The organism is Streptomyces sp. NPDC048484, from assembly GCF_040651415.1.
Classification (GTDB): domain Bacteria; phylum Actinomycetota; class Actinomycetes; order Streptomycetales; family Streptomycetaceae; genus Streptomyces.
In genome coordinates, this window is sequence record NZ_JBEZJY010000011.1 from 170,865 (window position 1) to 219,409 (window position 48,545).

The 48,545-nt window shown below is 71.8% G+C and carries 17 protein-coding genes (1 of these 17 only partly in view); 4 read left to right on the plus strand and 13 right to left on the minus strand.

Going from position 1 to position 48,545, the window contains the following annotated elements; translation table 11 throughout:
* The 9 genes from AB0D14_RS13975 to eccD all read right to left on the minus strand — a co-directional run.
* Positions 1-10,699 carry the 5' portion of a hypothetical protein gene (locus AB0D14_RS13975; protein WP_362778147.1) on the minus strand. Its footprint begins 6,674 nt before the window's first position, so the window shows 10,699 of its 17,373 coding nt (coding positions 1-10,699); its start codon is at positions 10,697-10,699; its stop codon lies off the left edge, out of view.
* Positions 10,700-10,780: 81 nt separating this feature from the next.
* Positions 10,781-11,158, minus strand: a complete 378-nt coding sequence (locus AB0D14_RS13980; protein WP_362778149.1) for a hypothetical protein — start codon at positions 11,156-11,158, stop codon at positions 10,781-10,783.
* Between the two features lie 2 nt (positions 11,159-11,160).
* Positions 11,161-11,616, minus strand: coding sequence for a YbaB/EbfC family nucleoid-associated protein (locus AB0D14_RS13985; protein ID WP_362778152.1), 456 nt, complete (start codon positions 11,614-11,616; stop codon positions 11,161-11,163).
* A gap of 276 nt (positions 11,617-11,892) precedes the next feature.
* Positions 11,893-15,543, minus strand: coding sequence for an AAWKG family protein (locus AB0D14_RS13990; RefSeq protein ID WP_362778155.1), 3,651 nt, complete (start codon positions 15,541-15,543; stop codon positions 11,893-11,895).
* 120 nt (positions 15,544-15,663) lie between these two features.
* On the minus strand, positions 15,664-16,125 hold the full coding sequence (locus tag AB0D14_RS13995) for a type VII secretion system-associated protein (RefSeq protein WP_362778158.1): 462 nt from the start codon (positions 16,123-16,125) through the stop codon (positions 15,664-15,666).
* Between the two features lie 218 nt (positions 16,126-16,343).
* Complete coding sequence (locus tag AB0D14_RS14000) at positions 16,344-16,652, minus strand: WXG100 family type VII secretion target (protein WP_362778159.1); 309 nt, start codon at positions 16,650-16,652, stop codon at positions 16,344-16,346.
* Positions 16,653-16,737: 85 nt separating this feature from the next.
* Complete coding sequence (locus AB0D14_RS14005) at positions 16,738-17,073, minus strand: hypothetical protein (protein WP_362778161.1); 336 nt, start codon at positions 17,071-17,073, stop codon at positions 16,738-16,740.
* Between the two features lie 497 nt (positions 17,074-17,570).
* A complete protein-coding gene (gene eccB, locus AB0D14_RS14010) occupies positions 17,571-19,160 on the minus strand; it encodes a type VII secretion protein EccB (RefSeq protein ID WP_362778163.1) in 1,590 nt (529 codons plus the stop codon).
* A gap of 60 nt (positions 19,161-19,220) precedes the next feature.
* Positions 19,221-20,627 carry a type VII secretion integral membrane protein EccD gene (gene eccD, locus AB0D14_RS14015; protein ID WP_362778165.1) on the minus strand — a complete coding sequence of 469 codons (1,407 nt, stop codon included), beginning with the start codon at positions 20,625-20,627 and terminating at the stop codon, positions 19,221-19,223.
* 476 nt (positions 20,628-21,103) lie between these two features.
* Between eccD and eccCa the strand changes: the two genes are divergently transcribed.
* Positions 21,104-25,147, plus strand: coding sequence for a type VII secretion protein EccCa (gene eccCa, locus AB0D14_RS14020; RefSeq protein WP_362778167.1), 4,044 nt, complete (start codon positions 21,104-21,106; stop codon positions 25,145-25,147).
* A gap of 145 nt (positions 25,148-25,292) precedes the next feature.
* Here the strand turns inward: eccCa and AB0D14_RS14025 are convergent, their stop codons facing one another.
* From AB0D14_RS14025 to AB0D14_RS14040, 4 genes are all read right to left on the minus strand, one after another.
* Positions 25,293-26,558, minus strand: coding sequence for a S8 family serine peptidase (locus tag AB0D14_RS14025; RefSeq protein ID WP_362778170.1), 1,266 nt, complete (start codon positions 26,556-26,558; stop codon positions 25,293-25,295).
* A complete protein-coding gene (locus AB0D14_RS14030; protein ID WP_362778172.1) occupies positions 26,555-29,872 on the minus strand; it encodes a right-handed parallel beta-helix repeat-containing protein in 3,318 nt (1,105 codons plus the stop codon). Before AB0D14_RS14030 ends, AB0D14_RS14025 begins: the two co-directional genes overlap by 4 nt.
* A gap of 144 nt (positions 29,873-30,016) precedes the next feature.
* Positions 30,017-31,288: a ricin-type beta-trefoil lectin domain protein gene (locus tag AB0D14_RS14035; RefSeq protein WP_362778174.1), complete on the minus strand. Its 1,272-nt coding sequence runs from the start codon at positions 31,286-31,288 to the stop codon at positions 30,017-30,019.
* Positions 31,285-32,115 carry a type VII secretion system-associated protein gene (locus AB0D14_RS14040; RefSeq protein ID WP_362778177.1) on the minus strand — a complete coding sequence of 277 codons (831 nt, stop codon included), beginning with the start codon at positions 32,113-32,115 and terminating at the stop codon, positions 31,285-31,287. The genes AB0D14_RS14035 and AB0D14_RS14040 overlap by 4 nt, the downstream gene beginning before the upstream one ends.
* A 605-nt stretch (positions 32,116-32,720) precedes the next feature.
* Here AB0D14_RS14040 and AB0D14_RS14045 point away from each other — a divergent pair.
* The 3 genes from AB0D14_RS14045 (at position 32,721) to AB0D14_RS14055 (ending at position 48,240) form a co-directional block, all read left to right on the plus strand.
* Positions 32,721-33,764 (plus strand): mannose-binding protein, encoded by a 1,044-nt coding sequence (locus AB0D14_RS14045; protein WP_362778217.1) that lies wholly within the window; start codon positions 32,721-32,723, stop codon positions 33,762-33,764.
* 552 nt (positions 33,765-34,316) lie between these two features.
* Complete coding sequence (locus AB0D14_RS14050) at positions 34,317-46,895, plus strand: amino acid adenylation domain-containing protein (RefSeq protein ID WP_362778180.1); 12,579 nt, start codon at positions 34,317-34,319, stop codon at positions 46,893-46,895.
* A 343-nt stretch (positions 46,896-47,238) separates the two neighbouring features.
* Positions 47,239-48,240 (plus strand): serine hydrolase, encoded by a 1,002-nt coding sequence (locus AB0D14_RS14055; protein WP_362778182.1) that lies wholly within the window; start codon positions 47,239-47,241, stop codon positions 48,238-48,240.
* Positions 48,241-48,545: the final 305 nt, after the last annotated feature.

Here is a 48,545-nt window from a genome sequence, read left to right on the forward strand (position 1 = left end):
CCGACAGCCAGCTCACCGGCAGGGCGAAGAGCATGCTGCGGTCGGTGACGACCTTGTTGTGGGTGCCGAGGGTGGTGTCCGCGGTTCCCTTGAGGGTGGTGCCGTCGTTCGTGCCGCCGATCGGGACCGTGACGCCCGGGTTGGTGACGCCCGCGTTGCTGTTGCCCGCCAGCGGCGCGGTGCCCACCGCCCCCTCGACGTTGTCGGTGATGCCGGACTCGAACGCGTCGGAGGTCTTCGCCCGTTGCATGGCCTCCATGCGTGGCTTGTTCTCCACGGCGAGCAGCCGGGCGCCGCGGCGGTGCATCTTCGCGTAGAGGCGGGAGTCGGCGGTGTGCGACTGGCCGAAGAGGTGGGCGGACGCCTGGGTGGGCAGGGGTGTGCCGTCCGCACCGAGCGCCTCGCGGAAGCCGGAGGTCAGGCCGACCTGGGTGGTGGCCTCCTGCTGGGCCTGGCCCGGCGCGGTGCCGAGGCCGGTGAGTGAGGTGAGGCGGGCGATGCGTACCCGGCTGCCGAGGCTCTTGCCGGTGTGCCGACTGCCGAGGTCGCTGTCGCCGAGGCCGTCGGCGCGGGCGGTGGCGAGGGTCAGGGCGTCGTGCACGTTGGCCGCGCCGCGGATGTCCACGGCGAGGATGCCGGAGCCGATCTGGTCGTCGAAGGGCAGGACGTCCGGGTCGGGGCTGCCGCCGGGGTTACCGGCGGCGGAGGTGCGCCAGGTGGCGATGGACTCCGGGCGGGCCTGTGCGGCGGTCAGCACCCGTACCGCGCGCTCGGGTTCCGGTACGTCCTGCTCGGTGAGCGCGCCGTCGGCGCCGTCGCCGTCCGGGGTGAGCAGGCTGGCGGGGAGGACCTCGTTGAGGCTGCCGACGGGGACGGCGGAGACGCCGGGGGTGAGCGCGTCGCCGGTCACGTTCGTCATGGTGATGGTGAGGGCGTAGCTGGTGATGATCTCGGCGTGCGCCTGGGTGGTGGCGATGTTCGGCATCGCGGTGGTGCCGGCGGTCTGGGTCCGGACGCTCGACCGCTGCTTGGCCGCGGTGCCCTGGAGCGAGGGGTTGGCGATGAGGATGCCCTCCCCCGCCGCGCGCTGGCCCCCGCTGAGCGTCACGTCGCCGCCGCGGTCCTGCGAGGTGCCGCCGGCGTCGTCGCGGGCGGTGGTGCGGTAGTCCTCCAGTTCGTATCCGGTACGCAGCCTGTCCACGGTGGTGGTGACGGGTGTCAGTTTGAACTGGAGCTGTCCTGGGCTGCCGTTGACGGGCAGGTGGAACGGGTTCCGCCAGGTGCGGTAGCGGACCGGCAGGGTCATCCCGTCGGTCGTCAGCTCGTGCAGGTGGGCGGCGAGGAAGTCTGGGGAGAGCCGCTGGAGGACCTGCTCCCGGTCGTGCGAGGGCACCCCCATCCGCTCCAGCTGCCGCATCAGCTGCTGCGCCGCGGCACTGGCGTCGAGCTGGCCGCTCGGGTGGGTGGGGAAGCGGCGGAACCGCAGGTAGGGGGGCAGGCGGTAGCCGCCGCCGAGGTTGTGCGGGGTGCTGGTGCCCAGCCCGTCCGGGGCGAGTCCGGCCTCGATGACGTCCTGCATCGGCAGGTGGAACATCAGCGCGTCGCGAATGCGCTGGAGGCCGGCGGCGGCCCGGCGCGGGGCGAGGCTGTTGCCGAGGCGGTCGGAGATGCGGCCGGCCGCGGAGCTGATACCGGCCCCGGCACGGGTGCCGACGGCGCCCATCGCGGCCGTCCACCGGTCCCGTACCGCGATGGTCTCAGTGGTGTCGGCGACCACCAGGTACATCCGCCCGGCGTAGGAAAGGGTGGTGTTACGTCCCCGGGTGAGGGTCTGCGAGACGCTGCGGCCCTTGCCCCAGGCGTACTGCAGGGCGGCAGCGTAGGAGCCGACCACCGGCGGCTGGCCCGGTGCCTGCTGCAGTGGTGTGTCGCCGCCCTGGAGGCCGAGGGTGGTGCGCGAGCCGGTGCTCGCGCTGCCGTTGACGCGGTGCTCGTTGCCGACGGTCGTCTCGGAGCTGGCCGGCTTCGGGTCGCTCTTGACCCGGAAGTTGCTCAGCTCGCCGCGGATCACTCCCTTGAGGTAGTGGGTCCGGAACGGTCCCGCGCCGTTGAGTCCGGCGACGCGGGAGCCGAACGGGCCCAGGTACTGGCCGAGTTGCCCGGCCACACTGAGGTTCGCCATCGCGCGGCGCAGCGCGGTGCGTACCGGGGCGCCGGGCGCGCTGACGTGCCAGGAGGTGCCCGAGGCGCGGTCGGCGGTGTCCTGCATGAGCTGTTGGCGCTGCGGGCCGCCCTCGGCGCTGAGCACCACGTGCGGGGCGCTGAGCAGCTTCTTGGTGAGCTGCTGGTCGGCCGAGTCCGTCCCCGGCAACGGGCGGGTGCCGTCGAGGAGTTGGTCCGCCACGGTGGCGGAGAGCTGTCGCGGGGCGGGCGTGGCCGCCGGTGCCGGGGCGGGCCCGGTGGGCGGGTCGACAGGGGCGTAACGGTCGGAGCCGTGTGCGGCCGGTACGGCCAGCTCCACCCGGCCCACGGTCTCGTTGCCCCGGGTGAACAGGGGCCGTTCCTCGACCTTGCTGACGAAGACGCCCGCGCCGAGCACGCCGACCGAGGCGAGCCTGGCCCAGCCGCGCGGGCGGCGGTGGCCCTCGAAGGTGGCGCCCAGTTCCACCTGGTAGCTGTAGAGGTCGGCGCCGGTCTGGAACATCAGGTGGTCGTGGACGACCGCGACCGTGTTCCTGGTGGCCTTCTGGTCGGTCCGCGCGTGCCGGAGCCCGACGGCGACGCTGCCTGCCTGGCGCGGCAGTCCGACGTCGGGCACCTTGTCGTGGTCGCGCGGCCCGACGCCCAGTTCGACACCGCCGGACAGGGTGACGGCCGCCTGCTGCCCCTGGCCGGAGACCTCGGTGCCGATCACCGCGTTGCGCAGCGAGCGCTCACTCATGGTGGTCTCGAACCGCCGGTCGGTGAGGCGCGCCCTGAGGATGAGCGTGTGGTGCCCGCGGCGTACCTTGCCGTCCTCGGTGAGGGTGACGGGCACGCCCGTGGTGGACAGGTCGTCCAGGCTCTGCTCCAGGGTGGGCCGGTTCAGCGCCTCGCGCACCTGGCGGTCGTTGTGCAGCGCGGTCCGCATCCGCCCGTCGCCGTACCAGAACTTGGCCAGCCGCGGATGCCGCAGCATGAACGGCGGAACGAACAGCGACGGGTACGAGCGGTGCAGCGTGTCCAGGACGGAGTCCGTGAACGCCAGCATGGGGTCCTGCGGGGCGGGCTGCTGCGTCTGAGGCTGCAGCTGCTGGTTCTGGGTTTGAGGTTGGGGCTGGCCCTGCACCTGAGGTTGGGTCTGCGTCTGCGTCTGTCCCAGAGGCTGCGGCTGCACCAGGGTCTGCGGGGCGGCGACGGGGCGGAAACCCTCGGCCCGGACCTGTCCGCTCAGGTGGACCGGGTCCTCCCGGCTGAGGTACCACGGCACCGGCGGCTCGGCGTCCGGGTTGGGGCCCGCCTGACCGGGCGTACGGCTGTCCCAGCCCGCGAGGCGGCGCGCGTCCTGGGTGGAGATCCAGTCCAGGCTGACCACCCGGACCGGGCGGGCCGCCGACGGCAGTTCGCCGGGCTTGCGCACCATCAGGGTCCGCTCCACCCGGTAGAGCGCCACAGGATGGTTGCGGACGCGGCCGGTGGTCTTCCGGGCCGCGTCGACGCCGAGGTAGTGGCCTCGCCCGGTGGAGAGGTCCGCGCGGACGAGGGGGCCGCCCTGGAGGCGTACGTCGGTCTCCAGGCCCGCGAGGGTGTAGTTCGGCCCCGCGGTGACCTGGAAGCCCAGGCGGGTATCACGGACGTGCCCGCGCTCGTTCTGGTACGTGGTCTGGGTGAGGTCGCGCAGCTCCGCCTTGACCGACTCGGTGACCAGGGTGGCCCGGTGCGGCACCGACCGCTCCACGATCAGGTGCCCCAGCGGATGCTGTCCGCTGCCCCGGGTCAGCTCGGGCCCGGTGACCGGACCGGAGAACCGGCCGAACAGGGCGAGCAGCCGCCCCGGCCGGACGTACGAGACCAGGGTGCGGTGCGCCGAACTGCCGGGCCGGGCACCGGAGATGGCGAGCGCCATGTCCTCCGGCGAGTCCGTCAGGTGCAGCCCGGTGGTGTCGGTCATCCGCGACTCGATGCCGTCCGGGAAGGTGAGCGTCTTCGGTGCCCGCTGCGGCCCCTTGTAGGGCACGGTGAGGTCGTCGGGGAGCCGCCAGCTCAGCCCGTCGCGCATCGCGAACTGTGCGGTGTGCACCTGTGTGCGCTGCCAACTGGGCTTCGGAAGCGGTGGGTTGGGCTGGCTGGTCGTCGTGCTGGTGGCCGTGGTGGTGGTCTTCGGTGTCTCGGTGACGCGGTCCACCCGCACCCGGTAGTGGACGTCGTCCAGGTGCAGGTGCGAGCCCTCCCAGTTGCGCCACTCGGACTGGTTGTACGCCTGGGTCCCCTGCGCGTAGTCGGTTCGGCGGGTCCAGCCCAGCGAGAAGCCGATCTTCAGCAGCCAGTTGAGCGGGGGGCCCATGCTCAGCCCGCCGGCGATCCGTCGCCCGAAACCGACGCTGCGACCGCCACCCGTGCCGGCCTGGCCGCGTCGCATGGTGTCCAGCCGGACGGTGGCGCCGTTCGTGTTGGAGAAGCGTTCCCAGCGGTGGTACGGGATGGCCTCGACCGTCATCTCATGGCCGACCCCGGACTTCTCCCGGCCGACGAAGCGCGCGCCGCGCGGGGCGGTGAAGGCGTCGGGCTGCTGAGTCAGCAGCCGCAGCAGCTCCGCCTCGTCGAACTGGGCACGCAGCTTCGCCGGAAGCTTGCTCAGGATCTCCTCGGCCACCTGCTCGGGCGAGCGGAGGGTGGTCTTGCCCAGGCCGGTGAAGAGCCCGGTCTGACGACCGCGCGGGGTCCCGGTCGTCCGGCCGGCCGGCGTACCGTCGCCCGGGTCGGCACCCGGGTTGATCAGGACCGTGGGCAGCCGACTGCCGTCCTCGAAGGTGACGGTCTGCGGTACCGGGCCCGGCGGCCGGGCGTCCTGGCCGGTCAGCAACCGAGCCGGGCGGTGCCGTTCGAGCTGGGTCTCCAGCGGTACCGGGTCGCCCCGGTCGGGGGTCTCGGTGTCGGTGCTGTCGAGGTCGGTGACCCCGCCCATGCTGCGCAGCCACTCCCCGAAGACGCCGTCGCCGTCCGAGTCCTGGGCCGTCGGGTCCTGGACGGCCGGGTCCGGTTTGCTGCTGGGGTCCGGTTTGCTGCTGGGGTCCGGCTTGGCGTTCGGGTCCGCAGTCGCGTTCGGGTCAGGTACGGGAGTGACCGGCGCCGAGGCCGGTACCAGGGCGTCGAAGTGGTCGGTGCCGTTGTAGGACAGATGCAGGGTGCCGCCCTGGCCGCCCGGGTTGAGGGTGTTGACGAAGGTGGTCCCCTGCGACCGCGGGTCGGGCTGGACGAGCCGCAGGTCGAGGTCGAGGGTGTGCGCCAGCGCTTCGGGGAGCAGGTCGGCGAAGGGAGAGGCCCACAGGTCGGAGAGCTCGGCCGCCGCGGCGACGAGTCCCCGGGCTCCGAGGCGCCGCGCGTCGGCGGGGGTGGGTACCACGGCGGCGAGCTGCGGGTAGTCGCTCTCCTGGATGATCCGCTGCCACTCGGCGGCGTCGGCGCCGGTGACGACGTCCTGCGCGATCCGGTTCCAGAGCTGCGTGACCCGGCTGCGCTCGGCCGAGCCCCGCACTCCGGCGAGGGCACGCATCCGCAGGTCGTCCACCACGGAGAACACCGGGTCCGGTATCGCCAGGGCCATGTTGTCGCCCAGTTCGGACCCGGTGATCCGGTCACGCAACTGGCCGCGCAGCCCGGCGACGTTCCGCGCGGCCCACGCGGGCGGTATGTCCTGGCCGCGCGCACTGTCGAGCGCCGCCCGGAAGAGGCAGTTCCCGCCGCCCGGGGTATCCAGCCGCCGGAAGGCGATGCCGTTCGCGCGCACGATGCCAACCGAACCGGGCTTGTTCTTACTGAGGAGGACCACGTCCTCGGCAAGGCTCTCCGGGCGGCTCGGCGCGGGCGCCAGGTCGGGCCTGCGGCGGGCGAGTTCGGCGGTGTCCTCGGAGCTCAGGCCCAGCTCGGACAACGGCAGCGGGGTGCTGGCGAGCGACCAGGTGATCTGCGCGGCGGGTGCGTAGGACAGACCTCGCACGTCCTGTGGCGAAACCAGGGTGGTCGGTGGGAGTGCGGGCGGCGGCGGGGGGAGCAGGGCGTCGAGCGTGGTGTCCGGCCCGACGTCGACACGCAACTCGGCTGCCGCGCGCAGGAGTTCGGTGTACTGCTCGACCGTGGGGTCGGTCGCCGGATCGGTGCTGGTGTCACCCGTCGCACCGCGCCGGTCGACGGCCATCCGGCGGAGCAGGTCCGGAGTCATCCGGCCGTCGCCGTAACGGGCCGCGGTGTCCTGGCTGAGCCAGCGCAGGTTGTCCATGAAGGCGAGACCGGCGAGCAACTCCCGGTTCTCCGGCCGCTGTTCGGCGTCCGGGCCGAGCGCGCCGCGCAGTGTGCGGATCTGCTGGAGGGTACGGGCCCTCGCGAAGGCATCGGCCGGTTCCGGGCCTGCGTGGAGGCCGGCGTCGCGGGCCAGTCCGTCCAGGTCGGCGCCGCTGGGCTCCGGGGTGAAGAGCCGCCACGCTCCCGGCCCGTCCGGGCCCTCGGTGAGCACCGCGCGGACGTTGCCGTCCCGGTCCCGGGCCGTGCCCACCTCGGTGGTCGGCGCGTACACCCGCCGCCGCCCGGTGCGGTTCGCCACGTGCTGGGCCACCGGCAGTCCCGCGACCTCCGGCTGTCGCCCGGTCTCGCAGGAGAACAGCACCAGCGGCCGGTCCTCGTCGCCGTCCTGCGCCCAGGAGTTGAGCACCTCGCCGAACTGCACACCGCTGACCTTCACGGTGGGGCGCGCCGTGTCATCGGTACCGAGGGTGACGGTACGGGAGGTGGCGTGCCCCACGAAGTAGTCGGCGCCGCGCTCGGTGCCCGAGCCGGGGAGCGCGGTCGGCGGGCCGGTGAACACGGTACGGCGGACGGCCGGGTCCGCGACGGTCTCCGGAGCCGTGGAAGGAGAAGCCGAGGGGGAACCAGACGTGGTGCGCACGCCGCGGAAGGTGTCCTGGCCTAGCAGCGCGCGACGCCCCGCGCTGTGCGCCGTACCGTCCTCGGCCGGGCCCTGCGAAATGGTCAACGTCTGTATGGCGCGCCCCGGTTGGGGTCTCACGGTCGAGTCCGGCACCAGGCGCCGCAGCTGCGCGATGGGCACCGTGTGGCCGTCCAGGGTGGTGACGACCGGCTCGCTCGCGGGCCGCGCGGGGCCGTTTCCGTTGTCGGAGGCCGGGCCGCTGCCCGCGGGTCGCACGACGATCCGCCCGGTGGGCGGGAGCATCACGGGGGGTGTCGCCGTGAGGTTGTCCGACGTGGTGGACGGGGTCGGAGGCGGGGTGCCGCCGTTCCCGGGGCCGCGCCCGCCGCCGAGGCCGGGGGCGTCTCCGCCGGTGTCGTTGCCGTCGCGGTCGCCCGACTCAAGGTGCAGCTCGGTGGCCGTCTCGGTCCAGGGGCGGGACAGGGAGGCCAGCTTGTCCGTGACGAGGGTGCCGGTGTCCGTGGGGTTCGGACCGACTCCGCTGCCGTTCAGTCCGGCCAGGGCCTCCGAGATCGTCTTCGGGCGCGTGGCCGGGGCGGGGGCCGGGTCACTGTCGGTCGTCACGCTGCTCTGCGGGGCAGGGTCGGAGGTCGCGGAGGGGACCGGGCCGAGGGCGTCGGCGAGCGGCAGCAGCACGTCCGCGCCGGGGAACGCGGTGTCCGAGGTGCCGTCCGGCAGCACAGTGGCCGGGGGGCCGGTGAGCGGGCGGACCCGGACCGGGGCGCCGGGGCCCTCGCGAGTCAGCTCGACAGCGGCGCGTACCGGACGCCCCGCCCCGTCCGACGCGACAGCGGGCCCGAGTACGACGGCCCGGTCGACCCCGGCTCCGTCCAGCAGTTCGGCCGCTTCCGGTGCGCCCTCCCCCGGCGGTGGCACCTCCGAGACCACGATCGTCAACGGCTGCGACCGGGTGGACGAGGAGTTCGGGGCAACAGAGGACGGACCGCTCTTCTCGTCGCCCGGGGTACCGCTGTCACGTACGTCGCCCGTGTCGGCGTACGAGCCGGTGGTGCTCACCTTCGGCGGAGCGGTGGTGATGTCGGGGGCCGGGGCGGGGCCACCTCCGGTGAGATCCGCAGTGCCGTTGCTGTCAGCCGAGTCTGCGACCTCCGGGGAGGACGTGCTCTCCGAAGAAGTGACGGTCTCCGGCGACTGCGAGACCTGCGGGCCGTCGCCGGTCGTGGCCTGTGAGGTGTCGTCCGTCGCGGCCTGCGGGCCGTCGTTCGCCGTCGCCTGCGGGCCGTCGTCGGTTGTCGTGCCCTGCGAACCGTCCGCCGTGTGCGTGGCGTCCGGGTTGCGGGTGCCCTGGGGCTGCGTCCCGGAGGGATTCTGGTTGCCTCCGGCCGCGGGGGCACCCCCCGTCCGGGCACCGGTGCCCGAGCCGGAACCCGTACCCGTACCCGTGCCGGTACCCGTACCCGTGCCGGTACCCGTGCCTGTGCCCGCCCCGGCCAAGTCGGTCGGGCCGTTGGACGCGACAGGGCCGCCGCTCCCCTGCCCCGGCACCGGATTCGTACGGTCGTCCTGCGCGGCCACCTCGTCCGGCGAGCTCTGGACGTTGCTCTCCGGCGAACCCACGACGGGGCTCTCCGGCGAACCCACGACGGGGCTCTCCGGGGAACCCGCGACCGGGCTCTCAGGCGACGCCTCGGAGCCGGCGGGACCGGGAGCGGAGTTGTTGCCCGTGGAGCCCTTGCCGGACCCACCGGCGCTGATCGGGGAGTCCACCGTGACCGGCGTACCGAAGGCGTCGAGGGCACGGCGGACGTCGTCGGTGTCGATCTGCGCGGCGGGGCTGTTCCCGGCCGGGACCACCCGGACCTCGGGCAGCTGCGACAGGTTGCTGTGGAGGTTGTCGCGGACGTCGATCTCGGTGCTGCCCGGCGGCTGGGAGCCGCGCAGGGCGGCCAGGTCGTGCAGGGCCTGCTCGCGGACCTCGGCGGAGCCGTTGTGGATCTGCGGCCAGAGCTCGTTCTCGGCGGCGGTCACGGGCAGCGGACCCGGCGAGTACGCCGGCGGGTTCACGCTGCTGTACGGCGGCGGTCCCCCGGCGGAGTAGGGCGGAGGCGAGTCGCTCCCGGTGAAGTCCCCCGTGCCGGTGTCCTGTCGCGAGACGGGCGTCGGCGAGTTGCGCGTGGAACCGCCGCCCGAGGAGCCCGAGGTGTCCGTGTTCGAGGGGCCGTCGGTGTTCTCGGAGCCGTCGCCCGAGCGCGTGGAGCCGTCGGAGTCCCGCGTGTCGGAGTCCGTGTCGCCGCCGGAGACGGTGGGCGGCGGCTGGTTGCGCAACTTCTCGATGGCGTTGCGCAGTTCGGCGCCGCTGTTCACCGCGATGTCCGAAAGGGTGGCCTCGACCTGGCTGCTGAGGCCCGCGCCGACGAACGTCGACCAGCTGGTGGACCAGTCGCCGTCGAAGGCGCCCTTGATCAGGATCTCCGCGAGCGCCTCACCGGCGCCGGCGGCGATGAAGTCGGCGGTGCCCTTGAGGCCGTAGTGCCCGGCGAGCGCACCCGGCCGGTCGGCGTTGTTGCGCAGGATCTGGTTGTTCCGCAACAGGCTGGGGTTGTTCTTGAAGGAGGCCGGGTTGAACCGGAACGAGAAGGAGTTCTTGTTCGTGAGGTTGGGACTGTTCACGTTCGGGTTGGGGCCGGGACTGTTGGTCGGAGGGTTGTCCCGCTTCGAGCCGGGGCCGGGCCCGGGGTTGGGATTCGGCTTGGGGTTGGGGTTGGGCCCATTGTTCTTGAAGTCGAGGTTCGGGGGGTTCCTGAAGTTGGGGTTGTCCTTGAAGTTGAGATCCGGACCGTTCTTCAGGAAGTCGCTGTCGAAGGCCTTGACGATGTCCTTCGCGAACTTGTCGAAGACGCTGGTGAAGAAACCCGCCGCGGCACCGAACGCGGCGGACTTGAGGATGTCGTTCCAGTCGAAGCCGTCCGGACGGCGGCCGTTCGGGGCGAAGTTCATCATCGCCAGCCGCACCGCGAAGGTGGTGAAGGCCTCGGCGAACGCCTCGGTCAGCGAGGGCGCCAGGTGCAGCCGCTGGAGCAGATGGGCGAGCGTGGCGAGGATCATGAACCGGCTGCGCAGCTTGGCCAACATGATCTGGCTGGCCGAGGCGCCGCCGGTGAAAAAGGACATCGCCAGGTAGATGGCGATCTCGATGAGCAGCCGGATGATCTCGGCGATGACCTGCCACTTGGACTCCATGATGTCCATGGAGGTCTTGCGCCGGCCCTCGGCGATCTTGTCGAGCTGCTCGGCGAACTCGCGCAGGTAGTTCTTGCCGCCGTCGTCGATGAGCATGCCCATCGCCTTGGCGTACGACTTGGAGAGGTCGTCGGGCATGACCTCGGCGATGTCGTGGATCGACTTCTCGATCAGCGACGACACCCGATCGAGCTTCCGGCCGAGACCGGAATAGGGCCGGCGGCTGTCGAACGCCAGGTCCTCGTCGGCGTCGATGAGCCTCTCCCCGGTGATGATGAAGATCATCGCGTTGACCGCGGGCGACGCCATCATGCTCATCGGGGGCCGCCCCGCGCGCCGTTCGGGCAGGACGCGGCGGCCGCTCCCGGCTTACTGCGGGAGCGGCCTGCGGTGCGGAGGTCAGCGGCGACCATGCCCGCCCGGGCCGCTGTTGCCGTCCAGCCCATGGGTGTCGATTTCCCTGTTGTTCTGCTCGATGTCCTCGATGTTGGCGTCACGGGTGTTCTTCATCAGCCGGACCTGGCTGACCGTGGCGTCGGTGATACCCACCAGTGCGTCGCGGATGGACATCATGGTGTCCTTGGTGGTCTGCCGCTCCTTCTGCTCCTGCGGCTTGGCCTTCTCGGCGAAATCGCCCACCGTACCGGGCCATCTGACCGTGGGGGCCAGTTCGTCGAAGAACTCCTCGGTCATGCTCCTGGTTAGGGTGCCGATCTCCTCGAGCTGTCCCGCCAGGGCCTCGATGCGCTGCGGATCGACGTAGTACCGCTGTCCCATGGTCAGTCCTCCCCGTCCTCGCCGAGCGCGTCCCGCCAGCCGGGAGCGGCCTCGACGTCGCGTGCCGTGTCCTCGTCGTCCTCGCGCAGCACCTCCGGGCCGAAGATGCGCTCCCAGTCCAGCTCGAAGCCCTTCAGCTCCGGCACGTTGCTGCTGGGTTCGGCGAAGGGTGCCATCGCCTTCATCACGTGCCGGTTCATCTTCAGGCGTGCCGCGTTCGCCGCCTCCAGGACGCTGGCGGACAGCTCCTGGTGGGACATGTCGCGGTACTTGTTCTCCAGGAACTCGATCCCGGTCAGCTCACCCTGCGGGCCCACGGTGGCGCGGACCGCGCGGTCGGAGGAGAGCACCGCGAACGACGCCTGCCGCAGCTCGCGCTCGGTGCGCGAGACCGCCTCCTGGGCAGCCTGGAGTTCGGCCATCGCCTTCTCCAGGCGCTTCTCCAGCGGTTCCGTCACGCCCACTCCGCCCTTCTCCGTCGGTCTCCGTCGGTCTCCGTCTGTGCCCGGAACGCACAGTCCGGGCATCCGGACATCCGGTTCGTACCTCCGGACATCCGGCCCGTGCGACCGGCCCTGGCCCGAAGTCCGGCAACTGCTCTGCTGATCTTGCCTGGTGAGGGCCCGTCCGCGGAAGCCGGGGCCGGGTGGGATTCGTCTCTCCCCAGTGGTCGCGTCGGTCTCCCCGGTGGTCACGCCGGTCCCCGCGGGGACCACGCCCGACCTCCACCGTGCTCACCGGCCGATGACGGCCGGAGTGCCGCCCTCCTCGGTGCCCCACACGTCCACGTCCTCCTCCAGGTAGTCGACGGAACTGGTGGCCCTGCGGCCCGGCTCCGACTCCTCCTCGGTGGAGTCGCCACCGCCGCCGGTGGTGTTCACCCGGGAGGCCGGGGCCAGGAAGGTGTCGCTGTCCTCCTGCCGGTTCCACGGGCTGCGGCGCCGGCGGTTGCGGCGCTCGCTCTCCTCGGCCGCGTCGACCAGGACGGAGCGCACGCGCTCGCCGTTGCCCTTCTCGGCGCCGCCGCCCATTCCGCCCGCTCCGCCACCCATCGGCATACCGGGGCTGCCGGGTGTCCCCGGGGCACCGGGGGCACCGCCGCCGGAGGCGGCCGAGGTGGCGGCACCGAGCGGGGAGGCCGTGCTGTCCGAGAGGGGTGTGACGCCGGCCGAGCTGAAGTCCGAGGACAGGGAGTCCGAAGACAGGGAGTCCGACCCGGAGAGGCCGCCACCGGAAGCCCCGAGGCTCGCGCCGCCGCCACCGAGACCCAGCTCGGAGAGCGGTACGTCCCGGGAGGTGGTGCCGTCGCCGCCGCCGTTCCCGTTGAGGTCTCCGAGGCCGTCGAGGATGCTCGACCTGTCGTTGTTCGCGTCCGAGTTGAGGTCGTGCAGGTCCACCGTCTCGGTGTTGCCCTGCGCGTCGGTGACGGTGGCGATGCCGGTGTCCGGGTCGATGACCTGGGTGCTGCCGTCCGGGAAGGTGGTGGTCAGCTGACCGTTGTCCAGGGCGGTGGTGGAGCCGTCCGGGTTGGTCACCTTCGCACCGTGCGTGAGGTCGGTGGTCGTGGTGGTGCCGTCCGCGTCGGTGGTGGTGAGCAGCCCGTTGTCCGGGTCGAACGAGGCCCTGCTGCCGTCCTCGAACGTGGTGGTGAAGTCCCCGGCGTCGTCGAGCTCGACGTTGCCACCGGTCGGGGTCTCCAGGCCGTTCTGGTCGCTGTTGAGGTCTCCGAGGTTGCCCAGGTCGTCGATCGACTCGGTGGTGATGTCCGGGTTGATGTCACCCAGGTCGTTCAGGTCGTTGAGACCGTTCTGGCCGTTGAGGTCGCCCAGGTTGCCGAGGTTCTCGGTGGTGGTGGTGCCGTCGGGATCGGTGGTGGTCGCCTGGCCGGTGGAGGGGTCGACGGTCTGCGTGGTGCCGTCCGGGAACGTGGTGGTCAGCTTCCCGTCGTCACCGAGGGACGTCACCGAGCCGTCCGGGTTCGTCACCTTGAGACCATCGCCAAGATCCTGCGTGGTGACCGTACCGTCCGGCGAGGTGCTGGTGAGCAGCCCGCTGTCGGGGTCGAACGAGGTGTTGCTGCCGTCCGGGAAGTCGGTGGTCAGATCACCGGCGTTGTTCAGCTGGCTATTGGCGCCGGTCGGGCCGTCGAGCACTCCGTCCCCGTTGGCGCTGCCGTTGAGGTCGGTGAGGCTGCCCAGGTCGGTCGTGGTGGTGGTGCCGTCCGGGTTGGTGGTGGTCGCCTGGCCGGTGGCGGGGTCCACGGTCTGGGTCGTGCCGTCCGGGAACGTGGTGGTCAGCTTCCCGTCGTCACCGAGGGACGTCACCGAGCCGTCCGGGTTCGTCACCTTGAGACCATCGCCAAGATCCTGCGTGGTGACCGTACCCTCCGGCGACGTGGTCGTGAGCAGCCCGCTGTCGGGGTCGAACGAGGTGTTGCTGCCGTCCGGGAAGTCGGTGGTGAGCTTGCCTCCGTCGGCCTGGGTGTTCCCGCCGGTCGGGGTCCTGAGGGCGCCACCTCCAGCGTTCAGTGGGCCGAGGTTGCCGAGGCTCTGGTTGACCGGGCCCAGGTCGGTCTGGGACCCCTGGGTACCGTTGAGGTCCCCGATGTCGCCCGGGCTCTCGGTGGTGACCGCGTTCTGCTGGTTCAGCAGGTCGTCGAGGCTGTCGAGGTTCTGCTCGTTGACCGCGTTGGGGTCGTTGAGGCCGCCGAGGCTCTCCGTCACGGACTTGGCCTGTTCCTCGGCCTCGCGCCTGGCCTCCTCCTGCTCCTTCTTCTGGTCCTCGCGCAGTTCGTCCGCGTACTTCTTGTCCTCGTCGCGCTGCTGGTTCTGCTCGTTGCGCAGGTCCTCCTGGAGGCGATCGGCCTCCTCCTTGTCCTTCTTCTGCTCCTCGCGCAGCTCGTCCGCGTACTTCTTGTCCTCGTCGCGCTGCTGGTTCTGCTCGTTGCGCAGCTCGTCCTGGTACTTCTTGTCCTCCTCGCGCTGCCGCTCCTGCTCCGCGCGCAGCTCGTCCTGGTACTTCTTGTCCTCCTCGCGCTGCCGCTTCTGCTCCTCCCGCAGCTCGTCCTGGTCCTTCTTGTTCTCCTCGTTCTGCTTCTTGATGTCCTCCTTCTCCTCCTCCAGCTTCTTCTCCTCGTACTCCTCCGAGGCCGTGCTGGTCGACTTCGGCTTGGGCACGTTGTCCGCGAAGTCCTCGCCGAGTTCGAGGAAGTGGTTGTTCAAGGCGGACTGCACCTTGGCCGCGGGCTTGCCCAGGAGGTCGTCGACGCCCTGGGTCCAGATCTTGACGGCCTTGTCGCCGACCTTCGCCCAGTTGGCGATGTCGGTGAGGTCGCCGTAGTCCGGGTGGATCTGGGAGAAGCCGCCCTTCGGGCTGTGCCTGACGGTCGTGGAGTAGCGGGTGGTGGTCGACGTGATGTCCGTCATGCCGACGTTGTTCGTGTCCACCCACTTGGCGAGGTCGTCCAGGACGTAGCGCAGCACCTGGTGCGGGTCGTAGTACGAGGATTTGGCCCAGGTCAGCCACGCCTCCAGCAGCTGCGTGGCGGAGTCCTGCAGGTACTTGCGGCCCAGTGACAGGGCGCGCGAGTACACCGTGTTGCCGGTGCCGGTCTCGTCGCCGGTGCCGGCCGAGGAGTCGAAGGTCTCGATATAGGCGTCGTAGTTCTCGCGGATCTTCTTCAGCAGGCTGCGGAAGACCTCAGCGGCCTCGCCCTTCCAGCTCGCGTCGTCCTTGCTGAAACGGTCCTCCCAGTCCTTCAGCACCACCTGGTGGTCCCTGAAGAACTTGGCGGCGTAGTCGAAGGAGTCCCCGGTGGTGTTGAACGAGTTCAGGTCCACCACGTCGGCCCCGGGTACTCCCAGGTTGCTGAAGCGGGCGTTCTGGCTGCTGCCGCGCAGCAGTTCGAGCAGCGCCGCCCGCGGCCCGTTCATGTACCGGGCGAGCGCGACGGTGCTCATCTTGTCTTTGTTGTAGTCCGTGAACTCGGCGCCCTCGCGGACCTGGGCGTTGTTGACGTCGTCGGTGCCGGGGGCGGCGAAGATGATCTCCTCGCCCGCCTTCACACGGCCCTCGAAGACGATCCGGGCCTGCATGATCTTCGTCTTCTTGCCGCTGTCGAAGAACCAGATGTCGTAGTCCTCGCCCGTGTTCGTCAGGAAGCCGGAGTCCTTGACGAGCAGGCTGAGGCTGCGCTCCTTGATGTCCATCCGGAAGAGCTTGCCGCCGTGGTCGGAGCGGAGCGTGTCGAAGACCGTGGCGCGGTCCGGCACGGGATACCCGGTCATATGGGCGACCAGAGTGGCCCAGGTGTCGCCCGTCGAGTCGCCGGCGTTTTCGTACTTGTCGATGTTGGCGACGGAATTGGGATCGTACCGATCGGCCACCGGGCGCCCTTTCTGGTCGGTTGTCGTCCGTGCCGGCGCACAGCGTCGTGGGGTGTGCGGCCGTGTGTCCTACGGGCGCACCGGTCGGCCGTGGCCTCGGCCGGCACGCGCGGCAATGACTCAGTCTTCTTCTTCCGAACTGCCGGCGGTGAGCGTGTCGACCTCTTCGAAGGTCTGGAGCAGCGTCTGCGCGTCGATCGCTTCCAGGTTCTTGTTCTTGGTCTTGTTGGCTTCCTCGATGGTGTCCGAGAGAGCCTCCTTCAATTCCTTGAAGAGCTCCATCTGGTCACCGAGCAGCTTGTCGATGGCCTCGGCCGCGGTGCGGACGCCCTCGACCAGCTTCGGGCCCGAGACCAGGGGGTCGGTGACCATCTTGCCGATGCGCAGGAGCTGCTTGTCCTGGGCGAGGTTGTCCGGGGTGGTGTGCCCGTCGACGAGGTGGCCGAGCGGGCGGATGGTGTGTCCGTCGCCCTCCTCGCGGTGCTTCTTGGCGGCGGTGTAGACCGGCTGCACCTCGTTGTCCCGGAAGTTCTCCATCTGCTTGAGGTCGAAATGCTTGACGTCGGCCTTTTCACCGGCCATGGGACGATCTCCCGCTGCTAGGGGGCTGCTGATGGATTCCGTGGTGCCGGACGGTGCACGGGACGGCCCGGTGGTCTCGCCGCGTACGGACGGCGGCCGGTTCGGCGGACCCGGAACGCGGGTCCGCCGAACCGGCCTTCGCCCGCACGCGCACAACGCCTGGCACGACCCTCAGGACGGCCGAGGGGAAAGCTCCGGCCAGGCGCGCGGCCGGGGCCCTAACGGGCGCGTACGTTGCCCCAGTTGTCGGCGCTCTTGCGCTCGTCACGGGAGTGGTTGTCGTGGATGGTCCGGATCAGCTCGCCGTTGTCGCCGAGGAGCCTGGCCATGTTCTTGGTGGCGTTGTCCCACTCCGCCTGGACTACGCGGTACTGCTCCTGGTCCGCGCCCTCCCAGGTGCTGACGAGCGGCTTCAGCTCGTCCTCCAGGTTGTTGAGGGTCTTGATGATCAACTGGGTCTGATCCATCAGTTCCTCGATGGCCTGCTGGACCTTGGGGTACTGCACATCAATGATGCCGTCGGCCATGACGTCTCCTCTCGAAGGCCGGGCGCCTGGCCCGGGAAGCTCACGAAGCCCGGCTCCACCGAACGGAGCCGGTACCGCGGGTGGTTCAGCTCAGTGCTTCGAAGACGCCCTGGCTGGTCTTGCTGTTGAGAACCTCGGTCAGGTCCTGGTTCTCCTTCGCCAGACGGTTGGCGGAGGTCACGTTCTCCTGGAGCGCGTCGATCATCGTGCTGATCTGTACGACGACCTTCTGCGCCTCGGAGTTCCAGCTGCGGAAGAGCTTCAGCAGAGCCTGGCCCTCGTCACCGCCGACTCCGGAACGCGCTGCGATCTCGGCGACGTTGTTCTGGGTCTTCTCGACCTGGCTCCGGGCCGACTCCAGAGAGGAGACGCCCCCCAAGCCCTTGGCATAGTCCGCTTTCCTTGCGGCGCTGTCCGCCATGTCACGCTCCCTTCGTTCAGGCGCGTCTCACGCACCGTTGCCCGCTGAGGCTAAAGAGAAAACAGGGTTCCGCGCAACGCGTGCAGGCAAGATGTGAGTAACAGCCGGTCCGGCAGAATTCGCCTGTACGGCAACGGAGTTGTGCGAACGTTGCAGCCGTATGAACACGTACGCCCGTCTTGCGGGGACGCTGCACGCGAAGCAGGTGCCGGACACCATGCGAAGCGGGCGAAAAGCGGGCACACGAAGAGACCGAACGGTCATGGAGAAGCATCGTTCCCGGCAATGTGCGCGCACCCCCAGGATTCCACGGGTGCAGTCTGCCGAAATATTTGAGCTTCTCCTGAGGTTTCACCTTCGTATCCGAACGCCGCGAGACTCCGCGCCGACTTCACGCCCCCGGCGCCGAGTTCAGCCCGAGGTTTCCCGCATTCGCTCCTTTCTCTTTTCCTTTCCTCGGCGCGATATGCGTTCCTTGCCGGAATCAGCAGGTGGTGTCAGCTCTGCGAAGCGGTGCCCGCCGCTTCCACCTCCCCCGCTTCGTCCACCTTGCCGCTGTCATCGCGCTTCCCCGGCTCACCGACGCCACCGCACTCCGGGGCCGTCGCCTTGGGTTCCGTGACGCCGACGGCGGCGGCCGGGTCGAGGTCCGCGCCGGTCGGGAGGGCCGCGAGCAGCGGCGCGGGGACCGAGTCGATGTCCGCGGCCTGGTACCCGAGCGCTGCCAGCGAATCCTTGGCGGAGAGGCGGTACTTCACGCCGTTCTCCGCCACCAGGTAGGTGGTCCCGGCGTGCGCGGCGCCGCTCGCGTGCAGGGCCCGGACCAGGGCGCCGTGACCGGGACGTACCACCGTGGCCTCCGTGGGGACACAGGCCGGCTCCAGCGGTTGAGCGGTGCCCGCCGACACGGCGACCGGGGAGAGCTGGGTCAGCGGGACCAGCACCGACCTGATCCGTACGCCGCCGTTGCCGCCGTCCACCTGGGCGCAGAGCGCGGTACCGCGCTCCGCGGACTGCGGGAGAGGCGGCGCGTCCGGCAGCTCCGCGGACGTGGCGGAGTCCGAGTCCTTCGCCCGGTGCTCGCGCAGCGCGTCCGCACCGACCGTGCGCACCTCGGGCGACTGTCCCTCATAGGCGTCCTTCTGAGTGGCCGGGTCGCCCAGCACCAGGGCGGCGCCGAGCCGGGTCAGCGGCACCAGGCCGTCCTTGCGCAGCAGCTGATAGGTACTGCCGCCGCCGGGCACGCTGACCTTGAACAACTGGCCGATGCGGCTTGCCTCACCACCGAGCTCGGGGCCGTCCTCGCCACGTCCCGGGACCGCGGGCGGCTTGAGGGCGGGGCCGGGTGCCAGTGCGTCGAGGAAGGCCGCCGAGACGGGCATCGGCTCCTGGGAGCCGTAGCCGAGGGCGTTGCGGGCGTCGGAGGCGCGGTCCAGCGGCAGCCTGCTGCCCCGCCACACCAGGTACTCGGTGTCGTCCGGGCCGCTCACCAGCACACCGCGGTCGCGGCCGATGCCGCGGGAGTCCAGCGGCATCCCGGCCGCCACGGTGGTGGCTCCGGGCTTGTCCACTCCGGTGGTCGCCACGACACCGGAGGTGTTGGGCAGTGCCCCGTCCGGCCCGGTGACGCACATGTGCCAGGCGCCGTCGTCGAGTTCCCCGGACGCCGGTACGGCGTCCGGGGCTCCGGGGATACCGACCGGGGTACCCACCGGGACGCCTTTCAGGGAGGGGGTGTGGACGTCCGCGGTCGCCAGGTCGGCGCCGCCGATCAGCTTCGCCGAGGCGTAGTTGCGCACCGGGTGCAGTACGCCGTCGGTGCCGGTCCACAGATACCGGGCGCCGGTGTCGCGGTTGACCACCAGGTGCTCACCGTCGCGCCAGCCGTCGTTCCCGCCGGGGCGCAGCAGGCCGTACACGGTGGCGCCCGCGCCGATCAGGACGGTCACCAGTACGCCGAAGACCACACCGCGGGTGGTGCGCCCGAGGGGACTCTCCGGCGCGTCCGGGTCGGCCATCAGCAGGCCCGAGCTGAGCCTGCCCATCATGAAACTGTGGGCGTGTACCTGGTCTCGTTTGGACTGCACGGTCTCTCCTCGACTCCTTCTCCATGCCGGTCCTTCTCCATGCCGGGCGTGCGGGTGTGCTCAGCCGAACAGGCCGCGCAGCCAGCCGAAGAGCCCCGCCGCCCAGAGGGCGAAGGGCAGCAGGGCCACCGCGAAGCCGGTGTGCGCCAGTTCCGCCGCACGGCCCCAGTACGGCAGCACCCGGCGGCCGGGAATCGTCCAGGCGGCGATGACGAGTGCGGCCGCGGCGCCGAGCAGCACCGCGAAGACGACCGCGCGTCCGTCGCCGTCGTGGTCGACCGCCCAGGCGCGGGCGAGCAGCAGCAGTCCCGCGACGCCGGGCACGGCCAGGGTCAGCCGCTGCGCGATGTGCACCAGGCCGCGGCAGTGCAGGAGCAGCAGCAGGGTCAGTCCGAGGGCGGTCAGCACCTCGGGCAGGTTCGGGTCCTCGGTGAGGACGACCAGCGCGGCCACGCAGATGATGCCGGTGGAGGCGAAGAGCGCGGTGACCCAGCGCCCGGCCAGCATGGTGCGCTCGGCGACCTCGTCACCCGCGTAGGGCTCGATGCCCTCCTGGAGCTGGGCGGCGGAGGACGGCAGCGAGGGCAGCCGCATTCCGGCCAGTTTGAAGGCGAAGGGTGCCACCGCTCCGGCGGCGAGCGCGACCACGGTCGCCACCAGCGCCACGGAGGCCTGTACGGCCAGGCCGGTGTACCCGATCAGACCCCCGGCGATCGCGGTGGCCGCCGAGACCAGCGCGGTGGCGAAGAGGGCGGGGGCGCCTACCGCGGTGGCGGCGAGCGCGAGGACCGCGCCGCCCGCGCCCGCGGCGCCCGCGGCGAGCAGCCGTGCGCCGACGACCTGTCTCGCGTCCGGGCCGGTCAGGTCACCGCCGGGCAGCAGCCAGCCCGCCAGTGCCAGGCAGGGCGCGACCAGCAGGCCGAGCGCGGTCGCGGAGAGGCGGTCGCCGACCGCGCGGCTTGCCGAGCCCGCGCCCGCGAGCAACAGCAGCCCTGTCACGGCCGTGTAGGCGACGGGAGAGAAGCCGGAGCCGGTCGTGCCGGGCCAGATCACCAGCGCGAGGGCGGCCACCACGGTCGCCACCGCGGTGCCCACCAGCAGCCCGCGGGCCGCTTCGGGGTGCCAGGTGTTCAGCCGCCGGCCCGCGGTGTCGGCTATCCCGTCCACCAGATCGTCGAGCCGCGCCTCGGGCAACGTCTCGGTGTGCGGGCGCAGATAGAGCACGGCGCCGTCGGAGAGCCCGGCACGGGCGAGGGTGGTCTCCTCGTCGAGTGGTGCGTCTCCGAGCTGCTGGAGCACCCAGCCGGCGTGGTCGAGACCGGCTTCCTCGGCATCCTCGCCGACATAACGCAGCAGCGTGGGCAGGAGATCGGCGACCGGCACGTCGGCGGGCACGGCCAGATCGACGGAGACGCTTGGCGCACGTACGGTCAGGCGGCACAGTTCGGCCACCGCGCTGTCGGTCATCAGCTGAACTCTCGTCTTCCGTGGGTGCTTTGACAGGAGGACTTCCCCGGGACAGCGGGAGGGCTTCCCCGGGAGAGGGATGTGCGAAGAGTACGGAAGGCCCGGGCGCAGCCAGGAACGGGGGTGCCGGGCCGGTGAATTACGTCCGCGCGGCCAGCAACCGCCCCTCCCGCGTGGACAGGTCGCGTTCCGTGAATGCAGACTACTGCCTACGCCCGCCGGATCGTGCTGCGGACCGGACTAATTGTCCGGTATGGAGTTGTCCATCACGGGAGTTGACCGTCCCCGCTATCCGCTCGAAACATTCACCCGGCGTTCCCCGCCACATGCGGGACCCGGAGAATGAGCTCGGTGCGGTCTTTCCCGCTGCCGGGTGCGCCGGTATTCGGTGCGGGCCGGAAAGCCAGTAAAACCGGAGGTTCTGTTCCTTGAGTGTCGTGCTGTTTCGCCGGCCGGCCCGCAGACGCGGACCGCAGATGCCCGAGGGGCAATTGACCCTTCAGGAACCACCGGTCCTCGCCGAGGCCGTGCCCGACACCTCGGCGATATGGACCTATTTGCCGATGGCTCTGATGTCGGTGTCGATGATGCTGATGTTCCTGCGCCCCGGCGGCGGGAACGGCGTCTTCATGTATCTGGCGATGGGCGTCATGGCGCTCTCTGCCGGTGCGATGCTGCTGGGGCAGCTGATGCGCCGCTCCAGCGAGCGCAAGCAGCGCCTGAAGGGCGAACGCCGCGACTACCTCCGCTACCTGGCGCAGACCCGCAAGCGGGTCCGGGCCACCATCACGGAGCAGCAGCGGGCACTCGCCTGGCGCCACCCCGACCCCGCCTCCCTCCGCTCGCTGGCCCGCACCTCGCGGCTGTGGGAGCGCCGTCCGGCCGACGAGGACTTCGGCGAGGCCCGGCTCGCGGTCGGTGAGCAGCAGCTCGCGCTCAGCCTGCAGCCGGTCTCCACCCGTCCGGTGGAGGACCTCGAACCGCTCTGCGCGCACGCCCTGCGCCGCTTCATCCGCGCCTACTCCACCATCCCCGAACAGCCTCTCGGTCTCTATCTGCGCTCCTCGGCCCGCGTTCTGGTGCGCCCGGAGGAGACTCCCGGCCAGACGGCCTCCGCCGATCCGGCCGTCCTGCCGAACGGGGAGAGCGGCGAGGCCGGGGCCGTGGGCGGCATCCCGGCCGAGGGCCCCGGCGCCGACGCCGTACGCGCCCTCGTGCGTGCCGCGCTCGCCCAGCTCGCGGTGTTCCACGCGCCCGAGGAGCTGTGGGTCGCGGTCTGTGTCAGTGACGAGCGGCGGCCCGACTGGGAGTGGGTCAAGTGGCTGCCGCACGCGCTGCACCCGCACGAGGAGGACGGTGCGGGGCAGGTCCGCCGCATCACCGCCGAACTCACCGAGCTGGACGATCTGCTCGGCGCGGAGTTCGCCGAGCGTCCCGGCTTCGACGCGGATGCCCGCCCCGGCCGTGACGAGCCGTACACCGTCATCGTCCTGGACGGTGTCAGTGTCCCCGAGGGGCACCGCTGGGAGGGGCACGGTTACCGCAACGCCGTGGTCATCGACGTCTCCGGGGCGCTGCGCTGGCGGCCCGGCCGCAACACACTGCGGCTGACCGTCGGGCCGGGCCGGGTGAGCCTGGTGCGCACCGACCGCAGCCGCAAGGAGCGCTCCGTGCCGCTCGGCCGCCCGGACCGGCTCGGCCCGCTCGGCGCGGAGTCGCTGGCCCGGCTGCTCACCTCCCGCCGGATCAGTCTGGGCACCGACATCTCCCAGCCGCTGGACACCGACGTCGAGCTGACCACCCTGCTCGGCATCCCCGACCTGCACCGGCACGACCCGCAGACCCTCTTCAGCAAGCACATCGGCTCCGGCCGGTTGCGGGTGCCGGTCGCGGTCGGTGTGGACGGGCGCCCGGTGGAGCTCGACATCAAGGAGTCGGCGCAGGGAGGCATGGGCCCGCACGGCATGCTCATCGGCGCCACCGGCTCCGGCAAGAGCGAGCTGCTGCGGACCCTGGTTCTCGGCCTCGCCCTGACCAACTCCTCCGAGACCCTCAACTTCGTCCTGGTCGACTTCAAGGGCGGTGCCACCTTCCTCGGCCTGGAGGAACTCCCGCACACCTCCGCCGTCATCACCAACCTCGCCGACGAGGTCGCCCTGGTGGAGCGTATGCAGGACGCCCTGCACGGCGAACTCATGCGCCGCCAGGAGCTGCTGCGCTCCGCCGGCAACTACACCTCCGCCCTGGAGTACGAGCGGGCCCGCGCCGCGGGTGCCGACCTCGCCCCGCTGCCCAGCCTGTTCGTGGTGGTCGACGAGTTCAGCGAACTGCTCTCCACGCACCGGGAGTTCATGGACCTGTTCGTGATGATCGGCCGCCTCGGCCGCTCCCTCGGGGTGCATCTGCTGCTCGCCTCGCAGCGCCTGGACGAGGGCCGCATGCACCAGCTGGAGAGCCACCTCTCGTACCGCATCGGCCTGCGCACCTTCTCCGCCATGGAGAGTCGCGGCGTGCTCGGTGTACCGGACGCCTACCAGCTTCCGGCCCAGCCCGGCAACGGCTATCTGAAGTCCGGTGTGGAGGCCCTGACCCGCTTCAGGGCCGGCTACTCGTCGGGCATCTACCGGCGCCGCACCGGTGCGGTGGTCCAGGCCCGGGTGGCCAGCCAGGTGGTGCCGTGGACCAGCGGCTGGGTGGTGCCCCGCACCCTGGAGGCCGCGCCCGAACCGGAGCCGGAGGCCGAGGAGAGCGAGGAGGACGAGGAGACCCTGCTCGCCGTGGCCCTCGACCGGCTGCGCGACTCCGGCCCCGCCGCCCACCAGGTGTGGCTGCCGCCACTGGACGAGCCCTCCCCGCTGGACAGCCTGCTGCCCGGCATCACCCCCGACCCCGAGCGCGGCCTCACCGCCACCGGCTGGTCCGGCACCGGCAAGCTCCGGGTGCCGGTCGGCCTGGTGGACAAGCCCTTCGACCAGCGCCGCGACCCACTGGTCGTGGACCTCTCCGGAGCCGGCGGTCACGTCGCCATCGCGGGCGGTTCGCAGAGCGGCAAGTCCACCATCATGCGCACCCTGATCGGCGCGCTCGCTCTCACCCACACGCCCGCCGAGATCCAGTTCTACTGCCTCGACTTCGGCGGCGGCGGCCTCTCGCAGTTCGCCGCGCTTCCGCACGTCGGCGGCGTCGCCGCGCGGCTGAACCCGGAGCGGGTGCACCGGGCGGTCGCCGAGGTGATGACGCTGCTCGCCCGGCGCGAGCAGTTCTTCGTGGACCACACCATCGACTCCATGCAGTCCTACCGGCGCCGCCGGGCCGCCGGGGAGTTCCCCGACGAGCCCTTCGGCGACGTGTTCATGGTGGTCGACGGCTGGTCCACGGTCCGCCAGGACTACGACGACCTGATCCCCAAGTTCAACGAACTGGCCGCCCGCGGCCTCAACTACGGCATCCACCTGCTCATCACCACCACCCGCTGGGTGGAGCTGTCCGCCCAGGTCCGCGACCAGGCCGCCACCCGTCTCGAACTGCGGATGGGTGACCCGATGGACTCCGAGATCGACACCCGCAAGGCCCGCTCGGTGCCGCGCACCGGTGGTCGTGGCATCACCGCCGACACCAAGATGCACTTCCTCGCCGGCCTGCCCCGGCTGGACGGCAGCGGCTCCCTCGAAGACCTCGGTGAAGGTGTCGGCCACCTGGTCGCGGAGGTCGCCAAGTACTGGCCCGGCGCGCCCGCCCCGCAGGTCCGGATGCTGCCGCACCGGCTCCCGCTCTCCGAGCTCCCCGCGCCGGAGAGCACCGAGGGCGACGGTATGCGCCTGCCTCTCGGCATCGACCAGGACGCCCTGGAACCGGTCTGGCACGACTTCAGCCGCACCCCGCACCTGGTCGTGGTGGGCGACACCGAGAGCGGCAAGACCAACCTGCTGCGCCGCATCACGGAGGGCATCACCACCCGGTACTCGCCCGCCGAGGCGAAGATCATCGTGGTCGACTACCGCCGCACCCTGATCGACACCATCCCGGAGGAGTACCGCATCGGGCATGTGATCTCCCTGGACAACCTCAAGGAGACCATCGAGGGCGCGGCGCGGGCCATGAAGACCCGCGTCCCCGGCGCCGACATCGCCCCGGGCCGTATGCGCAAGTGCGACTGGTGGACCGGCCCGCGTCTGTTCATCCTGGTCGACGACTACGACATGGTCTCCGGCAACTCCTTCCAGAGTCCGATGGAGCCGCTCTTCGAGTATCTGACTCTCGGCTTCGAGATGGGTCTGCACCTGGTCGTCGCCCGTAGTGCCATGGGTGCGGGGCGCGGTCTCAGCGACGCCCTGATCCGCCGCCTCGACGAGGCCAACAACCCCGCGGTCCTCCTGTCCTGCCCGCCCACGGAAGGCCGTCTCTTCGGCAACGCGAAGCCCCGCAACCTTCCGCCCGGCCGGGCCCTGCACATCGCCCGCCGCCGCGAGCGGCTGATGCAGACGGCACTGGTGGACGAGCCCCCGGCCCAGACCGACTGAGCACACGCCCTCCACGGACAAAGGAAGCGGGGGACCACCTGAGGTGGTCCCCCGCTTCCTGCCTTTCAGGGGCGCGGGGCTGTGACATTTGCGGCTCCGCCGCGGGGCGCGACCAGCCCCCACCGGGCCGCAGACAGCGAACCGCTCAGTCCTCTTCTTCCACGGTGCCCGCGCCCGCGGACGTCCCCGCGGAAGCGCCCGCCCCCGCCGGACGCCACCCCCGCGCACGGGCCTTCGGAAGGGCGAAGGCAGCCCACAGGACAGCGAGGACACCACTGGTGCCGAGGACCACGAAGAGCGTGGCCCGGTCGGTGGCCCGATCGGCTGAGGAGGTGTCACGGACGGTCACAGGAGCCGCGTCCCGCTCGGCACCGCCGGATGCACCGGAGTCACCGAGAACCGTGGTGACGGCGGCATAGGGGTCGAGCTGCGGGATGTCGGCCGGGTACGCGGTGGCGGTCAGCCGGCGAGCGACGTCGTCGGGCGAGTCGTCGGGACGGGCGGCACGGACCGCCGCGGCAGCCCCGGCGGCGTAGGCGGTGGCCACCGAGGCGCCCGCGCCGAGATAGTGGCCGTCGCCGCGCGGACCACCGGAGACCACCCCGGCGCCGGGGGCTGCCAGATCGATGCCGCCGGTGGCCAGGGAGTTGTCCGGGCGGGCGCCGGCGGGAAGCATGTCGGCGACCGAGAGGACGCCGGGTTCACCGGCCGGCCAGTAGGTACGGGCCGGAATCTCGTCGGTGGTACCCCGTGGCGGCTCCGGGGTGGCCGCGGCGACCACCACCGCGCCCGCGCTGCGGGCCTCGGCGACCGCACGGGTCAGCGCCGCGTCACGGCGCGGCAGGGCCACCGCGACCGCGATCACTCCGGCGCCGGCCTCGGTCGCGTCGTGCAGCGCCTGCACGACCAGGCCGGAGCTTGCCTGACCGCGCTGGTCGGTGCCGCGCAGAGCCAGGATCTTCGCGCCCGGGGCGACGCCGGTCAGGCGCGCGCTGTCCCCGCCGGCCCCGGCGATCAGCCCGGCCAGGAAGGTGCCGTGCCCGACACAGTCGTCACCGGCCGCGCCCTGGGCGGTGACCCGGCCGTCGAGTCCTTCGGCGCCGGTGTCCACACCGGTGTCGATGAGGGCTACGGTCACGCCCGCACCGGTGCTGTATCCGTGCAGCCGGTCCAGATCGAGGCGCTGGCGCGACCAGTCCTGCTTCTTCGCCTTCTCCCGGGAGGCCGGGGTGCAGGCCGCGTCCGAGTCGAGCGAGGAGGGCATGCCGGGCAGTTCCTGGCCCTTCCCGTCGGCCGTCGGCACGCGTGACAGGGGTGCCGCCTGGGCCGTGACGGCCGTGGGCAGCAACAGGGCGGCGACGCAGCCGACACCGGACAGCAGGCGGGCGGCCCCGCGGGCGGGCGGCCTCATCGGGGAGCCGCCTTCGGTGCCACGGCCACGACGTCCCCGGGGAGGAGGATACGCAGATCGTCCAGGGTGGGCGCGGTCAGCGAACTGAGCCGTCCAGCCTGGCGGGTGACCATCGACTCGACCACCTGGCGGGCCAGGCGGGCGTTGCCGAAGGAGCGGTCCCGGGGCAGTGATTCGAAGTACTCCTTGAGCAGCGGGCCGGTGCCCGGTCCGCACTCGTACCCCATGTTCGCGGCCTGTGTCCGCACGATGGTGACGAGTTCCTCGGAGGAGTAGTCGGCGAAGGCGATCCGGCGCGGGAAGCGGGAGGAGAGGCCCGGGTTGGAGGCGAGGAAGCGCTCCATCTCGTCGGTGTAGCCGGCGACGATGACGACCACCTCGTCGCGGTGGTCCTCCATCAGCTTCAGCAGGGTGTCCACCGCCTCCTGGCCGAAGTCGGCGCCACTGCCGCGTGGGGTGAGGGTGTATGCCTCGTCGATGAACAGCACGCCGCCGCGGGCCTTTTCGAAGACCTCACGGGTGAGCTGGGCGGTGTGGCCGATGTAGCGGCCGACCAGATCGGCGCGGGCCGCCTCGATCAGCTGGCCCCGCCCGAGGACGCCGAGCTGGGTCAGGATCTCCCCGTAGAGACGGGCGACGGTGGTCTTGCCCGTACCGGGCGGGCCGGTGAAGACCAGGTGGCTGCTGAGCGAGGGCACCGGGAGCCCCGCGGCGGCACGGTGGCGGGCCGTGGTGATGAGGTTGACCAGGTCCGCGACCTCGCGCTTCACCTCGGACAGGCCGATCATGTCGCCGAGGCGGGTCAGCGGGTCGTCGACCGGTGCCGCGGTCTCGGCGGCCTTGGTGACGGCGGTCGCGGAGACGTCGTCGGGCAGCAGCAGCCGCAGGTCGTGCTCACCGACCTGCTGCTGGGAGGCGAGCCGGACCGCCTGTCTGTCCACCATCTCCTCGAACACCCCGCGCGCCGCACGGCCGTTGCCGAAGCCCGCGTCCCGTGGCATCGCCTCGAAGTGCGCGGCGAGCGCGACCTCGGTTCCCTCACCCAGCTCGTACTGGTGCTGGGCGCACATGTTCTCCATGATCGCGACCAGTTCGGGCACCGAGTAGTTCTCGAACTCGACGGTCCGCGAGAAACGCGAGGCCAGACCCGGGTTGGAACTGAGGAAGGAGTCCATCTCGCGGGAGTAGCCGGCCGCGACGACCACCACGTCGTCGCGGTGGTCCTCCATCAGCTTCAGCAGGGTGTCCACCGCCTCGCGGCCGAAGTCGGCGCCGCCGTTGTTGCTGTCCGAGGTGAGGCTGTACGCCTCGTCGACGAACAGCACGCCGCCGAGCGCCCGTTGGAAGGTCTCGGTGGTCTTGATGGCGGTGCCGCCGACGACCTGCGCGACCAGGTCCGCGCGAGAGACCTCCACCAGGTGCCCGCTGCGCAGCGAACCCAGTTCGGCCAGGATCGCCCCGTAGAGGCGGGCGACGGTGGTCTTACCGGTGCCGGGCGGGCCGGCGAAGATCAGGTGACGGCTCATCGGCGGGGCCGACATGCCGAGCTGTTCGCGGCGCTGGGCGAGCTGGGTCAGGTTGACCAGAGTGCGTACCTGCTGCTTGACGTTCTCCAGGCCGATCAGCGCGTTGAGGGCGCCGAGCGGGCCCTCCGGACGGTCCGCCGGGGGTGCGTCCGCGGCGCCGGAGCCGGCCGGGTCGGTGTTCTCGGCACTGCCGGAACCCCAGGCGTCCCGCTTGCCGTTGCCGGTGCTGTTCAGACCCTCCACGGCCAGCCGCTCGCCGGGTGCGGTCTGCACCAGGCCGCCGCCCTCGTTCTCCCGGGCCAGGCAGTTCACCAGGGAGACCGGCGCGGTGGACTCCACCCGGAAGCCGTCCTGGGCTCCGCCGGAGACCTCACAGCCGCTGAGCGAGGCGAGCGCGCCCTCGCGGAGCAGGAAACCGTGGCCTTTGGGCGCGTGCACCGAGGTGCGGTTGGCGGTCAGTTCGCCGCCCGCGGCGACGACCACGCCCTCCTCGCCGGACATCTCGATGCGGAAGTCGCGGACGGTGACGTTGCCGCCGTCCTCCACGACCAGGCCGCTGGTGGTCGTGTCGGAGACTCCGCCGCCGGCCAGGTAGAGGGTGCTGCCGGAGGCCACGCGCACACCCGCGCCCTTCGGCCGGACGATCTCGCAGTCCTCGGCACGGCCGCGGGCGTCCTTGCTGACCACCATGCCGTCCCCGGCGGGCTCCACCAGCCTGGCCCGGCGCAGCAGCGGGTTGGCGCCGCCGCGCACCGCGATCGCGGGCGAACCGCCGATCACTTCCAGATGGTCCAGCTCCGCCGCCGAGTCCTCCTCCAGGAGCAGCCCGGTCTGGTCGCAGTCGCGGACCGTCAGACCGGTCAGGGCCGGGGAGGCCGCCCCGGCGACCCGCAGGGCCGCACCCTGCGCGCCGTCCACCCAGCAGTCCTCGAAGGTGCCGCGCGCCCGGTCGGTGACCAGCATGCCGTGTCCGCGGGTGCGCGAGACGCGGCAGCGGCGCAGCACCGGGTCGGTGCCCTTGGCCAGCACTATGCCGTTCCCCGACGAGCCGGTGACGCGGACGTCCTCCAGCGTCGTACGGCCCCCGCTGCTCAGGTGCACGCCGGTACTGGTGTCGTGCACGACGGTGCGGATCACCGAGAGGACGCTGTTCTCCTCCAGGGCGATGGAGGGTTTGTCGGTGGAGGAGATGTCGCAGTCCTCGACGCTGCCGCGGGCCTCGCCGTTGGCGAGCAGGCCGTTGCCGCGGGCGTCGCGCACCGTGCAGCCGCGGATGCGTGCCTCTCCCTGCTCCGCGAGGACCAGGCCACTGGTGCCCAGGTGCTCGAAGGTGCAGGACTCCACGGTGGTGGGTGTGGTCGAGGTGATCACGATGCCCGCGCCCTGCGAGTTGCTCACCCGGCATTCCCGCAGCGCGATCGAGCCGGTGCCCCCGGCCAGCAGCGCGGTCCAGGCGGAGCCGATGATCTCGCAGCCGTCGAGCGCCGCCTGTCCGCGCCGTACGTCCACCGCCGGCTGCTCGGCGTCGCCGCCGCGCAGGGTCAGTTCGGAGAGCATCACGGCGTCGGCACGCAGCGCGAGCACACTGCCCGAGCGCGGCCGGATCTCCACGGTGCCCCGGCCCTCTTCGGCAGTGAGAGTGACCCTGGTGTTGATCACCAGGTTCTCCGCGTATGTCCCGGGCCGGACGCTGATGAGCGCGCCGGTACGGGCAGCCGAGAGTGCCTCACCGATCGTCCGGTAGCGGTCCCGGTCCCCCGGACCGACCGTCAGTATCTGGCGCGACACGCACCAACCTCCTTGCCACGGGGGCTTCATCTACGGGTGCCCCCTCACCGGGGGCGCGTGTCGGTGAAACCGACGGTGCCATCATGCCTCGCCCTGGGGCGGGCGGGTGCCGAGAGGGGTGCTCTCGGGCTGCGGACGTCCTGTTCAGACGCTCCACTTCTGGTTGTCGGTCCCCGCGCAGCTCCACAGCTGCAGCCAAGCACCGCTGCCCCGGTTGTTGTCCTTGATGTCGACGCATTTGCCGACGACGGTGTTGACCAGGTCGTGGCTGGAGTTCAGCACGAACTTCTGGGCGGCGTTGCCACTGCACCGGGCGATCTGGATGGGGGTGCCGTCGCGGTAGTTCGCATTGGCCACGTCCAGGCAGAGGCCCTTGATACGGACGGTACCGTCGGAGGCGAACTGCCATTTCTGGGCGGCGCCCCCGTTGCAGTCCCACACGAACAGCTTCTTGCCGTCGCCGAAATCACTGCCCGGCACGTCGATGCACTTGCCCGAGAGGTGACTGCGCAGGGAGACCGCGGCGCTGAGGGTCACCCCCGAACCGGCCTTCGCGGGCTGGCTCTTGTCGCCGTCGGACTTCTTCTCGCCGCTCTGCTTCTCCGGCTGGTCCTTCTGACCGGCGCCCTTCTGAGCATCGTCCTTCTTCGCCTCGCCCGCACCCTTGCTGTCGCTCTTCGCCGGGGCGGACGTGGAAGCATTTTGCGCCGACTTACCCTTTTCGACTGGGCCCTTCTCGCCGTCGCCCGCGGAACCGGCGTCGGGCGAGGTCTCCGCGAACTCGCCCGGTACGTCCTGCGCGTTCCCGCCGAGCACGGTTCCCGCCGACGCCGGCCCCTTACGGTCCTTGTCGTCATCCCCGCCGAGCATCAGCAGGGGCACGGACACGAGCAACGCCCCCGCGACGGCGGCCCCGGCCAGCACGGCCTTGCCCGGCCGCCCCACCGGCCCGGTCCGCTGCTGCGGCCGGTCGATCGCGGTCGCGGTCATGGTCCGTACGAGCGCGGGCAGCCGGCTCTTGGCTTCCGCGGCGGCACCGGGGTCGGCCTCGGACTCAGCCTCGGACTGATTACCGGAAGCGTTCCCGCCCTCGGAACGGGTCCCGGCTTCGGGCCTGATTCCAGCTTCGGACCCGTCTCCGGCTTCGGGCTCGGTGGCCTTGCCCTGTGCGGCCGTCTCCCCGGCCTCGGCTCCGGACTTCGCCGCTGCGGGCTCAGATTCCGGCGTGGGCGTAGGCGTGGACTCGCTCTCGGACTTGGGTTCGGCGACGGCGGCGGCGGTCGCAGCCGCGGCCGTCTCCTCGCCGTCGGAACCCGAACCGGAACCCGAACCGGAATCCGTACCCGAACGCGAACCGGAACCCGGGCCGGACCCGGCACTCGGGGAGGCGGGGTTCTGCTGGGCCGGACGTGTCACGGGGTCCTCCCTGCGATGTGGGGGCTGTGAGGGCGGGGTTCAGGAGAACTGTCGGTCCGGGGCTCGGCCACAGGGCCGACACCGGTACGGTCCGCTGCGCCGGAGGGAGCACCCGGACCCTCCGCCGTCACGGCGTCCGCTGTGGGAGTCCCCTCGGCGCCCGGTCCACGTACGGGACCGGGAAGACTGTCCGCCGGGACGAGCAAGGGGGCCGCGGCCCCGGCGTTGACCATCAGCAGGGTGTCCGAACCGCTCAGTGAACGGGCCAACTCCCGCGCCGGAAGCGTGCCATGGCGAAGTACCGGGGACATGAACTCGTGTGCCGGTGAGGTGAACAACAGCACCACCGGCGCCCCGTCCTGCCCGGTGGCCGTGAGCGGCCCGCCGTCCGGCGCGCGCACCACGGTGACGTCCGCCTCGGCGAGCGCCGCGAGCGCCTCGTCCACCGAGCCGTAGCCGGTGGCGGCCCGTTGTGCCGCCGCGTCCACCGGGTCGGTGGGCTCCGGCCAGCCGAGCATGCGGGCCGAGGGCCGGTACGCCGGGTTGGCGCGGTAGTCCCCCACGCCCCCGCTCTCGTCCGACTGCCACTCCCCCAGGACCGCCCACTCCGGCGGGGTCCGCTCCTCGGTCCACTCCGGGTCGACCACCCCGATCCAGTGACCCGGGGCCCGGCGGGCAACGTCCCGGACGGCCTCGGGTATCTCGGGGGTGTCGACGGCTTCGACAACTTCGGTGACGTCCGCGGGGGCTGCGGCACCCGTGGTGTCCGTGGCGTCGGGAACAGGTGACTCGGGGACGGCGGTCGGGCGGGAGCCATCAGGCAGCACGGGCAAGGCGTCATGCCTGCCCTCTTGCCGTTCTCCGGGCCGCATCTTCACCTGAACTCTTCGGTCCGTACGAATTCTTGGTGCCGCATGACATGCGCGCACGCCGACATTGAATTGATCAGATCGGGAAGCCAACAGAATGCCACACCAGCCCCACGCGTGGTGCGCTGGGGCAGACCCGTATCGGACGACCGCGTGCCCGTTTGCTGCCCGCATGGAGAACTTTCCGGGAGCAGTGAGGCGTGGGTGGACAAAGCGGTGGGGTGGTTGGGGCTGAGGGTGCTGCTGTCGCCTCCGCGACGGGCTAGGTTGGGTGTGCCATCGGACCCGTCCCTGTACAAGTGCCCTTGCACAGGCGCCTTCCGCCCGGACGTCCAAGCCAAGGCCGTACGGGAATGCCTCTCAGTTCAGGAGGGCATCGGATCGGTCTGCGGCCGCCACCGCGGCGGGTCACACGGACCTCGACGACCAGGATCGAGCCTGACTGGCTCACCTCGACGCGGTACCTGCCCAACACCCGCCGAGCCGGCTGACGTTGGTCCGGCCCGGCCGCTGTCAGGGCCGTGCCCACCACCGACAGCTCCGCCACCGAGGAGGAGTACCGCATGTCCCCCCAGCCCCACACCCCCGGCGCGAACGCGGAAGCGGAGGCGGCCGCCGCCCGCCCGGAGGAGCCGGAGAAGGCCGGGTCCCCACCCGCTTCTCCGGGACCGGACGAGCAGACGCCGGCCCCTGCCGCGGCCCCCGAGGCGGAGTCAGGCACCACCCCGGCCGGGGAGAACGGCACCGGCCCGGCCGGTGGCGCTCCCAACGCCGGAGAGACCGCTGCCGCCCCTGCGGCGCCCTCAGCTGCCTCCGGGACCGCCGGGGCGCCTGAGGCCCCCGAGGAGGGCGTCGCCGTGGCGGCGGCGGTCGGGACGACACCGCCGGGCACCAAGACCGGCACCGGCGTCAACAGCGGACGCCCCCGCAAGCCGGTCCTGGCAGGGGCGGCGATCGCCGGCGCCGTCCTGATCGCCATACCGCTGCTGCTGGCCGGGAGCGCGCAGGACGACGGGCGCCCCGGCGCGAAGGGGCTGGCCGCGGAGGGTTCCGACACCGTCCTGAACGGGAGCTCCGCACCTGCCGTCCTCGACGACTACGTGGCCGAGAAGCCCAGTTCGTCCCCGCGCAAGGAGAAGCCGAAGAAGAGCGACGCCCCGAAGGTCGCCCCCAAGGCCGTCGCGCCCGTGCCGGAGACCAGGACGAGCAGCCCGGCCGCGAAGAAGGCGAAATCCACGCCCAAGGCCAAAGCCAAGGCCAAGCCCAAGACTGACACGAAGCCGAACTGGGGCACCAAGACCGTCTACGCGAACAGTGTCCTTCGGGCCGGCCAGTCCTGGACCACCAACCGCATCCGCATGGTCATGCAGTCCGACGGCAACCTCGTCGTATACAACGAGAACAACAAGCCCACCTGGGCGTCCATGACCTTCGGCAGCAACCACCGGGCGATCTTCCAGGAGGACGGCAACCTCGTCGTCCACAACGGCGACGACCGCCCGATCTGGGCCTCCCGGAGCCACGGCCACGCGAACGCCCAGCTGATTCTCCGAGCCGACGCCAAGGTGGTCGTCCTGCACAACGGCGGAGTCATCTGGTCGACCTGACACGGTCCGGCGAGCCCGCGGTCGGACCTAGTGCCACCTGATTACCGCTTGACGGGCCGTGCCCACGCGACGAAATCCCACGGCCCGTCACCCGAACTCACCCCGCCTCAGGCCCACGGCGAGGTCTCCCGGCCAGGGTGGCAGCTCCCCGTCGTCGGCGAGCTGCCACCGTGGACACGTACAGCCGCTCTGGACGGCGCAGAGCGAAGCCGGTGACGAGCGTTGTGGCACAGGTGCCTGCGCACCCCTTCGCCACCCACATGGCGCACGCCTTCACGCCGTAACCCACCAGGACCTCCCCTCCCCCCGTACCGGGCCTCCTCGTATCCGATCCGCATTCGCCTCCGCGTCCCCGCCACGGGATGATGCCTCCGCCCCAGCCGGACACGGCGAAGCGTCGGGTACGGCCAGGGACCGGGTACGGCCGGCACGGGGCAGGGGCCCACGCCGTCCTCATACTTGGAGCCCGCGCAGCGCGCCGCCTCCACTTCTCCCCGTACAGACGCTTCGCTCACGCACCAACGATTCGCCCACGCACGAACGAACGGACTCATGACTCCTGAAACGCTCCTGGACGTACTACTGGACGCGGCCCGCCAGGCCCCCGGGCAAGTCGTCGTCCACGTCCGCGGGGACGGTAGTGAAGTCGCCGTCACCTTCCGGCAGCTCCTCGAAGAGTCACTGCGTGTCGCGGGCGGCTTCCGCGATGCCGGAGTCGCCCCGGGTACCTGTGTGCCGCTGCTCGCGGAGCACAGCGGGGATTTCCAGCCGATGTTCTGGGGTGCGCTGGCGGCCGGCCTGGTCCCGGTGCCGCTCGCGCCGGACGCGCGGCGGGTCGGCCCGGTGTGGGAACACCTCGGCCGTCCGCCCGTCGTGGTGGACGCGGCCTGCGCGGAGGTGGCCGACGCACTGCCGGGTCCCGTCGAGGTGTTGCGGCTGGAGACGTTGCGGGAGTGCCCCGCCCCGGCCCCACGCGTGGTGCCGGCCCCCGGCGACCTGGCGTTCCTTCAGTTCTCGTCCGGCAGCACCGGCGCGCCCAAGGGCGTGGAGCTGACCCATGCCGCCGTGCTGGCCAACCTGCGGCAGATAGTCGCCGTCTCGGCCCTCTCCGAGCAGGACGTCCTGGTCAGCTGGATGCCCTACTTCCACGACATGGGCCTCATCGGCACCCATCTGGCACCGCTGGCCGCCCGGACGAAGCAGGTGAAGATCGGCCCGCTGTCGTTCGCGAAGAACCCGAGCCTGTGGCTGGACGTGACCGCCCGGCACCGGGGCACGGTCCTGTCGGCCGCCAACTTCGCACTCGCGCTGGCTGTTCGACGCGTCCCCGACGAGGTGATCGCCGGACTCGACCTGAGCGCGGTGCGGCTGATCCTGGTGGGGGCCGAACCGATCTCCGCGACGGTGTGGCGGGACTTCGCCGCCAAGATGCGTCCCGCCCGACTGGACCCCCGGGCGGCGACACCCGTGTACGGGCTGGCCGAGGCGACGTTGGCCGTCACGTTCCCGCCCCTGGGCGAGGTGGCGGTTCCCGTCGCTCTGGAGCGGGCGGCACTCAGCCGTGGCCTGGTCGTGGAACGCCGGGCGGGCCGTGACGCCGTGGAAGTGATGGACGTCGGCCTGCCGGTGCCTGGCTGTTCGGTACGGATCACCGACGACGCCCGACGGCCACTGGGCGACCGGCGGGTGGGACACATCGAGGTGAGTGGTCCGCAGGTCGCACGCGGCTACCACCGGCTGCCCGAGACGACGGCGCTGTCCTTCGCCGGGGACTGGCTGCGGACCGGCGATCTGGGGTTCCTGCGGGACGGCCGGCTGTGCGTCAGCGGCCGCCACAAGGATGTCCTGTTCCTCAACGGCCGCACCTTCCACGCCCCGGACATGGAGGAGGTCGCGAGCGCGAGCCCCGGGCTGCCGCCGGGAAGCCCGGTGGTGATCGGCTCGACGGACCCGGTGACCGGCGGCGAGCGGGTGGTGGTCTTCGTGCCCTGGGGCCGGCCGCCACGTGGCGCGGCCGAGGTACTCGACGAGGTCGCGCGGCGGGTCCGCACCGCACTGGGGCACGACGACGTACGCGTGCTCGCGCTGCCGCCGTCGGCCTTCCCCCGGACCACGAGCGGCAAGGTGCGGCGGCAGCGGATGCGGACGCGCTTCGAGGAAGGCGCGTACCGGCCCGCCGCGTCGTCCGGCATGCCCGGCGCCGCTCCCGGACCGGGCCTTCCGCTGAGCGGCCCCGAGTCACCTCGAACGGCGAACGAGCCGGCAAGACGGCGGCCCGCGACGCCCCGCTCGCGCGGTGAAGTGCGACAGGTGGTGCGTGCCGCCTGGGCCCGTGTGCTGGGGCTGCCCGAGGCTGCCTTCGGTGACCGGGACCGTTTCTCCGACCTGGGCGGCACCTCGCTCAAGGCCATGGAGACGCTCGCCGAGTTGGAGGAGGCCCTGGAGATCACGCTGGGGCCCGCCGTGATGCGCAACGACACCGTCGCCGCACTCACCGACCACCTGCTGGCCACTGCGGACGAGACCACGGCACCGCCGTCGCCCGCCTCGGACTCTCAGGGGCAAGGGCAGGAGCAGGAGCAGAGGCAGAGGCTGGGACTGGGGAGGTCACCCGCGGCAGGCGGCACGTCGCCCGCGACGGCGGTCGTCGCGATGGCCTGCCGGTTCCCCGGTGCGAGCACGCCGGAGGAGTTCTGGGAGCTGCTGGCGGCCGGCCGTGACGTCGTCACCGAGGTGCCACCGGACCGTTGGGGCACCGCGCCGCCCGAAGCGACGGCAGACGGACGGCCGCTGCCGGACGCCCTCAGCAGCCGTTGGGGCGCCTTCCTGGACGACACGGCCGCCTTCGACGCCGAACACTTCGGCATCGGTGACGAGGAGGCCCGCGCGTTGGACCCGCAGGCCCGGATCTTCCTGGAACTCGCCCACGAGGCCCTGGAACGCGCCGGTTACGCCGGACCCCGCCGACGCGGCCTGCGGATCGGTGTCTTCGCCGCCGTCGGGGACAGCGGCTACCGCCAGATCCTCGCCGACGTCTCCCCCGCCCTGCCGCCGTCCGCGACGACGCTGACGGGCAACCTCCCCAACCTGATCGCCGCCCGCGTCTCACACTGCCTGGACCTGGACGGCCCGACGCTCGCCGTGGACACCGCGTGCTCATCGGGTCTGGTCGCGCTGCATCTGGCCCGGCGCAGCCTCGCGGACGGCGAGTGCGACATCGCCGTCGTCGGCGGGGTCAACCTGCATCTCACGCCGGACGGGTATCGGGCCCTGGAAGCCGCGCAGGCCCTGTCACCCACCGGACGCAGTCGCGCCTTCAGCACGGCGGCCGACGGGTTCGTACCCGGCGAGGGCGGGGCCGCCCTGGTCCTGCGACGGCTGGAAGACACCCGCGGGGACGGCGACGAGGTGCTCGCCGTCGTGCGGGGCACCGCCGTCAACAACGACGGCACGTCACTGAGCCTGATGGCACCCAACCCGCTGCGCCAGCGCGAAGTGATCACTCGCACGTACGAGGCCTGCGGCGTCGACCCGGCATCCGTGACGTATGTCGAGGCCCACGGAACGGGCACGGCCGTCGGTGACCCCATCGAACTGCGGTCCCTGGCCCACGCCTTCCCTGTCCGCGAGGACGGTCGGCCGCGGCTGCTCGGCTCGGTGAAGACGAACGTCGGGCACCTGCTGAACGCGGCCGCCCTGCCCTCACTGGTGAAAGTGGTGCTGTCGCTCGGGCACGGCCGGCTGCCCGCCTCCCTGCACCACACGCCGCCGTCGCCCGCGGTCGAGCGGTCCGGTTTCGCTCTGGTCACCGAGGCGGGGGCCTGGCCGTCGTCCGGCCCCCGCAGGGCCGGTGTCAACGCCTTCGGCTTCGGCGGCACGAACGCGCACGCGGTACTGGAGGAGGCACCACCGCCTCTCCCGGCCCACGGCCCGCGTGACGGCGGCGGCGGACCGCACCTGCTGACTCTGTCGGCGCGCAGCGCGTCCGGTCTGGACGCCTGGACGTCCCGGCTCCTCGGCCGGCTGCGCGACCACCCGGATCTGGACGAGGGTGATGTGTGTCTGGCGGCGGCGACGGCCCGGGACGAGGGCACTCATCGCCTCGCCGTCGTGGCCGACGGTGACCTGCGCGAACGCCTGGCCGCGGCCACCACTCACAGCGGCGGCCCCCTGCCGGGTGTGGTCGCCGGGACGGTGACGGGCCGGCCGCGCACCGTCTTCGTGTTCCCGGGCCAGGGTGCGCTCCGACCGGGCCAGGGCCATGCGCTGTACGCGACGGCGCCGGTGTACCGCGACACGCTCGACGAGGCGTCGGCCCACGTCGGCGCGGTGCACGGACGCACGTTGACGGCCTGGTGCGTCGATCCCGGCGTGGACGCGCGGGCGCAGGCCGCGACGGAGGTGGCACAGCCGCTGCTGGTGGCCCACGGGGTGGCGCTCGCCCGGCAGTTGCTGGCCTGGGGCGTCCGGCCGGACGCGCTCCTCGGACACAGCGTCGGCGAACTCACCGCCGCCTGCGCCGGCGGGACGCTGTCCCTCGCCGACACGCTGGCGTTCGCGGCGGAACGCGGACGCCTCATGGGAACGTCGACCCCGCCGGGCGCGATGGTGGCGGTGCGGGGAGCCGACGAGGAGGACGTGGCCGCCCTGGTCGCGGCTGCTCCCGGCGAACTCGCGATCGCCGCGTACAACGGTCCCGGCAGGCTGGTGCTCTCCGGCACCCCTGACGCGGTGGGGCGGGCGACGGAGAGGCTTTCCGCGCGTGGCGCGGCGGTACGCGCCCTGGAGGTGACGCGCGCCTTCCACTCGCCCTTGATGGAGCCGATCGCCCAGCCCCTGACCGATGCGGCACGCACGCTTGAGGTCACGGCTCCCGGCCTTCCGGTGATGAGCACACTCACCGCGCGGTGGCAGCCGCGCATGGACCCGGACCACCTGCGCGAGCACGCCCTGCGGCCTGTGCTGTTCGGGCGGGCTGTGGCCCGGCTGCTCGACGAGGGCTACGACACGTTCGTGGAACTCGGCCCGCAGGAGAGCCTCACCGGTCTCGTACGGGCAGCCGCCGCCCGTCACCGGACGGCCGGTGCGGGCGGGGATGCCGATGCCGGGGCTGCCTCGGATTCCGGGGATGATGCCCGGGAGGTCCTCGTGATCTCCGCGCCCGTTGGGCCTGAGCATCCCGGAACTCCCCGGAACGGTGTCGCGGGCGGGGCACGCCAGTTGCTGGAGACGGTGGCAGCCCTGTGGGCACGCGGTGTGGGACTGGACCGTACAGAACTGCACCCTACGGAACTGCACCGTACGGGACTCGACGCGGGCCGGCGCCGGGTGTCACTGCCGCCCTACCCCTACCAGCGGCGCCGCTTCTGGCCAGGGGCCACGGAGCACGGACCGGGGTACGGGCTGGGGCACGGACTGGGGCACGAACTGCTGCACCGCGTCACCTGGCAGGCGACGCCCCTGCCGTCCGACAGCTCGCCCGACAGCTGTGGGCCGGTACTGGTGACCGGCCCGGACTCGACGGCCGTCTACGAACTGACGCAACGCCTCGCGGGCCAGGGCGTACGAACGACGGAGTCCCCGGGCGCCCGTCCGCAGACGGTGCTCCTCCTGGCCGGGCCCGCCGCCCGCGGAACGGCCACGGACATCGAACGCATCCAGTGTGAGCTGGTCACGGCGTTCCACGAGGCCCTCACGCTGTTCGACCTGTCCGGAGCCGGGCGTCTGCTGGTCGTGACCGAGGACGCGCACGCCACGGGGCACGGCCGCGAACGGCCGGACCCGGCACAGGCGGTGCTGGGCGGTCTGGCAATGGCCGTGCCGTCGGAGTCCGCGGGAGCGGTGGCCAACTGGGTCGACCTCTGTTCCCTCGACGACGCCGGGCAGCGGCTTCGGGCCGTCCTCGCCGAGGCGACGGCACCGCAGGCGGCCGGAGCCGTCGCCTGGCGGGGCGGACAGCGGCTGGTGCGGACCGTCGCGCCGGAGACCGCCGAGCTGCCCGGCGTCCCGGGCCGGCAGCCCGCGGTTGCGGACCAACAGCCCGCGGTCCCGCCCCGGTTGCCCGCCGACGGCACCTTCCTGATCACGGGCGGCGGCGGGGGCCTCGGTTCCGCCCTGGCACGCGAACTCGCCGGCCGTGGCCGGCCGGTGCTCCGGCTCACGGGGCGTTCCCCGCGGCCGCCCGCGGGCCTGCTGGAAGAACTCGCCGACCTGGGCGCCGACGCCCGGTACCACCAGGCCGACCTCACCGCACGCGACGACGTCGAGGCGCTGGTCGCCGCACTGCCCACGCCGGACGCCGTCTTCCACGCGGCCGGAGTGGTGCGCCTCGGGAGCCTGCGCGGGACGAAGGTGGAGGAGACGATGGAGGTGCTGGGTGCGAAGACGCTCGGCACCATGCTGCTGTCGGAGGCGCTCAGCCGGCAGGGCCGGAGTCCCGGGGTGTGCGTGGCGTTCTCCTCCGTCTCCTCCGTGCTGCCCGGACTGGCCGGGGGGCTTGGTGCCTACGCGGCCGCGAACGCCTTCCTGGACTCGTTCGCCGGCGCCGAGCGGCAGGCGGGGCGGCCATGGCTGTCGGTGAACTTCGGGCCGTTCGCCGAGACGGGATCGGCCGCGGCGTTCACCCCCGATGCCCTCGCCCCCGTCACCCACATCAATCACGCCAGCCACGTCAACCATGACAACCACGTCACCCGTGACGGAACCCGGCCGCTGGCCACCGCACCGGCACTGGCGGCGCTGCGGTCCGCGTGCGGCACCAACCTCGCACAACTGGTCCTCGCCGACCGCACGACGCTCCGGCCGGACCGTGCGTCCCCCCGACCGCCCTTGCCGCACGGGCCGTTGCCCGCACCACGGCTCACGCCGCAGTCCGCGTCACGGTCAGCGGCGGAGCACACATCCGCGTCCGGCACCGCCGCGGTACTGCGGGAACTGCTGGCGCAGTCGCTTGGTGTCCCGGCGTCGACCGTCGACGACGACGCCCCGTTCCTCTCGTTGGGGCTGGACTCACTGGGCGCGGTCGACCTCGTCAAGCGACTCGAACGCAAGACCGGGCGCTCCCTCCCCGCCACTCTCTTCTTCGAGTACCGGACCGTGCGCGAACTGACCACCCACCTGGACACGGACACGGAGTCCTCCCCGGCACCGCCCTCGGCCCCCGCCCCCGCTCCGACCCCGGCTTCGGCTTCGGCTTCGGCTTCGGCGGAGGGGGAAGCGGCGCACTCCCCCTCACCCACAACTGATCGCACGTCCTTCGCCCTGACGCCCGTACAGCTGGCCCTGCACACCAGCAGTCGGCTGCATCCCGACGTCCCGGCCCGCGGTCATCTACGGATGACGGTCCGCGGTCCCCTGGACACCCATGTACTCGGCCGGGCGCTGGCCGGCCTGGCCGAACGGCACGGCATGTTGCGCGTGCGGATCGACGACTCGGGCAAGGGCGGCCCGGTGCAGCGCCTGGCACCGGCTGCGCCTCTGTCGACCTGGTACGAGGTCCGCGAGTGCGGCGCCGAGCAGGTGGCCGACCTTGAGACGGCGCTGTGCAACCAGCCTTTCGACCTGGCCGCGGAACCGCCCGTGCGGGCCGTGCTGCTCCGTCAGGGACCGGCCGTCGCCCACCTGTTGCTCGTGGTCCACCACGCGGCGGCGGACGGGTACAGCCTGAACGTCCTGGCCGAGGAACTGTGGTCCTCGTACACCGTGCTGTGGCGTGGGCAGCCCCCGGCCACCGCGCCGGACGCGCCGAGCTTCGCGGCGTACGCCACGAGCGCCCGCTCTTCCGGCACCACCGCGTCGGACGCCGACCGTCGCTACTGGGCGGAACGACTGGCCGAGGGACCGGCCGGGCGACGCGAACCGCTGCGGCTGCCCTACGACGGCGATCCCGACGCTCCCCCGTCGGGCCCTCTCGTGCAGCACTACGGCTCGCTCGACGCGACCCTCACCGCCGGCCTGGAGCGGCTGGCCGCCGCGCACGACGTGTCCCTGTTCCACCTGCTGCTCGCCGCGTACGTGCGCTGCCTGACGCGGTGGACGGGGCGGCCGGACATCGCGGTCAACGTGGCTCGTGCCCGGCGCGAGGAGCGCTTCGCCGGTATGGACCGGCTCGTCGGTCCACTCGCCGACACCCTGCCCCTGCTGTGCGAGACGGCTCACGACGAGCCGGTCGTGGCACTGGCGCAACGGCTGCGGCGCAGCTGGCTGGAGAGCGAACGACACTCCGGGCTGAGCAGCCTGGACCTGGCCGGTCTCCTGCCCGCCGGCGGTCCCCGCACGGCGAGCCCCGCGGGCTTCAGTTTCGCCCGCTTCCCGGCACGCCTGGCGGCCGACTGCCCGGTCGAGGTACGGGCCGACGCGGCCGGCACCGGATCGGCCGCGACCCGGCTGAGCCTGCTGTGCTGGGCGGACGGATCCATGCTGCGCATGTCATGGAACTTCCCGTTGCCGCTGTTCGAACCGCGGACGGTGGCACGGCTGGACAGGGAGTACCGCGACGAACTGGCCGCTCTGTGCGCGCTCCCGGAACAGCCCGTGCGGCCCCTCTCCGCCCTCTCGGCACCGGTGCGTCCGCCTCGCGGGACGGAAGCACCGCACGGGGTGATCGAGCGGCTGCTCCGGCAGTTCCGTGCCACGCCCGACGCGCCCGCCGTGGAGGCCGGCGAGACGACTCTCACCTACGCGGCACTCGACCGCGCCTCTCATCTGCTGGCCACACGGTTGCGCGCCGGCGGTGTACGTGCGGGCGGGCTGGTCGGGCTGCTCACCGAGCCCGGTCCGGACACCGTGATCGGCGTGGTCGGCATTCTGCGTGCCGGGGCGGGCTGGGTTCCGCTGGACGCGACGTACCCCTCCGCCCGGCTGGCGGACCAGCTGAAGCGCGCGGATGTCTCCACCGTGGTGTGCCACGCACCGACCCTCGACACCGCAGGGCTGCTCGACGGAGTGCGTGCGGTACGCAGCGACGACAGCCCGCCGGACACGCGGACGAACGGCCAAGCGGCCACACCTGCTCCGGCACCGGCACCAGCACCAGCACTCGTATCGGGGGCCGTACTCGTAGCCGCGATCGACACCGCGCCCGACGCCGAGTCGACCGCCGAGTCGATCGCGTACGTCATCTTCACCTCGGGCTCCACCGGCCGCCCCAAGGCGGTCCCGATCACGCACCGGGCGATGGAGAACTACCTCGACTGGGCCATCGGCGCCTTCGGTTACGGCGCCGGGGACCGTCTGGCGCAGACCGCGTCGCCGTGCTTCGACGCCTCGGTACGTCAACTGCTCGCGCCACTCCTGGTCGGCGGCACCGTGGTGACCGTACCGCGGGAGCTGCTGCGGGATCCCGAACTGCTGCTGGCGTACGCGGAACGGACCCGGATCACAGTGTGGAGCTCCGTCCCGACACTGTGGGAGCAGTTGCTGTCGGCCGCCGAGGAGCGGGTGCGACGGGGAGCGCGACGGCCGGATCTGTCGGCGCTGCGATGGGTGCACGTGGGCGGTGAGGCCCTGCCCGCCACGCACGTGCGCCGCTGGTTCGACCTGTTCGGCGACGGCCAGCGCATCGCCAACCTGTACGGCCCCACCGAGACGACCATCAACGCCACCTGCCACGTCATCGCCACGCGTCCGGCCGACGACGTACGGACTCTGCCGATCGGACGGCCGGTGACCGGTACCGACCTGGCGGTGGTCGGCGCCGACGGCGCCCCTTGCCCTGTGGACGAGCCCGGTGAACTGCTGATCGCGGGAGTCGGCCTGACGCCCGGTTACCTGGGTGAACCGGAGCTGACCGCCCAGGCGTTCACCGTGCGGGACGGGCACCGCTGGTACCGCAGCGGCGACCGGGTCCGGCGCCGGGCGGACGGCGTCCTGGAGTTCCTCGGACGGTTCGACGACCAGGTGAAGATCCGCGGCAACCGGGTGGAGACAGGAGAGGCCGAGGCAGCGCTCCAGATACATCCCGGTATCGCGCAGGCCTCGGTCATCGCACATGAGGGACGGCTGCTGGCGTTCGTCACCGCCCGGCCCGGCGCCGAGCGGCCCGAACCGCGAGCGGTGCGCCGCCACTTGGCCGGTCTCCTGCCGCCTTACATGATTCCGGCGCGGATCACCGTGCTGGACGAACTGCCTCTCACCGGCACCGGCAAGATCGACCGCCGCGCGCTCGCCGGCTTGGCCGCACGCCCCGCGCGAACGGAGAGGGGCGATCCCCCACCCGAGGTCGGCCCGGCCGCGATCCCTGGCGGGGACACGCTCCCCGCCACCCCGACCGAGCGGCACCTGGCCTCCATCTGGGGTGAGTTGCTGGACGTCGACGTCGACACCGTCTGCCGGGAGGACGACTTCTTCGACCTGGGCGGTGACTCATTGCTCGTCCTCCACGTGTTCGCCCGGCTCGGCGAGGGCAGGGCGGCGCTGCCTCGACCGACCGTGATCTACGACAACCGCACCCTCGCCCAACTCGCGGCTGCAGTGGACGCGACCGCCACTGAGAAACCCGCCACTGGGCAACGCGCCACCGAGCAACGCGGCGTACCCGCGGCGGTTGCGGACACGGACCATGCGGCTCCCTTCCCCGTCACCCCGGCTCAGCGCGGTTTCCTCCTCGCGGAGGCCCTCTCGCCGGGGGGAGGCGGCTCCTGGCCGGCGCGGCTGCGGCTCTCCGGACCGCTGGACCCGGAGGTGTTCCAGGCGTCGGTGGATCTGCTGGTGGAACGCCACGGCATGCTGCGTACCGTCTTCCCCGCCGGTGCCCGGCCGCCCGTCCAGCAGGAGCTCCCGCCCTCGCTGCGTCTGCCGGTCGTCTTCGAGACGCTGACCGACCGTGCCGAGGTGGACGAACGTGCGGCGGCCGAGGCGGAGCGGCGCTTCGAACCGTGGGCCTGGCCGCTGCTGCGGCTCCGGGTTCTCACCCTCGGAGAGGGCGAACACGTCCTTCTCGTACACGCACACCACCTCATCGGCGACGGATACAGCACCGCATTGCTCGTACAGGAGCTGACGGCGGTCTACGACCGGCTGGCCGCGGGCCACACCGCCGAACTGCCCGCGTCACGCGCCACGTTCCGCGACCACGCCCTGGCGCCCGCCGAGGAGGAACCCGGCACCGTGCCGGGCGCCTCGGAGCGCCGGGCCAGGATCGAAGCCCCCTACCGGCCTCCAGTGCTGCGCACCGCCGAAGGGCACGGGGAGGGGGACAGAAGTGGGGACCGAGACAGGGACAGGGACGGGGGCGGGGACGGTGGCTCGGGGGGCGACGCCGACCCGTTCCGTTCGGCGGGGTTCCTGCTCGATGCCGGCCGGACGGCGGCGCTGCGGGCACTCGCGGCGGAGGCGGGGGCCACGCTGTACGCACCGCTGCTGACCGCATACCACCTGCAGTTGGCGCAGGTGACCGGGCGGGGAGATCTGATCCTCGGCCTGGCGGTGAGCGGCCGAGACCGCCCGCTGCCCGACGTGCACCGCATCTTCGGACCGTTCGCCACCGCCGTACCCGTACGGCCCGCGACGGCGCGGGACGACGGGCCCGCCGAGGAGGAGTTCGGTGACGCCCTGCGCCGGATCGTCACCGAGGCCGAGGAGGCGCGCAGGCACGAGGACATCGTGCCGCGCAACCGTGACGGGCTTCCGCTGACGTCGCAGTTCTTCTTCACGTTCCTCGACTTCTCCGTGCTCGCCTCTCCGTACGGGCAGACGCTGACGGTGTCGTGGGACGACGGGGACAGTGCGTTCGCGCCGCCGTCGTCGGCGACGGACGTGTTCCTGGCGGCACGGCCGGAGGGGGCCGGTCTGCGGGTGACGGTGCGAGGATCCGCCGCGGCCTTCTCCTCGTCCGCGCTGGAGGACTTCGCGGGCGCGATCCGAGAACGCCTCGCCCGGGCCGTGGACCCGCGCGACGCGATCCGCCCGCCAGAAGGGCCGTCCGCATGCCCCTCAGGACGCCCCTCGGGACGCCCGTCAGGTTCCCGGGGAACGATGGACGCCGCGCTGGTCGGCTACCTGCCGGCCCCCGGCCACCTGGCACGGCTTGCGGGGCTGCCCGAGGACGCTCTGCCGCGCAACGACCTGCGCGCGATGCTGTTCCCCGACGGTGCGCCGCGCCTGCTGGAGACGGTCCGGACGCCCCTGGGCAGGTCAGGTTTCGTCTGTGTGCCCCTCTTCGCCGACGAACTCGGCCGTGATCCCGGGCTGGTCGCACACGCCTCCCGCGCGGTGTCGCTCGCCTCCTCGCTCGGAGCCCGGTGTGTCTCGCTGGCCGGGATGATCCCGTCGCTGACCGGTTACGGCTTCGACGTGCTGCGGTCGGCGGAGGGACCGGTGGAGCTGACGACCGGTCACGCGGCGACCGTCGTCTCGGTGGTCCGGACGGTGCATGCGGCGCTCGACGCCACGAGGCAGGATCTGGCGGACCTCGATGTCGCGTTCGTCGGACTGGGTTCGATCGGCGTCTCCTCCCTGGAGCTGCTGCTCTCCCGGGCCGCCCGGCCGCCACGGCGGCTGCTCCTGTGCGACGTCCCCGGCAGCGGGCCCCGGCTGCGGCGGTTGGCGCAACGGCTGCGTGAGCGCGGCCAGGCCGGTGAGGTGGAGGTCGTGGAGTCCCGGCCCACACGGCCCGACGCACTACCCGACGACGCACTGCCCGATGACGCGCTGCCCGACGCGGTGTACGGGGCCGGTCTGCTGGTGACGGCGGTGAGCAGCACCGGTGCACTGCTGGACGTGGATCGGCTGAAGCCGGGGACCGTGGTGGTCGACGATTCCTTCCCGCACTGTTTCGACACCGGCCGGGCGTTGGCCCGGATGCGGGAACGCCGGGACGTGCTCGTACTGGGCGGCGGGCTCCTGCATCTCGGCGACCTCCACCGGGAGATCTCTGAGGGGCTACCGGCGGTGGCCGCGGCCGGTTACCTGGCCCAGCCATGGATCGGCGGAACCCTCGCGTCCTGCCGGGTGGAGTCCCTGCTGAACGCGGCGGACCCCGAACTGCCCCTGGTGCACGGCCTGGTGGACGGGGCAGCGGCCCTCGCCTACTGGGAGGCCGTGGAACGTGCCGGGGTGACAGCGGGCCCACTGCACCTGCTGGGCCACACCGTCGGACCTGGCCCTCTGACCGGTGTACCGACAACTCCCTGAGGTGACAGTGCGGGACGGATCGTGCCGTGCCGAGCCGACACAGATCGGCACGGCACGGTCCGTCCCGCACGCCAATTCTGTGTAACTGCCGCCGTGGTGAGGCGCAGACCTGATGAGTGGACGGACGCCGACGGGGCGCCGCCCGGTGGAGTCGGCCGACTACGGTGCGCGAGCCGCTCCATAGGCCCCACCAGTGGTCTGCACGACATCTCCACGCAGGTCAACCCTGTTACCTGGCTATGACAAAGCGATCTTGACAACCACTGTCGACGCCCACGTAAGTTCGGTATGCACTGAGTTTCTACTACGAGCCGGCGTCCCTGCGCCGGGAGAAGAGACGCCCATGGGTTCCCACGCCCGCCCCAACCGGATACACCGAACTGGGGCTCGGATAGCGACGGTCGCACTTTTCGGGGCCGCCCTGCCGATCACCGCTGGCGGCCTCGCCGAGGCAGCCACCCCCAGCACCGCGTACTCCGCCGATGAGAACGGCCGGCAGAGCGGCGCGGTCACCACTGCCGCCCACCAGAACCAGGGCGCGCTGGACACGAAGGACCAGTCCGCCCCCAAGATCAGAGCCGACCACGCCTTCCTGCTGGACGCCCGCGACGGCAGCCAGGAGCGGGAGATGTGGGCCGGGGCCAAGGCTGACGAGAGCGTGTCGATGGCCAGTACCACCAAGATCATGACCGCCTTGGTGGTGCTCAAGCACCCCGAGTGGCTGGACCGGCAGATCGCGGTGAAGCAGGAGTACCGGGACTACGTCCAGGAGGTCGGTGCCAGTACAGCCGACCTCCAGACCGGCGACAAGCTGACGGTCAAGCAGCTGCTGCACGCCATGCTGATCCCGTCCGGGGCGGACGCCGCACGGGCCCTGGCTGACAACTTCGGCTCCGGGGACACCGAGGACGCGCGGATCGCCGACTTCGTGAACCAGATGAACGCCGAGGCGCAGCAGCTGGGCATGGCCGGCACGCACTTCGACTCCTACGACGGCATCTCGAACGGCGACAACCGCAGCACCGCCCGCGACCTGGCCAAGCTCGGCCAGCGCGCGATGTTGCAGCCGGTGTTCGCCGACGTCGTGAAGAACAAGCAGTTCAAGACCGAGGCCCCGGCGGCCAACGGCAACACCCGGTACTACACCTGGGACAACACCAACGAGCTGCTGAGCAGCTACGACGGCGCCCTGGGCATCAAGACCGGCAGCGGTCCGGAGGCCGGCTACGCCGTCGTCTTCGCCGCCGAGCGGGACAACCGCACCCTGGTCGGCGCGATCCTCGGGACCGACAAGAGCCGCTTCGAAGACGCCACCAAGATGCTCGACTGGGGCTTCGCCAACTGAGCAGCCACCACCCACCCCGGCGCTGAGCGTCTACCGCATGGCTGCACCACGGCCCCCTCCCCGTCCGGCCTTCCACCACGGACGGGGAGGGGGCCGCAGTGCCGCGGGCCGTGCGAGGTACTTTTCGAAGGGCGAGGTTGGCCGGGTGCCTTCTGTTGGCGCTGTTGTTGTCAGGCGGGCTGTTCAACTGTTGTCAGCCGGGCTGCTCAACCGTGCTTTGCGACGGCGTCGATTCCGAGCTGCCACATTTCGTGGTTCCCGCATTCTGCCGTGATCTCGGCTGTCGCCTGAGCCGCGGTCAGGAA

Bases quoted from the DNA above. Each gene is read 5' to 3' on its own strand.
- AB0D14_RS13980 (WP_362778149.1), bottom strand. From the start codon at position 11,158: ATGGGACAGCGGTACTACGTCGATCCGCAGCGCATCGAGGCCCTGGCG.
- AB0D14_RS13995 (WP_362778158.1), bottom strand. From the start codon at position 16,125: ATGGCCGGTGAAAAGGCCGACGTCAAGCATTTCGACCTCAAGCAGATG.
- AB0D14_RS14000 (WP_362778159.1), bottom strand. From the start codon at position 16,652: ATGGCCGACGGCATCATTGATGTGCAGTACCCCAAGGTCCAGCAGGCC.
- AB0D14_RS14005 (WP_362778161.1), bottom strand. From the start codon at position 17,073: ATGGCGGACAGCGCCGCAAGGAAAGCGGACTATGCCAAGGGCTTGGGG.
- eccD (WP_362778165.1), bottom strand. From the start codon at position 20,627: ATGACCGACAGCGCGGTGGCCGAACTGTGCCGCCTGACCGTACGTGCG.
- eccCa (WP_362778167.1), top strand. From the start codon at position 21,104: ATGCCCGAGGGGCAATTGACCCTTCAGGAACCACCGGTCCTCGCCGAG.
- AB0D14_RS14025 (WP_362778170.1), bottom strand. From the start codon at position 26,558: ATGAGGCCGCCCGCCCGCGGGGCCGCCCGCCTGCTGTCCGGTGTCGGC.
- AB0D14_RS14045 (WP_362778217.1), top strand. From the start codon at position 32,721: ATGTCCCCCCAGCCCCACACCCCCGGCGCGAACGCGGAAGCGGAGGCG.
- AB0D14_RS14050 (WP_362778180.1), top strand. From the start codon at position 34,317: ATGACTCCTGAAACGCTCCTGGACGTACTACTGGACGCGGCCCGCCAG.
- AB0D14_RS14055 (WP_362778182.1), top strand. From the start codon at position 47,239: ATGGGTTCCCACGCCCGCCCCAACCGGATACACCGAACTGGGGCTCGG.